Genomic DNA, 43,235 nt, shown 5'->3' with positions numbered 1-43,235 from the left:
CGGCCGACGCCTCGGATCCCGCGCCCGCGTGGCGGAATACGGTGCCGCGTCGGCGCACCTCCCTGACTCCCACCCCCCACCCACCCACCCAGCAGCCTGATCTCCGTGAGATCCAGGCTCTCATCGGCGGGCGGCGCGATGACGTCATGCGCCGTGGACGGGGAGCCGTCGGACTTCCGCTCGACCGAGGCTCTCTCCGGGAGTGACCGCCACCCCGACGCAGAACCCGTCAGCTCCGCCGCTGCGCCTCCCCCATAGCCGCAACCGCCTCTTCCAGAATCGGCCGCGGCGTAGCGAACACGACCCTCACATAGTCCTCATACCCGCGCCCGAGCAGCCGCCCCTCGGTGAGCACGACCCCCGCCTGCTCGCGGAAGAACTCCGCCGGCGGTCCATCGATCCGCAGCGCCTTCGTATCGATCCACCCGATGTACGTCGCCTCCGGCGCCCGATACACCGCACCGGGCAGATGCTCCGAGACCAGCGATCCGAGCAGCGACCGCGATCCATCCAGATACGCGAGCACCCCGTCGAGCCACGGCTTCCCCAGCCGGTACGCGGCGGTTGACGCCACCACACCCAGCGTCGACGCACCGTGCTGCACCGAGAATCCGAACCCGCGGTAGAGCTCCTGGTCGGCGTCGTTCGAGGTGATCAGCTGCGCGGTCTTGAGCCCCGGGATGTTCCACGCCTTCGACGCGCTCGTGCCGGTCACGGTGTGAGCGGCCGTCGCATCCGACACCGACGCGTACGGGACGAAGGGCCGCCCGTCGAACCGCAGCGGCGCGTGGATCTCGTCGGCGAACACCCGGCCGCCGTGCCGCTCGACGATCTCGGCGATGGCCTCCAGCTCGGCCCGAGAAGCGACGGTGCCGGTGGGGTTGTGCGGGTTGCACAGCACGAGGGTGCGCGCACCGGCCGCGAACGCCTCATCGATGCGCTGCAGATCGTGCTGCCAGCGTCCGTCGACCTCGACACCGGGAACCTCGATCACCGGATGCCCGATCGCAGGCAGGAACGTCAGGAACGGCATGTACGCGGGCGTCGGCACGATCACCGGCGACCCGGCCGGCGCATACTCCTCGACGGCCACGCGCAGCACCGCCATCACATCGGAGACCGGATGCACGCGCTCGGGATCGATCGCCCAGCCGTACTCGTCGCGCATCCAGTCAGACGTCGCGACACCGAGCTCCGCTGCCAGCGGAGGCGAGAGGTAGCCGAGGTTCTCCTCGTCGATCGCGCGGTGCATCGCCGCGGCGATCTCGGGAGCGACACCGAAGTCCATCTCCGCGACCCAGGCGCCGATGCGTCCCGGATGCAGGCTCCACTTGCGACTCTCCGGCCGGTCGAGGTGGAACCGAGTCCGGGAGTCGAACGGATGCTGCGCGGTGCGCGTGAGGTCGTCGGCCATGGTCTGCAGCTCTCAGCCCACTCGCCGACATCGTGCGACGGTGCTCACCCGAGAGGAGTCTGCGACCGCGCGATGGCCGAGACAGGACGAACGACGCAGCGGCAGATCGCCGGCGGTCGTGGTCTGGATCTCGGGCACGGGGCACTCCTTCGTCGCGGAACACCCAATCTAGGGACGCCCCCGCGCTGCCGCACGTCTCATTTCCGTCCGTGACGTCGAGCCGGGCGGGAGCGGGCGAAACGCAGGCCCGCTCCCACACCACTCCCCTGACTATGCCGCGGCGAGCTTAGGGTCGGCCGAACGAGCGGCGTCTTCCCACGCCTGCCAGGTCGCGATGCGCTGCGCATGCGCGGCCAAGACCAAGTCGTACCCGGCCGAGGCAAGCAGCAGCCGTGTCGGCGGCTCGGCCGCATCGACAGCCTGGAAGACCGCCTGGACACTGTCATCGGCGACAGGGCTGGGTGCGTCGCCCCAAGCGGCCATCTGGTCACGCATCGGCTGGTAGAGCGGGTTCGGCGAGGACTGAGCGGCGGATGCCCCCGCCCAGTCAGTGGCGAAGCCCGACGGCTCGATCAGGGTGGTCTTGATGCCGAACCCGGCGACCTCCTGGGCGAGAGCCTCGGTGAAGCCTTCCAGCGCCCATTTCGAGGCGTTATAGACGCCCAGCAGCGGGAACGCAGTCACCCCGCCGATGCTGGACACCTGCACGATGTGGCCACCGCCCTGCTCACGCAACAGCGGGATCGCGGCTTGGGTGATCCAAAGGGCGCCGAAGAAGTTGGTCTCCATCTGCTCGCGCGCCTCGGCTTCGGTCAGCTCCTCGATGGCACCGAAATGCCCGAACCCGGCGTTGTTGACGACGACATCGAGGCGGCCGAAGTGTCGGTGGGCGCCCTGCACCGCAGCGATGTCCGCGGCGCGGTCGTCGACGTTCAACGCGATCGGCAGAATGGCGTCGCCGAAGCGATCCACCAGATCGCTCAGCGAGTCGATATCGCGGGCGGTGGCGGCGACCCGGTCGCCGCGCTCGAGTGCGGCGACCGTCCATGCGCGTCCGAAGCCGCGTGAGGTGCCGGTGATGAACCACGTCTTGGACATGGCACGTCCTTTCGTTCGTCCGGCGAGCGGCCGGAGGCCCGGCGCCGTTGATCGCGACGCCACGCTTCTCACTATGACCCGAATGTCTCACTGTGTCAAATTAGGCGTGCAGTGCGGTTTTTGACTCAAAATGTCACATAGGTTACGGTGGTCGCATGGAAGAGCCGATGGTGGGGCTGCGCGAGCGCACGCGCAACGCGGTACGCACCCAGTTGGCCGAGGCGGCACGGGCGCTGTTCGTGGAACAGGGATTCGAGGCGACCACCGTCGAGCAGATCGCGGCCGCGACGGGACTGTCGCGTCGCAGCTTTCACCGCTACTTCTCCAGCAAGGAGGATGTGCTCAGCCAGTGGTTCGCCGAAATGGGCGGGCAGATCGCGGCCAGCCTGGCCGCACGCCCGCAGCGGGAATCGACATGGCTCGCCCTGCGTCGATCATTCGACGGCCTCGTGGAGGCGATGAACGCCCAGCCGGACGCGCGGGTCATGACCCGCATGATGCTGGACACGCCCGCGCTGCACGCCAGTCATCTGCACAAGTACGCGCACTGGCGGACGCTGCTCGCCGACGTGATCGAGCAGCGCCCTGCGGAAGGCGGGCGCACACATGCTCGGATCGCCGCCGTCTCGCTCGCGGGCGCAGCCCTGGCCTGTCTCGAGGCCGCCCAAGCGGAGTGGGTCGCCGAAGGCAACCGGCGCCCGCTCGACGAGCTGACAGACGAGGCCATGAACGCGGTCGAGCCCCTCGGACCCGGTACGAACGACGATTCTCGGCAGCGCAGCTGAGCAGGCGCGCCGACCTTGTCGTCGGCTGTCGCTCACCAGGTCCCTTTCGCCGCGCCCGACCCTTGGGGCGGAAATGTTCCGTTCCGTCAACGTTGGAGCGGCAGCCCCCGATCACTCCGCGCTCCCGGACCGGAAACGGTGCCGTCCGAGGAGCACGCCCCTAAGCTGGCCGCATGCGAATCGAGGATGTCTTCACAGCTGTGGCCATCGGTTTCGAGGCGCTGGGCGCGGGTGCCATCGTGGTCGGGTTCGCGATCGCCTTGGTGCTTGGCGTTCGCTCGCTTCGGCGCGGCGAGAGTGGCCGGAAGGCGTTCGCGGTTGTTCGCAACGCCCTGGGCTCCGCGATCCTGCTCGGACTGGAGATCCTCGTCGCCGCCGACCTCATCCGCACGATCACGTCAAAGCCATCGATCGAGAGTGCGCTGGTCCTCGGCCTGATCGTCCTGATCCGGACGGTCCTGTCGATCTCCATCCAGATCGAGATCGAAGGCGTCGTCCCGTGGCGACGGGCGCTGCTGCGCAGCGGCGGGAGCATGCTCGCCGACGCCATCGATCGCGACCGGCAGGCTGCTGGCCAAAGCACCAAGGACTCTTCTGCCCTTCAGTAGGTTGCCGGGAGGCTAGCGGCAATCCGGCGACTGCAGCAGCGGTAACTCAAACCTGCCCAACGCAGTATTCGATCCCGGCTCGAGGGAGAACCATCCCTCGATATGCCCGTCATCGACCCACGCGGCATAGTCTCCTGCGGTGAATGGCTGGTGGCCGTCGTCCGCGCTCGTGTGCAAGACAGTCGCACAGACGATCGACGCGGCTGACCTATCAACCTGAAACGCCTCCGTCGACGTCACAATCACCGCTCTAATGCAGCATGACAACCACGGGACCGGCACACTGACGATCACGGCATCGGCTCCTGACTCAAGCTACGAGCGTCCGCCGAAATCGATCGTTTCCGGCCGGCCGTTCGGATGATGGCTTCGCGCTAGTCAATAGCTCCGGCCGACGATCGCCATGATCTCGGAGTCAAGGGCTCCGTCACTCGGCACTGTTCCCTCCCTGGTTTGCAGGCAGCGGACACTTACAGCCTCGCGGTTGAGCGCGTCCTCACCTTCCTCGCCCAGTTGCTCCCATGGGATTCGCGCAAAACCCGTCTTGGCAGCGTCGAGAGCCTCAGCTACGGACGCGGCCTCGACGGTGCGGTCCGTCAGTCGCTGCCGAGCTGCCTCGATCATCTCGGTGTGCATGCTCTCCAGGAGAGCGACAACGGTGGTGCTGATCGCGTCGAGCTTGACCGCTTCCTTGGCGCCGCCGTCGCGTCGCACGATCGTCGCTTGGCCTGATTCGAGATCTCGGGGGCCGACCTCCAGGCGCACCGGGACACCCTTGAGCTCCCACTCTGTGGCACGCCGGCCGAAGCCCTGTGTGGTTCGGTTGTCGAGCCGGGCACGCACTCCTGCCGTGATCAGTTCGCGGACGAGCGAGGAAGCAGTTGTCATGGTCCGTTCATCGTCCTTCACCGCGAGAACAACTACCTGCACCGGCGCGATGCGGGGCGGGATGCGGATGCCTTGGTCGTCACCGTGCGCCATGATCAGCCCGCCGACCATGCGCGTGCTGGAACCCCAAGACGTCGTCCAGCACGTTTCGACCTGCCCTGAGCTATCGGTAAAGGTGATGTCGAATGCTTTTGCGAAGTTCTGCCCCAGCTCGTGACTGGTAGCCATCTGTAGCGCCTTGCCATCGCCCATCATGGCCTCGCAGGTCATGGTGTTGATCGCCCCCGCGAACCGCTCGCGTCGGGACTTGACGCCGACAAGCACAGGGATTGCGAGAACGTTCTGCAAGAAATCGCGATACACGTCCAGGTGGACGCGCAGCGCGTATGCGTTCGCGTCCTCACGGGTGGCATGCGCGGTGTGCCCCTCCTGCCAAAGGAACTCCGATGTCCGCAGGAACAGTCGCGGCCGCATCTCCCATCGCACGACATTTGCCCATTGATTCAACAACATGGGCAGATCCCGATGCGACTGGATCCATTTGGACATCAACTCGCCGAACAAGGTTTCGCTCGTCGGCCTGACGACGACCGGCTCGGACAGCTCCTTGCCGCCGGCGTGGGTGACTACGGCAAGCTCGGGGCTGAACCCTTCGACATGCTCGGCCTCCCGTTCCAAGTAGGACTGTGGAATGAACAGGGGCAGATAGACGTTCTCGGCGCCGGTCTCTTTAATGCGTCGGTCGACCTCTGCCTGCATCCGCTCCCAGAGTCCGTAGGCATACGGTCGGATCACCATCGTGCCGCGCACTGGGCCGTTCTCAGCCAGTTCGGCCTTCTCCAAGACGTCCTGGTACCAGCGGGGAAAATCATCCTGCTGCGAAGTGAGCACACTCATCCGACCATTGCTTGCCATTGGGTAACGCTACCGCCAGCCCGAATTTCCGCGAAAGCTCACGCGCCCCGGTCGACTACTCGACGCCAACATTTCATCCTCAAACCTGCCCGGCGTAACGACCGAAGAGAACGAGTGGACGATCGCAGGGGTGATCTATGACTGGGGTACCTCGTAGGACGATCGTCTACAGCACGAGGTTTGGGGTCACCGTGTCCAGAAATCCTCTGGGCGCCGTCCGGGCTTGAACCCGAACGATTCCACCATCGCCATCGCCTCAGGGAAGTTCGCCGCAAGGGAACCCGCTTCGTGAGCGTCGCTGCCGAATGAGACCGCCTGCCCTCCTTCTTCTGCCCACCAGCGCGGTATCCACGGCCAGAGACGGCGCGTGTTCATCTCCAGCGCTCTGCCGGACTCAGCGAGCGAACGCATCGCGCCGCGAAATCCCTCTTCGAATCGCACCGGATCGAACGGGCCCGCTGTGAACGTCGGCCACGATCGGACGGCGTAGTCGATATGCGTGAAGACAGCGAACGAGTCGGACCCATCAACCATCCGTGGGATCTCCGCCAGGTACTCCCACATCACCGTGTCAGCTGACATGTATCGGTACAGCGTGGTCGGCTCGGAGCGGTCGTTGTCGCCGAAAGGCAGCATGTGGAGGGAGCCGTTCACTCGGTCGATCACACCGCTATCCAACAGCGAGGCGGCCTGGGCATCCCAGATGTGCGGCTGTCCGAACTCGACTCCGGTCAGAATCCGAAGCTCGGGGTACGCGCTCCGGCACCGATCGATCGCAGCCAGGTACCCATCGACGTCGAATCGAGGGAGCCTCACATACCCCGTGTCATCGACATATCGCTGAGCATGCTCACCGATGTCGCCGGCATCCACCTTCCACGAATCCTCGAAATCGAGATGCTCCGTGAAGACGACCGCCGGGAGTCCGATACGCACCGCCCGTTCGCAGAGGCGATTCATCGCGCCAGCGGATGCTGGATCCGAGCCCGCATCCCACGACCACTCGCTATGAACGTGAGCATCTGCCGTCAGAGTCATACCGCACAACATAGCGAGGCGGGAGAAAGCCCGTGCCGGATTCCGAGCGTTCAGTTTGTGCTGAGAACCAGATACCGCTCGTCATTGGTTGGGCCGCCCCAGTACACGTCATCGTCCAGCATCTGCAGATGAACGTCAGCACGAAGACTCCCGACCAGTCGAGCACAAGCCGAGGCCTTCAGACCCACACCATTGCTCCACATGCCTTCGATCAGGACGAGCATGCCGCCCGGGGCCAGCAACTCGATCCATCTCTCCAGCGCCTCGGAAGGGTCGGGCATCGCCCATAAGACGTGGCGGCAGAGAACCACGTCGAATGAAGCTACAGGCAACGGTGGCTCTGAGGCGTCCGCCACGGAGAAGACTGGACGCGGTGTGACCTCGGCCGCCTTCTCGCGCGCTCGTCGGATCATCTCCGTGGAGAAATCCACTCCGTGCACGAGGTGCTGCCCCTCGGCCGCGAGAAGAGTGGACAGTGTTCCCGTACCGCATCCCAAGTCCGCAACGCGGCGGCCCGGTTTCCCGATCAACGGGAGTAGCAGATCGGCCCACGCGCGGCGGACGACCGGATCCCGGAGGCCATGATCGGCGGCCTGATCGAAGGTCTCGGCCTCACGGTCCCACATGTCTCTCTTGTCCTCGACCATTCGCCCGATCCTTGCAGGAAGCGCTCTCGCATTCCACCCACGCCGAATCGATCGGTTCCGGCGTGCGTAGAAGCAAACCGCCATCCAGTACCTCCGCCGACTGCGATGCTCCGGTCGAGCACTCGACACAGAGATTTCATCCGCAAACCGATTGTCTTGCCTGAACCGAATTGACAGACTGGGCTCCTGCGCCGATTCCGTCGGGGTTCTCCCGGCAGGGTGGCCGGCGCCACACCTGAAACGGGGATCCATGGGCCTCTTCGATCGCATGAAGGACAAAGCCACGGGCGGGCAGGACTGGGCCGCGCAGGCTGCGGCGGCGCAGGAACTCGCCAATCAGCATCTCCGCGATGCCGGCTACACCGACGGTTCTCCCGTCACCATGGCGAACGCCGGAAGCGTCGGCGCCGACATGTACGCCGACCGCGAGGTGCTCACTGCGTACGGCAACGAGTTGAACCGGATCATCGCCATCGGCCACAGCGGCACCTCGGTCATCCGGTCCGCCGTCGACACCGGTGAACGCATCTCGGGCAACCCGTGGTTCCAGCTCGAGGTGGAAGTGACGCTCGCCGGCGGTGCGCCGTACCTCGTCTCGAAGCGCGAGATGGTGGCACCGATGTTCATCGCCAACTACGCGGTGGGAAGCACGCACGACGTCAAGGTCGATCCGGCCGACGCCCAGAACATCGCCTTCACGAGCTGACCATGGGCGTCTTCGGCGACATCGGTCGTTTGATGAAGGCCGGTGTGAAGCAGACGATGAACACCGACTATGCGGCGAACCTCAAGCACTCGGCCGACCTCGCCGAACAGTACTCGGCGTACGACCCGAACACTCCGATGGGCACGCACGGAGCGGCCACGGCCAATCCCTTCACGAACATGGCGGCGTTCGAGACCATGCGCCGAGGCTCCGGTACGGTGGTGAGCCTTGCACCCACCGGCGCTGTCGTCGAGAACACTCCCATCTACGCCGTGCAGCTCGATCTCAAGCTCGAGGGCCAGGACGCCTACCGCACGAGCTATCAGACCGTGATCGCGGACGGTGCTCTGTCGAACTGGCAGCCAGGGTCGGTTCTGCCGTTCCGGGTTTCGCCGACGGACCCGCACTCGCTGATGCTCGGCTGATCCTTTCCGTCGCAAGCGAGCCTGACCAGCTCAAGCGACTGCATCTGTTGTCCGGTGCACCACTTACCAACACTTATCACCTTAAGTGTTGGTAAGATGAATGCGTGCCCACACCTACGGCCACCATCCGCATTCCGGTCGATCAGATCTCGCATGAGACCTTCGACTGGAAGCCGAGCGCGCCTGCGATGTACTCGCGCGCGGAGGTGAACCGCCAGACGGGCCCATATGAGGCGGCGATCACGGCGCCCATCGCCGGCTGGACTCCCCGCATCAACGGTGAGGATTCCGCCGACATCGAAGACGCGACCCGTCAGCTGGTGGAGTTCGACACGCATGCACAGCGCGTTCTCGGCACCGACAATCCGGCCCTCGGCCCGATGACCGCGATCCTGCTGCGCACCGAGTCGGCCTCCAGCTCGCAGATCGAGCAGCTCACGACTTCGGCGAAGCAGCTCGCCCTCGCCGAGATCGACGAGGGCGACAAGGCGAACGCCCTCACTGTCATCGGCAACGTCCGCGCGATGGAAGCCGCCCTCCGCCTGGCCGACGACATCAGCGAGGGCTCGATCCTCGCCATGCACAAGGCGCTGATGCTCCATCAGGGTGACTTCGCCAAGGAAGACGCCGGCCGCTTCCGCGCCGAGCAGGTGTGGATCGGTCCCGGTGAGGCCGGCCCTCGGCTGGCAGACTTCGTCGCACCGCATCACGAACGCATCCCCGCTGCCATCGCCGACCTCGTGCGCTTCGTGAAGCGCCAGGACATTCCCGTCCTCGTCCAGGTCGCCGCCGCACACGCCCAGTTCGAGACCATCCACCCGTTCACCGATGGGAACGGCCGAACAGGCAGGGCGCTCGCGCAATCGATCCTGCGGAACAAGGGTCTCGTCGGCTCCACCGCGGTGCCCATCTCGGCGGGACTCCTCGTCGACACCGATCACTACTTCGCGGCACTCACGGCTTACCGCGCCGGCGACGCCGGCCCGATCATCCGAGAGTTCGCTTCGGCCAGCCGGATCGCGGCATCCACGGGCACGAAACTCGTCGACGACCTCGTCGCCCAGCTCGAAGATGCCCGCGCGAAGATGCAGGGCGTCCGTGCAGACGCCGCGGCGTGGAGGATCCTCCCCGCCCTCGTCGGGCAGCCCGCGGTGAACACGAAGTACCTGATGAGCGAGCTCGGCTTCGGGGAGATGACAGCGCTGCGTGCGCTGGACACTCTCACTGCGCGCGGCGTCCTCACCGAGACTACGGGGAGGGCACGCAGCCGGGTATGGCAGCACCCCGGGATCTTCGCGGTACTCGATTCGTATGCGGCTGAGATCCGCCGGATGTCGGCGCGCTGACAGGTACGGCGCCGAACATCGCGCGGCTCAGCCCTCCGGCATCCGCCCCAATGCCGCGCGCACCATCGCCGCGTTGTCCGACGCGGTGCGTCCGTCGGGCAGGGTCAGGGTGTCCTCCAGCCCGATCCGCGCATCCAGGCCGAGTTCGACGGCGAGGTCGAATGCGGGCCAGGTCGATCGCTCCTCGCCGTGCAGCAAAATCGGGATGCTCGGCTCCTCGGCGACGTGCGCGATCAGCCCTTCGGCGTGCTCCCGCACCATCTCGGCGGACTCCTCCGGCAGCTCGATCAGCACTCGCAGGCACGCGCCGCGCACGGGCGAGCGACGCCACACCTCCAAACCCGCACCACCCCAGATGCCCGCCTCGACGCCGACGCCGCGACGGAGGAGCAGCGCCGCCACCTCGTCGGCTCCGGTCTCGTGCCAGTTGACCGAGGCGTAGTCGGGAAGCTCCGTCCACCCGGCGATCGCTGCGAGGCGACGCTCGACGTCGGGCTCGGCCCACGCTCCCGTCGTCACACCGATCGGCACGCCGGGGCAGGCCGCGCGCATGGCGCGCACCCACCGCGCGACGTCGTCACCGGCGAGGGAGTCGCGGCCCGCGGGATCCTTCGCGTGCACATGGATCTCGTGCGCTCCCAGCCCGACCGCCCGTGCGGCATCGTCGGCGACCACCGTCGCGTCGGCACTCAGCCACGGATGCTGCGCCGCATCGCGAGCGCCGTTGACGCAGACCTGCAGCATCCCGTCCCGATCCGCGCCGGAACCCATCAACTGATGAGATCGCGCGGGTGCAGGGCGTAGACATGCGCATCCGTCGACGGCCCTTCCTCGGTGCGCACCGTGTGCTGCACCTGGCGGGTCGCTGCCGCGCTGCGGCCGACCTTGATGGCCTCGGCCTCGCTCGCGAAGCTGCTGCCTAACGTGCGTGATTCTCCTTCGATGCGGTTGAACCAGATGCCGTCGCGCTGGAACGTCTCGATATCACCTGCGGCCATGCCATACCCCTTCTCTTGGGTTCCTTCCTATGTCAGGCGGGATGCCGAGGGGAGCCCCTTGACACGAAAATCATCAGGCGGGATCGCGGCGGCGTGACACACCCCACTCGACCAGCATCCGCACCGCCGTCCCCACGAGCGCGATCACGAATGCCACGACAGCCGGGAACCAGGTCTCCTCGAGCACCATCGAGAGCACCTTCACAGGCTCCCTCGCCGTCGCGCCCGCCGGCAGCGCGCGCGTCTCGAAGGCGAACTCGATCACCATGAACAGGGTCGAAACGAGCCACAGCGCCAGCAGCGACATCACCCAGGCGACGACCCGCCGCCCTACCGGGCGCACCCCGCACCACACCAGCGCTGCCCCGACGAGCACGGCCGGCAGCCAGTGCACCAGGGGCGACACGTACTCCGGCGGGCTGCCTTCGCCGGCGAGTGCGACGACGCACCGGCCGACCCAGGTCGCGAACGGCACCGCGGCGAGCGCGACCCCGACCGACACCACCCCCGGCGATGGGGACGACGTCATGTGGAAACCGAGTTGCGCCGTCAGCACCGCGGTGAGGGTGCCGGCGAGCATCCCGGCGAAGTAGATCATGTCCTTCTCGTCGCTGCCGAGTCTCAGCAGGTCGGCCAGAGCGCTGAAGCTGAGCGCGACCGCGGCCAGATGCACCAGTGCGACTCCCAGCGCCGCCGGCCACCCGGCTGTCATTCGCCGTCGTCCGAGGAAATGCACAGCGAGACCCGCGAACACCCCGCCGAGCACCACGAGCGAGAACAGCAGGATCGACTGTTTCTGACTGATCGGAAGCACCACGAACGGCACCTCGTCGGGCAGGGTCCAAGCGCCTACCAGCCAGGGCAGCAGCCCCAGGATGCCGCCGGCCAGTCCGATCGCGAACGACATGATGCGCGGGCGAGGCTTCGTGGCCCCGGGGACGGATTCGTCGGTCATGGGGACACTGTCACAGAATGCCGGATGCCGGGCAAGAGCATTCGGCCGAGCAACTTCTCGCACCTGGCGATGTCGCCGCGGAAGGTCAGGCCTCGACGCCACCGAACCTCTCCGCCGAGGCGACCTGCTGCGCCACGCGCCGCAGCGCCAGCAGCAGCGGTTCGACGAGCACCGAGCCGAGCACGACATACCGCACGGCGGCCTCGGCCGACTCGGTCGGCACCCCGGCGACCTCCGCGTCGGCGATGCGGCGGATGCTCTCCAGATGCACCGGCATCACGTCGGCCGGCACCTCGAAGCCGGCGCGCTGGAGAGTCTGCAGCGCCCGGGCGACGGCATACAGCACCGCGTCGTCGCACATCCCCGGCTTCCACCCCACCCCCGCCACCAGACGCTGCGCGTCGCCGAGATCCAGGCTGTCATCGACGGGCGGAGTGATGGCGGCGTGGGCCGTGCCGAGCAGATCGTGGGCCTTCGCGGGCGGGTTGTCCAGAGCATCCAGCACCCGCCGCGTCTCGGCGATGCTCACGCCCGAGTCGAGCAGTGCGCGGATGACGCGCAGGCGTTGCACGTGCACCTCGCCGTAGGCGGCCTGGGTGGGCGCGCTCCGCTCGCCCTCCGGGAGCAGACCCTCGCGCAGATAGTACTTGATCGTCGGGACCGTGACACCGGTCTGCGCCGACAGTTCGGAAATTCTCATCGCCACCCCTTGACATCGATAGTAGCGCTATCCAATATGGATAGCGTCACTATCCAATAGCAGGAGGCCATCATGCCGCGAGTCATCCCTGGACGCATGACCCATCGCCACGAGGGCGAGCTGGTCGTGTTCCACATCGGAATGCAGATCAACCACTGGTGGCGCCCGGACCTCTGGTTGCCGGCTTTCCTCGCTATGCCGCGGATGCTGCGCGAACTGTCCACCGACAAGGATTCGGGCTTCCTCGGATACGAGCTGCTGATGGGCGGCGGCGGGCCGTACGTCGTGCAGTACTGGTCGTCGATCGACAAGCTGTACGCCTACGCCTCGAGCCCCTCGCAGGAGCACCGACCGGCCTGGACGCGCTTCAACAAGGCGGCGCGGAAGGCCCCCGGCGCCGTCGGCATCTGGCACGAGACGTTCCTCGTGGAGCGCGCCGAGAGCATCTACGTCTCGACGAAGCCGATGGGCCTGCCGAAAGCCACCGAGCTCATCGAGGTCGGCCGCAAGCAGGATCGGGCGCGGGCGCGATTCGAGGGTGGACGGACGGCGGGCTCGCAGCAGGAGAGGGTCGCGCCGCAGGACGCCGTCTCACAGGAGACGCCGTGAGCGCCGCTACCGCGCGGCGATCCCGCGCAGCAGCACGTCGACCGTCGCATCCACTCGCTCGGCGCTGAACGGCCGGCCCAGCAGTGACGCGTACGACGCCATGGCGACGAACTGGTCGGCGATGACGGCGGCATCCGCATCCGCCCGCACTTCACCAGCCGTCTTCGCGCGCTCGATCCGCTCCACGATCCACGCGATGATCGGGCCGGCGAGCCGCCGGTTCAGCGCCTCACCCAACTGCGGATCGGTCGCGGTGATCGCGATCAACGCCCGAGCGAGCGCCGTGTTCTCAGCGCTGCCCACGTGGGTCGTCATCTGCTCCACCCAGGCACGCAGGTCGCGGGCAAGGTCATCCGTCGTCGGCAGTGAGACGTCGGCGCCCGGGATCGAGCCGTCGAGCAGCGCCTCACCGAGGATCGCCGCCTTCGACGGCCACCACCGGTAGATCGTCTGCTTCGAGACATCCGCCTCGGCCGCGAGCCCCTCGATCGTCACCGCGTCGTACCCCTCGGCGGCGAGCGCGCGGCGCATCGCCGCCAGCACGGACTGGCGCGCTTTCTCACTGCGAGGACGAGGCACCCTCAGAGCGTATCGAGGCGTACACTCGAACATAAGTAGACGCACCGTTGCGAAATGCCAAAGGAATGCCTGAAGGAGACATCATGGCCCTCACTGCACAGTCCACCATCGGCGAATGGCTCGACGACGAGGTCGGCGGACCGATCGTCCGCGGCCTCTTCGCGCAGACCGGCGCCGACCCCGAACTCCTCACCCCGGTTCTCGGGCTGCCCCTGCAGCAGCTCGTCATCCTGAGCCAGGGCGCCATGCCGCAGTCGGTCGTCGACGACCTCGTCCGGGCAGCCAACGGCGGCGAGATCCCCGCCGACTCCGGCACGACGGGCTGGGTCGAGCAGAGCACGCCCGGCCGCTTCGCCGGTAAGACCGTGATCGTCACCGGCGCGGCATCCGGTATCGGCAGGGCGACCGCCTCCCGCATCGCCCGCGAAGGCGGCCGTGTCATCGCTGCAGACATCTCGGCCGAGAAGCTCGATGGCCTCAAGGCCGAGCTCCCCGACATCACCGTCGTCGCCGGAGACCTCACCCGGCAGGACGCGATCGACTCCGTCGTGGCCGCCGCCGGTGACCGCATCGATGCCCTCGCGAACGTCGCCGGCATCAACGACGACTTCTCCCCTGCAGGCGAGACGTCGGATGCCGTGTGGGACCGTGTCATCGCGATCAACCTCACCGCGCCGTTCAAGCTCATGCGCGCGGTGCTGCCGATCATGGAAGCTGCCGGTCGCGGTGCGATCCTCAACGTCTCCAGCGAGGCCGGCCTGCGCGGCAACGCCTCGGGCAACGCCTACACGGCCAGCAAGCACGGCATCGTCGGCGTTACGAAGTCCGCGGCGTTCATGTACGGGCCGAAGGGCATCCGCGTGAACTCCGTCGCCCCGGGTGGCGTCGCGACCGGCATCCCGATGCCTCCGAACATGTCGGAGTACGGCTCCAGTCGCCTCACCCCGTTCCAGCAGGCGATTCCGAGCGTCGCCACTGCCGAGCAGCTGGCTGCATCGATCACGTTCCTGCTCAGCGACGACGCCGTGAACATCAACGGCGCGATCCTTGCCTCAGACGGCGGCTGGTCGGTGCAGTAGGCCGAGAACCCGCGCGAGAGCGGCACCCGGGAGTTCATAGCATCCCGGGTGCCGCTCTTCATCAGCCGCAGGGGTTCTGCGTGGTGACCGTCCCGTTGCCCACGGCAGCCGTCACACCGGTGAGTGCGTAGTCGGCACCGCCGTTGTTGTCCCACACACCCGACCCGTTGGTGAACGCCGCCGTCACTGCCGATCCGTTCGAGTCGATCGTGCGCGAGACCCATCCCGTACAGGCCGCCTGCATCGCCTGACCCGGCACAGCCGTCCAGGCACCCGACCCGACGCGGTAATGGACGTTGTATGCCGACCAGCCCGTGGAGGTCGAGTAGTACACGGTCAGGTCGTCCGTCGGCGGCGGTGTGCACGGGTTCGCCGCCGTCACGACACCGTTGCTCACCGCAGCCGTCGTGCCTAACAGCGCATAGTCCTGCCCGCCCCTGCTATCCCAGGTACCGGATCCGTTGTTGAACGCCGCCGTCACCGCCGATCCGTTCGAGTCGATCGTCGTCGACACCCAGCCTGCGCATGCGGCCTGCATCGCCTGCCCCGGCACGGCAGTCCACGCGCCGGTGTCCACCTTGTAGTGCACGTTGTACGCCGACCAGTTCTTCGAGGTCGAGTAGTAGACGGTCAGGTCATCGCCGACCGGGGCGCCACCTCCTCCGCCAGGAACAGCCTTCGCGTCGGCGTGCAGAGCGATCGCGTCGTTCCCGCCGACAGTCGCGGTGAACTGCCCATCGGCGACCGCAATGGTCGGTCCCGTCCAGGTGGTGCCATCGCGCTCGGCGTCGATCACGTTGTAGTAGGTGCCATCGGGCAGGCTGGTGGTGAACGTGCGATTGATGGCGGAGCCGCCACGGTTGATGACGACGAAGCCCGAATCGCCGCGACCGAAGGCGATCGCGCTGCTGCCGTTGGTCCACTTGTCGGTGATCGGCTTGCCATAGGTCGCCGTGCGGAAACCGACCATGTTCATGATGTCGTTCTGGGCGTGCTTGAACGTCCAGTTGCCCTGGCCCCGCACCGGATCGATCACGTTGCCGCCAGCATCCGTGAGGGGTCCGGTCTCTTTGTCGCTGAACGAGTAGCCCGAGTGGATCGACGGCGATCCGTAGTTCCACGCCAGAGTGAAGATCTGCGCCAGGTCGTAGGCGGCCCCGTTGCTGTAGGAGAGCGTCTCGTTGTTGCGCTCGGTGTCGTGGTTGTCGACGAAGACGGCGGCGTTCGCGTTCGGGAGGAAGCCGCTCCAGCTCGGTCCGATGCCCGCGCCCTCGATGAGCCAGTTGATGGTGCCGTTCCCGAACGCCTCCTTGAGCTTGCGCCCGTAGGCGAACTCGTGGATGTCGCCGACCGAGGTGTACTCCTCGGGCTGCACGGGTTCGTTCGCGCGGATGACCTCCTGCACGACGTAGAGCGACTCGCGGTTGTTCACCTTGCTCCAGATAGCCTGCATGTCGCTCGCGGCGATGTGCTTCACGGCGTCGATACGGAACCCGGCGACGCCCATCCCGACGAGCTTGTTGAGGTAGGCCGCGATCGTGTTCTGCACGTAGGTCGAGCTGGTGTTCAGGTCGGAGAGGTTCACCAGGTTGCACTCCTGCACCTCCCACCGGTCCTGATAGTTGGCGATGTCCCGCCGGCAGGAGTGGAAGTCCTGGCTCTGGTAGTAGCCCGGGTAGTCGTAGTGCTGGAACTGCGTGCCCGCCCATCCGGTGCCGCCGCTGCTCTTGCCGGACATATGGTTGATGACGGCGTCGACGATCACCTTCACACCCGCGTCGTTGCAGGTGTCGATCATGTTCTGGAACTCGGCCTCGGAGCCGAGTCGCGAGTCGAGTTCGTACGAGACGGGCTGATAGTGCGTCCACCACTGCGCACCGAGCACGTGCTCCTGCGGAGGTGAGGTCTGCACGTAGCCGTAGCCGGCCGGTCCAAGGGTGTCGGTGCACTCGCGAGCGATCGCGTTCCACGTGTACGAGAACATCACGGCGGTGGTGTCGTTCGGGCCCGGTGCCGCAGCGGCGGCAGGCGCGGGAGGTTCGGTGATCGCGACGGCGGGAACGGCGAGCGCGACGGCAGCCGCGATGGCGAGCGCCGTTCTTCCTCTTCGCCTCTTCGGTGATCGAGTGTGCAGAACGTTCGGGAACATCGACAGTCTCCTTCCGGCGGGATCGCCCGCGCAGCATCCTCGCCACACGTTCGAGCGCACGTCAGCGTGCGTTCCGATGACCGTAGCGAGGTTGATGGACTGAGTGCAAGCGTTTACAGGAATTCTTCGATTAAAGCTGTGGGTCGTTCAGGGAGGCTTGAGTTTCGGGGGTTTCTGCGGAACCCCGAGAAGGAAGCGCTTACAGAACGCACATACGTGCGGCAAAGCGCTTACCGTGAACCCCGCCGCTCGGCGCCAGCATCCACTCACGTCGCTTCTGCTCGGGCACCCCCAAAAGCGGACCCGACATCCCCCGGTAGACTGGACACGCCCCGCTCGGCCCCTTCCTTTGGAGTGCGCGTGACCACCGCCCCCGCAGCATCTGCCCACAAGCACGTCCCCGACTCCGTGTCGAACGCCGTCGCGACGCCCGAGAAGGAGCAGCCGTACGGCGCCCTCGGACTCAAGGACGACGAGTACGCCCGCATCAAGGAGATCCTCGGCCGCCGCCCCACCTCTGGCGAGCTGGCGATGTACTCGGTGATGTGGTCGGAGCACTGCTCCTACAAGTCGTCGAAGAACTACCTGCGCCGCTTCGGCGAGAAGGTCTCCGACGAGATGAAAGAACGCCTGATGGTGGGCATGGGCCAGAACGCGGGCGTCATCGACGTCGGCGAGGGCTGGGCCGTCACCTTCAAGGCCGAGTCGCACAACCACCCCTCCTTCATCGAGCCGTTCCAGGGCGCGGCCACCGGCGTCGGCGGCATCGTCCGCGACATCATCTCGATGGGCGCCCGCCCGGTCGCCGTCATGGACGCCCTCCGCTTCGGCGCCATCGACCACCCCGACACCGCCCGCGTCGTGCACGGCGTCACCAGCGGCATCAGCTTCTACGGCAACTGCCTGGGCCTTCCGAACATCGGCGGCGAGACGGTCTTCGACTCGGTCTACCAGGCCAACCCGCTGGTCAACGCGCTCGCGGTCGGCGTGCTCCGCCACGAAGACCTCAAGCTCGCCAACGCCACCGGCGTCGGCAACAAGGTCGTGCTGTTCGGCGCCCGCACCGGCGGCGACGGCATCGGCGGCGCCAGCATCCTGGCATCCGACTCCTTCGACGACGGCGGACCCACCAAGCGCCCCGCGGTGCAGGTCGGCGACCCCTTCGCCGAGAAGGTGCTCATCGAGTGCTGCCTCGAGCTCTACAAGGGCGAACTCGTCGAGGCCATCCAGGACCTCGGCGCGGCCGGCATCTCGTGCGCGACCAGCGAACTGGCCGCCAACGGCAACAGCGGCATGAAGGTGTCCCTCGACAACGTGCTGCTGCGCGACCCGTCGCTCACGGCCGAGGAGATCCTCATGTCGGAGTCGCAGGAGCGCATGATGGCCATCGTCGCCCCCGAGAAGCTCGACGCCTTCTTCGAGGTCGTGAACAAGTGGGAGGTCGAGACCTCCGTGCTGGGCGAGGTCACCGGCGACGGACGCCTCATCATCGACTGGCAGGGCGAGCGCATCGTCGACGTCGACCCGTCGACGGTCGCTGTCGACGGCCCCGTCTACGACCGCCCGGTCGCCTACCCGACGTGGATCGATGCCCTGCAGGCGGATGCCGCCGAGAACCTGCCCCGGTCGAACGACCCCGAAGAGCTGCGCAAGCAGTTCCTCGCGCTGGTCGCCTCCCCGAACCTCGCCGACACCAGCTGGATCACCAACCAGTACGACTACTTCGTGCTCGGCAACACGGCCCTCGCCTTCCCCGACGACGCCGGCATGATCCGCGTCGACGAGGAATCCGGCCTCGGCTTCGCGATCTCCACCGACGCGAACGGCCGCTACAGCCAGCTCGACCCGTACGCGGGCGCGCAGCTCGCTCTCGCCGAGGCGTACCGCAACGTCGCCGTCACCGGCGCCGTGCCGACCGCCATCACCGACTGCCTCAACTTCGGCTCGCCGGAGAACCCCGAGGTCATGTGGCAGTTCGGGCAGACGGTCGACGGGCTCGCCGACGGATGCTTCGAACTGGGCACCCCGGTCACCGGCGGCAACGTCTCGTTCTACAACCAGACCGGCGACGTGCCGATCCACCCGACCCCGCTCGTCGGCGTGCTCGGCATCATCGACGACGTCTCGCGCCGTATCCCCTCGGGATGGCAGGACGAGGGCCAGAACATCTACCTGCTCGGCACCACCGCGACCGAGCTCTCGGGTTCCGCCTGGGCCGACGTCGTGCACGACCACCTCGGCGGTCGCCCGCCGAAGGTCGACCTCGCCGCAGAGAAGCGCCTCGCCGGCCTCCTCGCCGCCGCCCGCGACGAATGGCTGATCTCCTCGGCGCACGACCTCTCCGAGGGCGGCCTCGCGCAGACCCTCGCCGAGGGCGTCATGCGCTTCGGCGTCGGCGCGCGCGTCTGGCTGAACGAGATCATCGAGCGTGAAGGGGTGGATGCGGCGACCGCCCTCTTCTCCGAGTCCACCGGCCGCGTCATCGTGACCGTTCCCCGCGAGGACGACGTGAAGTTCCAGGGCCTCTGCGCCGGTCGCGACTACCCGGTGCTGCGCATCGGCGTGACCGACAACCACCCGGACGGCGCCTCGCTCGAGGTGCAGGACGTCTTCACCGTCTCGGTCGCCGAGCTGCGCGAACGCTCGCGCGCGACGCTTCCCTCGTACTTCGGCCCGACCGTCACGGAGCCGGTCGACGCATGAGCGATCTCAGCAAGCAGGACCAGGGCGAGGACTACGGCGATCTCGGCGAGCGCCGCAATCGCCGCATCCGCATCGTCGCGTGGACGACGATCATCGCGCTGATCCTCGGCGGCGGCGGCGCGACCGTGCTGACGCTGCTCTTCGGCTGAGCCGGCGCCAGCCGACAGTCAGTCGTCAGACGCGACGACGCCTCAGGTCAGTGACGGCACTCGAGCCGTGAGCGGCATCAGGGAGAGGCGCGTCGGGTCGTCGATCACGGGCTGGAACACCATCTCGGCGGCGCCGACCAGAAGGATCTCGTCGCCGAGCGCGGCCGGCCGGAGCATCAGGTCCTCGAAGCCACCCGGCAGCGTTCCGCCCACCGCGCGCTTGATCTCGGCCTCGCCGACGACCTTGAGCAGCGTTCCGAGGAAGCCGCCGAGCACCACGCACCGCGGATTCAGGCTGTTGACGATGCCCCGCAGCGCGACACCGAGGTACCGGATCTGACGCTGCATCTCCTGGCGCCCGGCGGTCGAAGGATCGAGCCACGCCCTGCTCAGCGCCGGCATCAGCTCGTCGATGCGTGACGAGTCGAGTCGCACGGACTGCAGCAGCCGGTCCCGGCGCACCTCCGTCTCCAGGCATCCGACCGCTCCGCAGTGGCAGGGCTGCCCCGACGATTCGACCAGCGAATGCCCGAACTCCCCCGAATGGCCGGTGTGCCCGCCGAGCACTCCGCCGCCGACGGCGATGGCCCCGCCGATTCCGCTCGGCCCGCCGTTGAGATACACGATCGTGCCGAGGTCGCGCCCCGCCCCGAATGCCGCCTCGCCCATCACACCGCAGTTCGCGTCGTTGGCCGCGTAGACCGGCAGGCCGACCGCATCCGACATCTCGCCGGTGAACGAGACGTCGCTCCAGCCCAGATGGTGCGCGAGCAGCACCGTGCCGTCATCCGCCCGCACCAACCCGGGAACGGCCACGCCGACACCGAGAAGACGGTAGCGCGCATCGAGCTCAGGGCGCATGCCGTCGAGGATCGCCGTGACCGCGTTCAGGAACTCGCCCGGGGTCGGCACGCGCTCGTGCCGGTGGGTGACGTGTCGCACCACGCGGCCGCCGAGCGTCACGATGGCCAGGTGCGTGGCGTCGACCTCGGGGTTGATCGCGATCGCCGCCGTGGTCGGTGCTGCCGTCACCACGAGGCTGGGCCGCCCGACCCGCTTGGCGACGCCGTGGGTCTCGGTGACGAGACCGCGCTCATGAAGGTCGGCGACGAGGGCGGCGATGGTCGACCGGCTGATCCCGGTGGCCTTCGCCAGCTCCGAACGCGAGACCGGCCCTCGTTGATGCGCGATCTTCATCACCTGAGCGAGGTTGCTCCGTCGAACGTCGTCGATCGTCGCGCCCGTCGAATCCGCGCTCACGGCACCCACCGCCGCTCACCCATCGCCGACATCCAGATCGCGACGGTCGTCGATTCGGTGGGTGCAGTGCAGCTCAACGGCGCGACGACCGGTCGTACTCAGCGGCTCGAGAAGGCGGCGTCGAACGCCGCATCCGGTGCCGCGAACGCGTTGCGTCGCACGAAGTCCAGCGCCTCCGGCGCACCGATGAGTCGATCCATACCTGCATCCTCCCATTCCACCGAGATCGGCCCGTCGTACCCGATCTGATTCAGAGCGCGGAAGGACGCCTCCCACGGCACGTCGCCGCGACCGGTCGACACGAAATCCCAGCCACGCCGCATGTCCGCCCACGCGAGGTGCGAGCCCAGCCGGCCGTTGCGTCCGTTGCCGAGGTTCAGTTTCACGTCCTTGCAGTCGACATGGTAGATCCGGTCGGCGAACTCGAGGATGAAGTCGACCGGGTTCAACTGCTGCCAGATGAAGTGGCTCGGATCCCAGTTGAGGCCGAACGCCTCCCGATGGCCGATCGCCTCGAGCGTGCGCACCGTCGTCCAATAGTCGTACGCGATCTCCGACGGATGCACCTCGTGCGCGAAGCGCACGCCGACTTCGTCGAAGACATCGAGGATCGGGTTCCATCGATCGGCGAAGTCCTGGTATCCCGCATCGATCATCTCCTGGGATGCCGGCGGGAACATCGCGACGTACTTCCAGATCGACGACCCGGTGAACCCGATGACGGTCTTCACTCCGAGCTTCGCCGCCAGACGCGCGGTGTTCTTCATCTCCTCGGCCGCCCGCTGCCGGACGCCCTCGGGGTCACCGTCTCCCCACACGCGGTCGGAGAGGATGTCGCGGTGGCGCTGGTCGATGGGATCGTCGCAGACCGCCTGGCCCTTGAGGTGGTTCGAGATCGCGTAGACCTTCAGGTCGTACTTCGCCAGCAGGTCGAGTCGTCCCTGGACGTACTCGTCGTCATCCCACCGCCAGGGGTCGAGGTGATCCCCCCAGCAGGCGAGCTCGAGTCCGTCGTATCCCCACTCGGAGGCGAGGCGCGCGACCTCTTCGAGGGGCACGTCGGCCCACTGGCCGGTGAAGAGAGTGATCGGTCGTGCCATGTCTGGTCCTTTCGTTCGCGTATCGGTGCGGGCCGGTCAGTCGACCGGCCGCCATGCCGCGTCGGCGGCGGAGCTCTGCTGTACGGCCTCGAGCACCTTCTGAAGATGCAGACCCTCGGCGAACGACGGCGTCGCCGCCTCGCCGGTCACCACCGCGTTCACGAAATCGTGAACCTGGTTGGAGAACGCGTGCTCGTAGCCGAGCATGTGGCCGGGCGGCCACCAGGGAGCGAGGTAGGGGTGATCGTGCTCGGTGACCAGGATCGTGCGGAACCCCTGCTCGAGAGGCGGAACGGTCGCGTCGTGGAACTCGAGCTGGTTCATCCGCTCGAGGTCGAACGCGAGCGCTCCTGTGGAACCCGAGATCTCGATGCGCAGGGCGTTCTTCCGGCCCGTCGCGAACCGGGTCGCCTCGAACGATCCCAGCGCGCCGGCACCGCCGGCGGGGTCGGCGAAGCGGCCGGTGAAGATGGCCAGGTCGTCGACGGTCACCTCACCGCGTTCGGCGGATGCCGTTCCCGACAGCCCGATACTCTCCCCCATCAGCGGACGCTCGGTGACGATCGTCTCGAGCACTCCGGCGACGGCGGTGAGCTGCAGTCCGGTCAGGTGCTCGGCGAGGTCCACGGCGTGGACGCCGATGTCGCCCAGCGAGCCGGAGCCCGCCCGCTCCTTCTGCAGGCGCCAGGTGAGCGGCGCCTCCGCATCCATCAGCCAATCCTGGCGATACGACGCGCGGATCTGGCGCACCGTTCCGATGCGGCCGTCGGCGATCAGGCTGCGGGCGTAGGCCACGGCCGGAACGCGCCGATAGGTGAACCCGACCATAGACTGCGTGCCCGCGGCGCCGGCACGCGCGGCTGCGGCCACCATCGCCTCGGCCTCCGCGACCGTGTTCGCGAGCGGTTTCTCGCACAGCACGTGCTTGCCGGCTTCGAGGGCGGCGATCGCGATCTCGGCGTGGCTGTCACCGCTGGTCACGACGTCGACGACGTCGATGTCATCGCGCGCGATGACATCACGCCAGTCGGTCGCATGCTCCGCCCAGCCCCATTTGCGGGCCGCGGCACTGACGGCGTCTTCGTTGCGTCCGACGACGACCTGCATGACCGGCTCGGCCGGAAGGTCGAAGAAGCGGGGAGCCACTCGCCAGCCCTGCGAATGCGTCGCTCCCATGAATCCGTAGCCGATCATGGCTACGCGTAGTTGACGTGACACGTGTCGTTCTCCTCGTTGCGTGTCGTTCGGGGCGTCCGGCTGCGGCCGAACGCCCCGAAGAGCGTTCTCAGGACTCGAAGGCGAGGTCGATGAAGTCCCCGACATTCTCCTTGGTGATGACCGGAGCATCCAGCACGATCCGGTTCGGGACGCTGGGGGTGACCAGGTCGCCGACCGTCTTGCCCTGTGCGATGAGCCGGGCGAGAGCGATCCCGTCCGCAGCCTGGGTCGACGGGTAGACGATCGTCGCCTTCAGGACCGAGTCATCGGCCTCGATGGCCTCCATCGCGTTCTGCGAACCCGCGCCGCCGACCATGAAGAACTCGTCGCGACCCGCAGCGTCGATCGCGGCCAGCACGCCGATGCCCTGGTCGTCGTCGTGGTTCCAGATCGCGTCGATCTTCGGCGCCGCCGACAGCAGCTGAGAGGTCGCGGCCTCACCACCCTGCACGGTGAAGTCAGCCGCCACGCGGTTGCTGACCTCCAGGCCGCAGTCATCGAGCGCGTCCTTGAAGCCGTCGGAACGGTCCTGCGTGAGCGGGAGCGAGTCGATGCCGGCGATCTCGGCGACCACGGCGTCCGGGGTGTCGCCCAGCTGCTCGCAGATGTAGGTGCCGGCGCTGACGCCCATGCCGTAGTTGTCGCCGAGGACCGTCGCTCGTGCGGCGAAGGGGCTGGAGAACTCGCGGTCGACGTTGATGACCGGAATGCCGGCCTGCATCGCCTTGATCGCGACCTCGGTCAGCGCGGCGCCGTCGCTGGGGAGCAGCACGATCGCGTCGACCTCGTCGTTGATGAACGTCTCGATGGCCGCGATCTGCGCGGTGACGTCGTTCGTGCCTTCGGCGACGCGGAGGTCGACGTCGCCGAAGCTGTCGGCTGCGGCGATGGCGCCGGAGTTGATGGCGCCGAGCCATCCGTGGTCCGCCGCGGGTCCGGACCAGCCGATGACGACCGTGTCGCCTTCGGCTGCGTTCTCCTCGGTGGATGTGCCCTGGTCGACGACGTCGCCGTCGTCTGCGCCCTCCGAACAGGCGGTGAGCAGAGTGGCCGCCATGAAAACTGCGCCGAGCCCCAACGCGATGCGACCGGTGGTGCTGCGTGTCATTGCCATGTGATTCTCTCCTTCGAGATGGATGCAATAGGCCTGGTCACCGATTGACCAATTGGCTTGAGCCAAAACATAACAGCGGCCGATGGGGTTGTCTACCCTCATCGCCGCGCCCGAAAGCGAGGAATGGCGGCGGAATTTCGCCATTCCCGTAGCGGCGTCCGGAGCGGCTCTGTTATGTTGCGTGAATGATCAAAGTCGACCATGAGGCGCTCCTCACCGTTCGAGGATTGACCAAGGCGTTCGCCGGCGTTCGGGCTCTGAAGGGCGTGGATCTCGACGTCAGGGCCGGCGAGGTCCACTGCATCCTCGGCCAGAACGGCGCGGGGAAGTCCACGCTCATCAAGGTGCTCGCCGGTGTGCACGCGCCCGACGAGGGAGAGATCGTCTGGCGCGGCGAGCAGGTCGAGCTGCCGACGCCGGAGTCGGCCCTCGAGATCGGCATCGCCACGATGTACCAGGAGCTGGATGTCGTCGACGGCCTGACGGTCTCCGAGAACATCTTCCTGGGGCACGAACTGACACGGGGGGTCTTCACCCGGCGCGCTCAGACCAACCGGCAGGCCCGCGAACTGATGAAGCGCCTCGGTCATGGCTCGATCTCGCCGAACACCGAGGTCGGCCTGCTCAGCGCCGCCAACAAGCAGATCGTGAGCATGGCCAGAGCGCTCTCGCGCGACATCAAGCTGATCATCATGGACGAGCCCTCCGCGGTGCTCGACAACGAAGAGGTCAAGAGCCTCTTCACCGTGATCCGCGAGCTGACGGCGGCGGGGATCGCGGTCGTGTACATCACGCATCGTCTGGAAGAGATCCGGCAGATCGGCGACCGGATCACCGTCATCAAGGACGGACGCTCGACGGCCAACGGTCTCCCTGTCGCCGACACCCCCACCAGCGAGCTCATCCGGCTGATGACCGGTCGAGAGGTCGCGAACGTCTTCCCGCCCGCCGTCGCCATCCCGGATGACGCGCCGGTGATCCTCGAGGTCGATCATCTCGGTCTTCCCGGTGTGTTCTCCGACGTGAGCTTCTCGGTGCGAGCCGGCGAGGTCGTCGGCTTGGCCGGCCTGGTCGGGTCGGGCCGCACCGAGATCCTGGAGACGATCTACGGTGCACGCAAGGCCGGGTTCGGTTCGGTGCGCGTGGGCTCGAAGCCGCTGCGTCGCGGCTCGGTCGTCGCGGCGGTCAGAGCCGGCATCGGCCTCTCTCCCGAAGAGCGCAAGAGCCAGGGCCTGGTCCCCGAAGAGCCGATCTTCGTGAACGTGACGCTCTCGTCGATCCCCCGATTCGCCAAGGCCGGGTTCCTCGACGAGAAGTCGGAGCGCAAGGCCGCCCGCGAGCAGATCGATGCGCTCGAGCTTCGCCCCGCAGACCCCGACCGGCCGGCGATCACGCTGTCGGGCGGCAACCAGCAGAAGATCCTCCTGGCGCGATGGCTGGTGCACGGCACCCGGGTGCTGCTGCTCGACGAGCCGACTCGCGGCGTCGACGTCGGCGCGAGGACCGAGATCTACGCGCTGATCCGGCGCCTCGCCGCTGCCGGCAACGCCATCGTCATCGTCTCCAGCGAGATCGAAGAAGTACTGGGGCTGGCCGACACGGTGCTCGTCGTCTCCGACGGGAATGTCCTCAGCACCGTGCCGGCAGCAGAGATCGATGAGCACGGAGTGCTCGATCTCATCATGAAAGGAACCGCAGCGTGAGCGACCAGAACAACCAGGGCATCCCGGCCGCGGAACGGATGCCGGCGCCGGGCACCATGACGACCGATATCCAGACCGGGAGCACCGTTCCCGCCTGGAGGCGCGCGCTGAGCGGGCCCGTCGGCAGAAATCTCGGTCTCGTGCTCGCTCTCGCCCTGATCGTGATCATCGGCGCCGCGACTTCGGGAGACTCGTTCACCTCGGTGAACAACGTCCTCGTCATCCTGCGGCAGGCTTCGATCATCGGGGTGCTCAGCATCGGCATGACGTTCGTGATCATCGGCGGTGGCATCGACCTGTCGGTCGGATCGGTGATGGGTCTCGCCTCGGTCGTCGCGACCCTCAGCGTCATGCAGAACTTCGCCGACCGGACGCACTGGGTCATGATGGTCGTCATCGCGCTGGCGGTGGGCATCGGTGCCGGGCTCATCAACGGCGTCGTCATCGCCTACGGCAAGGTGGTCGCGTTCATGGCGACGCTCGCGATGCTCGTCGCCGCGCGCGGCCTGGCCGAGATCCTGGCCGGCCGCCGCACCCTCACCATCGACGACCGCGGGTTCGTCAAGTTCCTCAGCGGCGACTTCCTCGGCGTCGACATGCTCATCTGGATCTTCGCGTTCGTGGCGGGCGCGGGCTGGGTGCTGCTCAACCGCACGACCTTCGGCCGTCGCACGGTCGCGCTCGGCGGCAACCGCGAGGCCGCGCGCCTCGCCGGTATCAACGTCAAGCGCCACACCATGTGGCTGTACGCGATCGCCGGCCTCACTGCCGGCATCGCGGCGGTGATGATCCTCGGCCGCACGACTGCCGGAACGTCGACGCACGGCACCCTCGCGGAACTCGACGCGATCGCCGCCGTCGTCGTGGGTGGCACACTGCTCGCCGGCGGTCGCGGAACGATCACCGGCACGGTCTTCGGCGTGCTGATCTTCGCGACGCTGTCGAACGTGTTCGTCCAGAACAACCTCTCCTCGTCTGTGCAGAACATCGCGAAGGGCATCATCATCGTCGCCGCCGTGCTGCTGCAGCAGCGGTTCGCGCGTCGCGACGCCCGAAGTTAGCGGCCAGGGAATCTGAGCGCGCCGAGGCGGCTCATCCCGCGACGGCGCGAGGTGCGGCCGACGACGGATCGCGCAGGACAGCCGCGAACGCCAGCTCTGCCGCGCCGATGAGAAGGTTGTCGCGGCCCAGAGCGGATGCGACGATCGTCACGTCGTCCGAGGGGCCGGACAGCGCAGACGAACGCACCGTGTCCTCCAGGTACAGGCCGCCCACCCTGTGCAGAGTCGCGAGGAAGCCGCCGAGGATCACCAGTTCCGGATTGAACGTGTTGACGATGTTCCGGAGAGCCACACCCAGATAGCGCAGCTGCCGGTCGACGACCGTCCGGACGTCCCGGCTATCGGCATACGCCTCCCCGAGCCGCGCTTCGAGGGTGTCGACGTCGTCCTCACTCAGCTCGAGCACGTGCAGCAGTGCAGAACGGGTGACCTCGGTCTCGAGACAGCCCGTGGCACCGCAATGACACATCACGCCCGACGAGTTGACGACGGTGTGGCCGAGCTCACCGCCGTATCCGTGCGCTCCGATCAGGGAGCGACGGCCGGCGATGATGCCGGCGCCGATTCCGCTCGCCCCGCCGTTCAGATACACGACGTTGTCCTGATCGCGGCCCGCGCCGAACAGCGCCTCCGCGACGACACCGGCGTTCGCGTCGTTGCCGGCGAACACCGGGAGGCCGGTGCGGGCGGCAAGCGTCTCCACGATCGGCTCGTCCACCCATTCCAGGTGCGGAGCCAGCTTCACGAGTCCGTCATGCACCCGGACGAGTCCGGGGATGGCGAGGGAGATGCCCACGACGGAATGATCCGCGTCGAGCTGAGGACGCATGCCGGAGAGGACCGCCGTCACCGCGTTGACGACCTCGGTCGCGGAGGGCACACGGTCCGTTTGAAAACGGACGGACCGCAGCACCCGGCCCCCCAGGGCGACGACGCCGATCGTCGTCGCATCCAGTTCCGGGTTGACGACGATCGCCACCACCCGATCCGTGGGTGCGATGACGGAACTGGGCCGCCCGATCCGCTTGTGCTCGCGCGGCTGTGTGGCCGAGACGAGCCCCAGCTCTTCGAGCTCGACCACGATGGTCGCGACGGTCGAGCGGTTGAGGCCGGTCGCCTTCGTGATCTCCGAACGGGAGAGAGCACGGTTCGCGTGCACGAGGCTCAGCACCGTGGACAGGTTGCTGCGGCGCAGATCGTCGAGGTTGCCGACCCTGGGCGAGTGACCGGCATTCGAATCGATGGGATGCCTGGTCTCGGCCAGAGTGCTCACCCCTCTCATCGTGCAGCGGATACTGATCCGATTCTACGGCGCGCCGCCGGGAGAGCCGGGGGTCCACCGCCGGCTCCCGCGCGCGTAACCTCGGGCGCGGGCCGACCTCTCGTCGTGGGCAGCGAGTAGCATCCCCCCATGACGATCAAGCTTGAGAACATCGGCATCGCCGTCCGCGATCTCGAGGAGACGATCTCGTTCTTCTCCGACCTCGGCCTCACCGTGCTCGGACGCGACGAGGTCAGCGGCGAATGGGCCGACACCGCCGTCGGCCTCGACGGCAACCACGCCAAGATCGCCGTGCTCCAGACACCCGACGGGCAAGGTCAGATCGAGCTCTTCGAGTACATCCACCCCGAGGCGATCGAGACCGAGCCGACGCTGCCGAACGAGATCGGGATGCACCGCGTCGCCTTCTCCGTCGACGACATCGACGATTCCCTCGCCATCGCGGCACGGCACGGATACCACCCGCTCCGCGGGGTGGCGAACTATCAGGACGTCTACAAGCTCACCTACCTGCGCGGACCCAGCGGCATCCTCGTGATGCTCGCGCAGGACCTCACCAAGAGCTGACCACCCGGCATCGGACCGCGCCGTCCGGCATCCGTTCACCTCGCCGCCATCCACCGGTCACGCCGGCGTCACTGACGCGGCGGGCGGCGCCGATTGACTCGCGGCATGAGAAGAGTCTCCCGCGCCCTCGCCGCCGCGACCGTCGCCGCCACCGCAGCCACCCTGCTCTTCGCCGCGCCGGCGCAGGCATCGAATCAGACCACCCCGACGTCGAAGATGCACGCGTTCGAGCCGACGCTCGTCGCCTGGGCCGAGCTGTCGGCCGACTTCCTGGCCGACGGCCCGGCATCCGGAGCGCTGGCATCACCCGGCAACGGCCGTCAGGGCCCGTGGGACGGCCAGGTCATTCCCGGCTTCTCCGCGGTGATCGACAACGGCGACGGCACCTTCTGGGCGCAGCCCGACAACGGCTTCGGCGCGAAGGGCAACTCGGCCGACTTCCTGCTGCGCAACTACCTCGTGCGCCCCGATTGGCAGACCGCCGGGGGCGGCGCCGGCGAGATCGCCGTCGAGCGCTTCATCTCGTACAACGACCGCAACGGGCTGCTCGACTTCCCGATCGTCAACGACGGCACGGCCGAGCGCCTGCTCACCGGCGCGGACTTCGACATCGAGTCGGTCGTCCGCGCAAAGGACGGCAGCTTCTGGGTCGGCGAGGAGTTCGGGCCGTTCCTGCTGCACTTCGACGCCGAGGGCACGCTGCTCGACATGCCCTTCTCGCTCGACGGCGTGAAGTCGCCGCAGAACCCGTACCTGCAGCCCGGCGAGACCCCGACCCTGCGGGCGAGCCGTGGCTTCGAGGCGCTGGCGGGCTCGAAGAACGGCCGCTACCTCTACCCGATCGTCGAGGGCTCCTACGCAGCCGAGACCGACCTGCGTCGCCGCGAGATCCTCGAGTTCGACACGAAGAGCGGCGCCTACACCGGCCGCACCTGGAGCTACCAGACCGACCAGGAGGCGAACGTCATCGGCGACGCCTTCACGGTCAAGAACGACGTGCTGCTCGTCGTCGAGCGCGACGACTTCGAAGGCGATCAGGCGGTGACGAAGCGCATCTACGAGATCAACCTGAAGAAGACCGACGCCGACGGGTACCTGGAGAAGACGCTGGTGCTCGACGCTCTCCGCATCGCCAACCCCGATGACCTCAGCGCCGGAAACGGATACGGCAGCGGCGAGGTCTTCTCGATGCCGGTGCAGTCGCTCGAGACGATCGTGCAGCTGCGCGACGGCCGCCTGCTCATCGCCAACGACAACAACTACCCCGGCAACGACGCCCGCGTGCCCGGCACACCCGACGACACCGAGTTCGCCGTGATCGACCTCCAGCGCACGAAGATCGAGCCCGAGCTCGTCTCGGTCATCGGCCACCGCGGAGCGAGCGGCTACCGCCCGGAGCACACGCTCGCCGCCTACGAGCAGGCGATCGTGCAGTGCGCCGATTACATCGAGCCCGACGTGGTCTCGACGAAGGACGGCGTGCTCGTCGCCCGCCACGAGAACGAGATCAGCGGCACCACCGATGTCTCGTCCCGGCCCGAGTTCGCCGACCGCAAGACGACGAAGACCATCGACGGGGCGAGCATCACCGGCTGGTTCACCGAGGACTTCACCTTCGCAGAGCTGCGCACCCTGCGCGCCAAGGAGCGCCTGCCCCAGGTGCGCCCGGGAAACACCGCCTTCGACGGGCTGTACCTGATTCCGACCCTTGACGAGGTCATCGACCTGGCGCGCCACTCGGTCAGCTGCGATGGTCGCCAGATCGGCGTCTACCCCGAGACGAAGCATCCGTCCTACTTCGACTCGATCGGCCTCTCGCTCGAGGAGCCCCTCGTCGCCGCCCTGCAGGCGAACGGCGTCGATCACGTCGATGCACCCGTGATCGTGCAGAGCTTCGAGGTGTCGAACCTGCAGGAGCTGAGCGGCCTCACCGACGTGCACCTGGCCCAGCTGATCAGCTCGTCCGGACGCCCCTACGACTTCACGGTCGCGGGTGACCCGCGCACATACGCCGACCTGGTGACGCCGACCGGCCTCGCCGAGATCGCCGACTATGCCGACGGCGTCGGTGTCGAGAAGTCGGTGCTGATCCCGCGCACACCGGCGGGAACCCTCGCCGCGCCGTCACCCGTGATCGCGGATGCGCACGCGGCCGGGCTCTCCGTGCACGGCTGGACGTTCCGCCTGGAGAATCAGTTCCTGCCCGCCGAGTTCCGCTCATCGAGCGACCCGTTCGCCGCGGGTGACCTCGCCGGGGAGATCCAGGTCTTCCTCGATGCGGGCATGGACGGCATCTTCAGCGACCAGCCCGACATCGCGGCGACCGTCGGCTGACGCCGGACGCAGGAACGGATGCCTCGACGCAGCAGCGTCGAGGCATCCGTGCGTCACGCCTCCGGGTTGCGAGTGCGTTCGTGGATCCGATCAAGGTGGTCCCGCAGTTCTTGCGGCGCGTGGACGACGAAGTGGCAGTCGAGAAGAAGCAGCCGCATCGCCAGCCATTCGACCGTGTCGATTCCGCTTCGCCACCTCGTGCCCTCCCCTTCTGCGATGAGCTCACCGTCGCCGAGGTGATCGCGCAGCCGCGACCGCGCCTCGTCCATCGGGAGGTGCAGGGTGATGTCCGCGCGATAGGTAGGAGCCATCGCGAGCTCGGCATGCTCGAGATGCCGCAGCATGTCCTCCTCGCGCAGAATCTCGCGTGACCGCACACCGGTGCCCCGCGGCTGCGTGATCCGGTCGACGCGGAAGTGGCGCCAGTCGTCGCGCTCGATGTCGAAGGCGATGAAGTACCAGTGCTGGCCTGCGTTCACCAGTCGCTGGGGTTCGACGTGCCTGGCACTGAACCGGCCGCCGCGATCCTCGTACGACAAGCGCACTCTCTCGCGATTGGCCGTGGCGGCAGCGAGCACGGTGAGGACGTCCGGATCGACGGCGGTTCCCGACCGCGGCCCCCAGGACATCGCCGCCGCCGCGAGGGTGTGCACTCGGTACCGCAGCCGAGCGGGCAGCGACTGGCTGAGTTTGGTGAGCGCCCGGACGCCGGCGTCCTCGAGTTCGGGCAGCCCATGGACCGCGATCGTGCGCAGGCCCAGAGCGACTGCCACCGCTTCGTCGTCCTCGAGAAGCAGGGGCGGCATCGAGCTGCCCGCGACCAGACGATACCCGCCGTGCGCTCCGAGATCGGCCTCGATCGGATACCCCATCTCGCGCAACCGATCGATGTCTCGGCGGACGGTGCGGTGCGTGATCTCCAGGCGGTCGGCGAGTTCGCTGCCCGACCAGGTTCGAGAGGTCTGCAACAACGACAACAGCGACAGCAGTCGTGACGTGGGTCCGGCCATGCCTCCATTGTCCTTCAGATCTAGGACGGGAACGGTCCTACTCCTTGCGTAGCGTTGCCGACATCAGCACACCTTCCCGAAAGGAACCGGACATGTCCGAACTGCACAACTCCACCCCCACCGGCTACACGAGCATCGCCCCGTGGGTCGTCACCGACGACACCGGCGCGTTCCTCGACTTCGTCGTGGCCGTGTTCGACGGAGAGGAACTCGCACGTGTGGCCACCGAAGACGGCTCGATCGGCCACGGGGAGATCCGCGTCGGCGACACCGTCGTGCTCGCCTTCGATCGTCGGCCGGAGTGGCCGGCGCTGCCGAGCCTGCTGCGGGTGTGGGTCGCGGATGCGGACGCCGCATTCGCCAAGGCCCTTACAGCCGGGGGACGGGTCGTGACCGACCTCTCGGACAGCGCGTTCGGCCAGCGTGGCGGTCGCATCAAGGACCCGTTCGGCAACATCTGGTGGGTGGTCAGCCAGGTCGAGGACGTTCCGGAGGACGTGATGTGGTCGCGCCTGCAGGAGCCTGCCTACGCAGAGGGCATGCGTATCGCGCAGGAGACGCTGGATGCCGAGCTCAGCGGACGACCCACAGGTCGAAGCAGCGCCCCGGTGCGCTGAGTCGTAGTCAGCTGGCCGGGTCGTACCCGAACGCGCGGAGCTCCTGCGGGCAGCGGCAGGCGGCGGCGATCTTCCGTGCCCACTCGATCGCATCCTCGCGGGTCGGCAGTTCGAGCACGGTGAACCCGCCGTTGAGTTCGGAGCCCCGGTAGATCATCGTGCTCACCGATCCGTCGGCGGAGACGAGCACGGGATCGACCTGCTCGTCGATCCCGCCACCGAACACGTAGACACCTGCGGCCTTCGCCTCCTCGATGACGGCGTGCGACTCGGCGACGACGATCGGGAACTCCTCGGCGGTGAGCACCATCGCTTCGCTCGGAAAGGAGATGAGGTACTTGGTCATGGCACGATGCTACGACGGCACCTAGGGTGAGGGAATGCCCCAGGATGCGCGTGCGCGGTTGCAGGAGCTGCGAGCGGATGCCGCGGCCAGGGTGACCACGATCGATGACGCACTGGAAGCGCTCCAGCACGACCGCAGCAGCCTGAGCGACGACGACGAGCACGACCCCGAAGGCGTGCCGCTGTCGGCGGAGTGGTCGCGTCTGCAGGGTCTCGCCGAGGCAGCGCGGTCCGAACTCGCGCAGGTCGAGGGCGCACTGGTGCGCCTGGACGACGGCCGCTACGGCGTCTGCACCCGATGCGGTCAGCCGATCCCGGCGGCACGCCTGGAGGTGCGGCCGTTCGCCGAACTGTGCGTCCCGTGCGCCGAGAAGCAGCGCTGACGCCGACGCTTCAGCGCCCCGACGGTAGACCGGCGCTCAGGCGCGCAACTCCCCGCCGGCGGGCCAGCGCCCGTTGCGCCGGTGGAACTCGATGTACGCGAGCAGCGGCGACACGTCGTGGGCCGCGAGGTTGACGCTGAGCTTCGTCCCCGACGACGACGACAGGAACAGCATCCGCCGGCCGCCGCGGTCGACCGTCCGATAGGTGGCGATGTCGCTGTAGCGGATCACCTTGGCGCCGCCGAAGACGGTGCCGAACGCGATCTCGTCGCGGCCCGGAGCGAGGTACCAGTTGTTGTACACCAGCAGGACGAGCAGCCCGCCGGCCACCATCACCACCGAGGCGATGCGGAACGGAACCGGGTCGCGCATGTTGCCGCTGCCGAACGCCAGCAGCGACATGAGGAGGCCGAGGCCCAGCAGACTCCAGGCGATGATCAGCACGAGCTTCGGCATCCGGATGCGGTCGGGCTGGGCCTTCGCACGGTTCGGCTTCTTGAACGCGCGCCGCACCAGGAGCACCACCAGGATCAGCGCCGCCGCGAAGAGGACGAACTTCAGCACGACACCGGTGATCATCTACCGACGGTACCAAGGGTTCGGAGGCACACGGCCCCGCCGTCGGTCACCGCCGGGCGGTGCGACCCGTGCGCGGTGTCCTGGTGCGAGGTGCATCGGCGCCGTCGAACAGCTCCGGATGCTGCATCCGCACGGCGTCGAGGTCGGCGAAGACGAAGCGCAGGTGCTCGCGCAGAGCCTCGGCCGCGGCATCCGCGTCGCCTGCGGCGAGCGCATCGAGCACCCGCTCATGGTCGTCGACGTAGTCCTGCACGGCACGGGTGGCGCTCATGCCCACGTAGCGCGCGCGATCGAGGTGGCCTTTGGCGGCGCTGACCGCGGCCCAGGCGTTGGCGTGCCCGGCCAGCCCCAGCAGGGCGCGATGGAACTCCTCGTCCAGCGGGTAGAGCGCATCGCGGTCGGATGCGGAGCGTTGGCGCGCGATGATGTCGCGCAGCATCCGCTCCTCTTCCTCGGTCGGCGCTGCGCACGCCGCGAGCGAGGCGAGCTCGATGGCCTCGCGGATGAACTGCGCCTCACGCACCCGGTCGGGATCGATGCGGGTGACGTAGGTGCCGCTCTGCGGCCGCACCTCGACGAGTCCCTCCTGCGCGATGAGCAGCAGTGCCTCGCGCACCGGCTGCCGACTGAGGCCGAGGGATGCCGCGAGCTCGTTCTCGGACAGAAGCGTCCCGGGGGCGAACACTCCGCGGACGATGTCGTCACGGATCCGGCCGTAGGCGAGCGAGCGCGCGGTGGGGCGGGACACGGGCTCGGGCATACGGTCACGATAGCTTGACGCAACTGGTATGGCAGTGGCAATATGGCACTTGCCATACCAGTCAGCGACCCTCGGGCCGCGTCACGCGCAGGAGCAAAGATGCCCATCGACAAGGCCGAAGTGGTCGTCACGAGCCCGGACCGCAACTTCGTCACCCTCAAGATCACGACCGCGGACGGCGTCACCGGTCTCGGCGATGCGACGCTGAACGGCCGCGAGCTCGCCGTCGTCGCCTACCTGACCGAGCACGTCGTGCCGCTGCTGATCGGCGCCGATGAGGATCGCATCGAAGACATGTGGCAATTCCTCTACCGCGGCTGCTACTGGCGCCGCGGCCCGGTGACGATGGCCGCCATCGCCGCCGTCGACATGGCACTGTGGGACATCAAGGGCAAGAAGGCCGGCATGCCCGTCTACCAGCTGCTCGGCGGAGCCTCGCGCACTGGGCTCTTGGCCTACGGGCACGCGTCGGGCAAAGAGCTTCCCGAGCTGTTCGACTCGATCCGCGCGCACCAGGAGCAGGGGTACCGCGCGATCCGGGTGCAGACCGGTGTGCCCACTCTCAAGGCCATCTACGGCATCGCCGCTCAAGGAGCCGATCTCGGTGACGCGACAGTGCGCTACGACCACGAGCCGGCCCGACGCGGCGCGAAGCCGGTGGAAGAGGACTGGGACACCCGCGCGTATCTCACTCACCTCCCCGGCGTCTTCGAGGCCGTACGCAACGAGTTCGGCCCAGACATCCCGCTGCTGCACGACGGGCATCACCGGATGACGCCGATCCAGGCCGCGAAGCTCGGCAAGGCTCTCGAGCCCTACGACCTGTTCTGGCTCGAGGACTGCACACCCGCCGAGAACCAGGAGGCGCTGCGGCTCGTCCGCCAGCACACCACGACTCCGCTCGCGATCGGCGAGATCTTCAACACGGTCTGGGACTTCAAGGACATCATCCGCGACCAGCTCATCGACTACGTGCGCGGTGCCGTCACCCACATGGGCGGCATCACCGCCCTGAAGAAGACCCTCGACTACGCCGCGATGTACCAGATCAAGTCGGGCATGCACGGCCCGACCGACATCTCACCCGTCGGCATGGCCGCGGCGATGCACCTCGGCCTCGCGATCCACAACTTCGGCATCCAGGAGTACATGCAGCACGGCAGCCGCACGAACGCGGTGTTCCAGCAGTCGTTCACCTGGCAGAACGGCCTGCTGCATCCCGGCGACAAGCCCGGCCTCGGCGTCGAGCTCGACGTCGACGAGGCAGGCAGATACCCGTACGAGCAGGCGTACCTCCCGTACAACCGCCTGATCGACGGCACGGTCCATGACTGGTGACGAGACCGCACGGCGGCGGCCCATCGTCGTGATGGGCGTCTCCGGCGCGGGCAAGACCACGGTGGGAAGAGAGCTCGCCCGTCGTCGCGGAGTCGAGTTCATCGATGCCGACGACCTGCACGGCGCGGGGAACATCGCGAAGATGAGCGCCGGCATTCCGCTCGACGACAGCGACCGCTGGCCCTGGCTCGACCGCGTCGGTCGAGCTCTGTCCTCCGGTGACGGCCCGGTCGTGGCCTGTTCCGCGCTGAAGCGCATCTACCGGCAGCGCCTGCGGCGGCTCGCCCCGCAGACCCTGTTCGTGCACCTCGACGCCCTCCCCGAACGTCTGGCCGAGCAGACCGCGGCGCGCGAGGGGCACTTCATGCCTCCCGCGCTGCTGCAGTCGCAGCTCGCCACTCTCGAGCCGCTCACGGCGCAGGAGGCCGGCATCACGATCTCCGTGGATGCCGCCCCCGAGCACCTCGTCGACCGGATCGAAGCACTGCTGGCCACGGCTGTGTAGGGCGTGCCGGCTCCCCGGTCGAGTCCGTCCTGCTGCGTATGCTGACGGCATGAGCGAGACGATGAGGTCCGACCGCATCCGCCAGGTGATCGTCGCGGTCACAGTACTGGCGGCCGTGGTGCTGGCGTTCGTGGGTTCCGGTGTGCTCGGAGGCACCCCGATCAAGGATGCCGCGGGCGGCGCGTTCGCGTCGGATGCGACGGTACTCGCGCCCGCGGGTGCCGCGTTCGGCATCTGGTCGGTCATCTACATCGGCCTGTTCGGATACGCGGTCTGGCAGTCGTTCCCCTCGCAGGCGGCCAAGGCGACCCATCGATCGGTCGGCTACGGTGTCGCGGCATCCTCCCTGCTCAACGCGGTGTGGATCGGGTGCGTGCAGGCGTCGCGCATCGCGGAGTCGATGGTGATCATCGTCGTGCTGCTCGTGGTGCTGCTCGCGACCTTCGCGCGCCTGCGCCGGCGGGACCGCCGCGGGACGATCGCCGAGATCGTGCTCGTCGACGGCGTGATCGGCCTGTACCTCGGCTGGGTCACTGTCGCCACGGTGGCGAACCTCGCCGCCTGGCTCACGTCGATCGGCGTCGACGGGTGGGCGGAGGCCCCGGCGTGGCCGGCCATCGTCGCTCTCTGCGGTGTCGGCCTGCTGGCGCTCGCCACCGCGTGGAGCGGCGGGCGCTGGGCACCCGCCGTCGCGACCTACTGGGGGCTCGCCTGGATCGCCGTCGAGCGCTGGACAGGAACCCCCGTGGAACCCGCCGTCGCCTGGACGGCGATCATCCTCGCGGTCGCGGTTCTCGGCGTCAGCGTCTGGTCATTCTTCCGCCGAATCCGCAGGGCTGACGACCGGCGCGCGAAGTAGGCTGAGGCCATCATGGAACCGTTCTTCACCTTTCTCGGGCACTACTGGTGGCTGGCGTTCCCACTGCTGGGCATGGCCGGTGGCGCCGCGAAGGCGTGGGAGCAGAGCGCGAAGCGCCGACACGAGCGCCGGCTCGAGACGCTGCGCATGAAGGCTGAGCTGAAGACGGCCGAGATCGAGGCCCGCTCCCTCACCCGCGGCGGCAGGCACGGCGGCCCGCAGATCGTCGACACCACGGCATCCGTCGTCCCGAGCGAACTGCTCGGCCGGCTCTTCACCGAGCATGACGAGATCACGGCGCGCTGGCTCGACTACGAACTCGACGTGGCGAAGCTCATCGCCTTCCCCGCGATGAGCGACGGCCGCCAGCCGCTGACGGCCGCGTTCCTGAGGGCGAAGAAGACGGCGGATGCTCTGCGCCCGGCGTCTGCGGATGCCCAGGTGTCGGATCGGCAGGTCTCCGAGTACCTGGATGCCGTCGGCAACTACGCCGTGGCGTTCGAGATCGCCGAGAAGGATGCCCGGCGCCTGCGCGACTCGACTTTCACGGAGCCGGAGCGCAAGCGCCTCGATCGCGCGCAGCAGCTGCTCAAGGTCGCCATCGACGAGTCGGCGACCCAGGCCGAGCGCAACGTCGCGTACAAGCGCGTCCGCGAGGAGCTCGACGGCCTGATCCTGCTCTCCGACGCGGCGGTGACCGTCCTCGAGAAGCAGGTCGCGCGCGAGATCTCCGCGCCCGTCAGGAAGCCCGCGCCCGAAGACTCCTAGCTTCCCCTCAGGTCGCGCTCGCCGCGGTCCGGCGCGGCGTCACCCACATGGTGATGTCGGCGTGCACGACGACGAGCCCGGCGGGGTCGGTGACATCGACCGAGACGATGACATCGCGCGCCTCGTCGGCGGCCAAGGTGTCCAAGCCCTCGATCGTCCCGACCGCGGTGAGTGTGCCCTTCGCCTTCTTGAGGTAGCCGACGTTCATGCCCTTGGGGATCCAGCGATGCGACTCCGGCAATGAGAAGTCGATGGTGGTGCCGGCAACCAGCTCGGCCAGGTTGCAGCAGGCGATGGCGTGCACCGTGCCGATGTGGTTGTGCACTCCCCACCGGTCGCGCATGCGCGCCTCGCCCCGGCCCGGCTCGAGCGAGACGATCGTCGGTCGGATGGTGCGGAAGTACGGAGCCTTCAGGCTCACGATCGCGCTGAAGATCCACTGCCCGAGCGGACGATCATGCAGAGCCCGGTAGGCCTTCTTGATGGGCGAGGTGGTCATGGTTCTCCTTGTCGCGGGCTCCCGGCATCCTGACACCTCGCCGCCGGTTCACCGGAGTAAGCTGTCGAGTCGGGCCAAAGGCCCCCGAGAGTCCGAAAGGCGGTGATGGCGATGTCCGACGATAGTTACGGCGCCGCCCTCGCTGCGTCGCGACTCCCTGCGCTTGCGCGTTGAGCATCAGCTCCGCATTCGCACGTCCTTCTCCGCAGCCGTCGGCGGCGTCATCCCCGCACCCCTGACGAATCTGCGCACCCAGTCGGAAGCTGCGTGCGCCTGCGAGAACGGAAGCGCATCATGGCGCTCATCGACAACGGCGTATACGTCCACGGACGTCGCGTGGAGACCCTCATCAACCTCGACGACACGTCGCGCACGCTCGGCGCGCTCGGCGGCATCGCGTGGATCGGCCTCTACCGGCCGAGCCCGCAGGAGGTCGCCTCGGTGGCGCGCGAATTCGATCTGCATCCGCTCGCCGTGGAGGACGCGCTCTCCGGCCACCAGCGCTCGAAGGTGGAGCGCTACGGCGACACCCTCTTCGCGGTGCTGCGCCCGGCCCGCTATCGCGACGAGCAGGAGTCGATCGAGTTCGGCGAGCTGCACCTGTTCATCGGCCCCGACTTCGTGGTGACGATCCGGCACGCCGAGTCGCCGAACCTCGCCGCGGTGCGCCGGCGCATGGAGGCGAACCCCGAGCTGCTCGCGATGGGACCCGAGGCCGTGCTCTACGCGATCCTCGACGAGGTCGTCGACGAGTACGAGCCGATCGTCGCCGGACTCGAGAACGACATCGACGAGATCGAGGACCAGCTGTTCGGCGACAGCGACGACGACGCGCTCTCCCGCCGCATCTATGAGCTCTCCCGCGAGGTCATCAACTTCCAGCGTGCGGTGCACCCGCTCGCCGGGATGCTGGAATGGCTGCGCCGAGGATCGGACAAGTACCGCATCGACGAGGAGCTGCAGCGGTCGCTGCGTGACGTGCTCGATCACGTCATCCGGGTCAACGAGCGGGTGGACTCGTACCGGGCGATCCTCGAGAACGCGCTCACCGTGCAGTCCGCCCTCGTCGCCCGCCGTCACTCGGAAGCGGGTCTCGCCCAGAACGACGAGATCAAGAAGATCTCCTCGTGGGCGGCGATCATCTTCGCGCCGACGCTCGTCGGCACCGTGTACGGCATGAACTTCGACGTGATGCCCGAGACCCACTGGACGTACGGCTACCCCCTCGCGATCGGCGGGATGGCGGCGTTCGCGGTCGCGCTGTACGGGGTGTTCAAGTACAAGCGGTGGCTCTGACCCCGGGACGTCGGTGGTGCCGCGGTAGGGTGATCATCGACGGAGGGATGCCGCAGTGATCACTCGGTTCGAGGAACTTGACTGGCAGCAGACCCCAATCGGGGACCTCATGCTGCGGCGGCGCACGGAGCCGGCGGTGGGCCAGGAGATCTACGAGGTCAAGCTCGGCGACGAGTACCTGATGTCGAGCCTGTTCACGGTCGCCGAAGAGGAACTCGCGAACCTGGGCCTCGCCGCGGTCACAGGCACGGATCTGTCGGTGCTGGTCGGCGGCCTCGGTCTCGGATACACGGCGGTCGCCGCGCTGCGCGATGACCGGGTGCGCTCGCTCACGGTGATCGACAGACTCGGTGCTGTCATCGGCTGGCACGAGCGGACGCTGCTGCCGGCGTCGACCGAGCTCGTCAGCGACCCGCGCACGACCCTGGTCGAGGACGACTTCTTCGCCGTGATACGCGCGGAACCCGCGGAAGGACACGGCGGGTACTCGGCCATCCTGCTCGACGTCGATCACTCGCCACGCCACCAGCTCGACCCCACGCATGCCGACCTGTACGACGCGGCCGGGCTGCGCCGTCTCGACCGGCACCTCGCCGCGGGCGGCGTGTTCGCCCTGTGGTCGGATGACCCGCCCGACGACGCTTTCATGGTCGAGCTGAACGCCGTCTTCGACGACGCCGTCGCTCACGTCGTCGACTTCGACAATCCGGTCACCGGCGGGATGTCGTCCAATTCGGTGTACGTGGCGCGCAGCCGACGCTGACGCGGGAAGCAGCTGAGCTCAGCGCTCGTCGGCGTCGCTGATGTGATCGAGAAGGTCGTCGAGCGAGTCGAAGTCGACCGTCTCGGCGCCGTCCCGATCGGTGACCTCGATGTTCGCGATCTCCAGTTCGTCGTCGAGCTGCACGACGATGCGCGAATCCGGGAACTGCTTCGGCGCGTCGAACCCGAGCAGCACGGCGTCGGCGAACACGACGATCGAGGTGACTTCGAGTTCGGCACGGAGGTCGGTCTGCTCGATGATCTCCTCGTCGGCCACTGCCTCCTCGAGGTCCTCGGCGACCGCATCGATCACGGCCCTCCAGCTGCTCTCGTTGACGGAGAGGATGCGCGTCACGCCGTCGATCAGCGCGTCGAGATCGGGGTCGGCGTCGTCTTCCGATTCGGGATCGACGTTGACTGTGACGGCCGCGCCCGCAGCATCCAGAATCGCTCGTCCCTGGACGACGCCGTTCTCCACGACCGGGTCATCGAGCAGACCACTGTCGGAGATGCGGGCGAGGAGGGCGTCCAGCGCAGAGCGTTCCATACCGACATTCTCTCGCACCCGCCTTTTCCTCACCTGAATCTTCAGGACTGCGGCCGCACACGCTGCGAAGGAGATCACACGCCGAGAAGGACCGAAGACAGCATCCGCTCCTTCGGTGCGTGCGATCTCCTTCCGAGCGCGCGGAGAGCACACCGGGCACGCGGTGCTCAGCGAAGTCCGACCGGCCCCATGACGACCCGCCGTCCGGTGCGCACCCAGCGGACGCCCTCGGCGCGCCGCTCCGCGCGGGTGGCGAAGCGGTAGCGGTACGACACCGCCCGCACCCAGCGCGGCGGCGTGCCGTCGAACGGATCATGCCGGAGCAGCGCGAGCGTCGGAGCATCCGCCTCGAGCAGCCGGATGAGGAACACCGTGAACCAGTCGTCGAGCGAGTGGCCGAGCGGCAGGAACCACATCAGCCAGTCCAGACGCAGATGGTACGGGGCGAACTGCCGCGGGATGCGGCGCACATCACCGGGCTTGCCCTTGAACTCGTACTCGCGCCAGTCCGCGGCATCCGGATCGTCATGGTCGGTGCCTTCCACGACGATCTCGATCCGCTGCTTCGTCACCGTGCCGAAGGCCCCGTACGCGTTCGCGAGCTGCCACCGGTTGAAACTCGCGTTCATCAGCTGCCGCCGCGCGGCGAGGTTGCGCAGCGAGGGCCAGCTCACGGCGAGGTACAGGATGCCGACGGCGCACGTGATCGCGAACCAGTAGAGCGGGAGGCCCGGCCACGGGCTCGCCGCGGCAGGCGCCGCCCCGATGCCGGGGATCCCGACCGCCGAGAACCCGATCACGATCGTCGCCCAGTTCAGCCAGGCGAAGTTGCCGGTGAGCACGAGCCAGGCCTGCGTCACGATCACCACCGCGGCGGCACAGGCCCCGATGATCTGCGGGACCGGACCCTCCACCCAGAGCGACAGGATCGGCGCGAACAGGAAGAAGGGCACGATCAGCTGTGCGAAGTGGTTGCCCACGACCTCGATCCGGTGCAGCCACCGCGGCAGCAGGTGCGCCTGCCGGCTGAGCGGACCGGGCATCGGCTGCGTCTCGTGGTGAAACATCAGCGCGGTGAGGTCGCGCCATTCCCGACCGCCGCGGATCTTGATCATCCCGGCGCCGAACTCGAGCCGGAACAGCAGCCACCAGAACAGCACGATCACGACCGTCGGCGGCGGCTGATCGTTCGAGCCGAGGAACGCGGCGAGGAATCCGGCCTCGAGCAGCAGCATCTCCCAGCCGAACGAGTAGAACGTCTGCCCGATGCTCACGACCGACATGTATCCGAGGTACAGGGCCAGGAAGGCGAGCATCGGCGCCCAGGGCGGGCCGAGCTGAGGGAGACCGATGACGAGGGATGCCGAGATGACGATTCCCGCCCAGCACAGAATCGCGAGCCGGCGGTCTGTGTAGCCGATGCGGCGGAACAGCGTCGGGTGCAGCATCCGTTTCCGCGTCTCGCGCGACGCGACCCACTCCAGCAGCGCCGGAGCCGGCAGCAAGCCGCGTTCACCCAGGAGCGGGCGGAACTGGT

General features: G+C 67.7%; 45 protein-coding genes (1 of these 45 running past the window's edge). 22 read left to right on the top strand and 23 right to left on the bottom strand.

Annotated elements, in window-relative coordinates; translation table 11 throughout:
• The coding region (locus CUR96_RS18715) for a hypothetical protein (protein ID WP_219721990.1) at positions 1–206 on the top strand (206 nt) is incomplete at its 5' end.
• A 23-nt stretch (positions 207–229) separates the two neighbouring features.
• Here the strand turns inward: CUR96_RS18715 and CUR96_RS13390 are convergent.
• Both CUR96_RS13390 and CUR96_RS13385 read right to left on the bottom strand, forming a co-directional pair.
• Entirely contained in the window at positions 230–1,414 is a 1,185-nt protein-coding gene (locus CUR96_RS13390; protein ID WP_102193779.1) for a MalY/PatB family protein, read from the bottom strand.
• Positions 1,415–1,684: 270 nt separating this feature from the next.
• Positions 1,685–2,512 carry an SDR family NAD(P)-dependent oxidoreductase gene (locus CUR96_RS13385; protein ID WP_102193778.1) on the bottom strand — a complete coding sequence of 276 codons (828 nt, stop codon included), beginning with the start codon at positions 2,510–2,512 and terminating at the stop codon, positions 1,685–1,687.
• 155 nt (positions 2,513–2,667) lie between these two features.
• Here CUR96_RS13385 and CUR96_RS13380 point away from each other — a divergent pair, with 155 nt between their 5' ends.
• Together CUR96_RS13380 and CUR96_RS13375 are read left to right on the top strand one after the other, a co-directional pair.
• Positions 2,668–3,297, top strand: a complete 630-nt coding sequence (locus CUR96_RS13380; protein ID WP_102193777.1) for a TetR/AcrR family transcriptional regulator — start codon at positions 2,668–2,670, stop codon at positions 3,295–3,297.
• Between the two features lie 200 nt (positions 3,298–3,497).
• On the top strand, positions 3,498–3,905 hold the full coding sequence (locus CUR96_RS13375) for a DUF1622 domain-containing protein (protein ID WP_245861261.1): 408 nt from the start codon (positions 3,498–3,500) through the stop codon (positions 3,903–3,905).
• A 378-nt stretch (positions 3,906–4,283) separates the two neighbouring features.
• On the opposite strand, the gene proS is transcribed toward CUR96_RS13375, so the two are convergent.
• The 3 genes from proS to CUR96_RS13355 all read right to left on the bottom strand — a co-directional run bounded on the left by proS (position 4,284) and on the right by CUR96_RS13355 (position 7,393).
• Positions 4,284–5,708: a proline--tRNA ligase gene (proS, locus tag CUR96_RS13365; protein WP_245861259.1), complete on the bottom strand. Its 1,425-nt coding sequence runs from the start codon at positions 5,706–5,708 to the stop codon at positions 4,284–4,286.
• A gap of 186 nt (positions 5,709–5,894) precedes the next feature.
• On the bottom strand, positions 5,895–6,746 hold the full coding sequence (locus tag CUR96_RS13360; protein ID WP_102193774.1) for a PHP domain-containing protein: 852 nt from the start codon (positions 6,744–6,746) through the stop codon (positions 5,895–5,897).
• Positions 6,747–6,796: 50 nt separating this feature from the next.
• Positions 6,797–7,393 (bottom strand): class I SAM-dependent methyltransferase, encoded by a 597-nt coding sequence (locus tag CUR96_RS13355; RefSeq protein WP_102193773.1) that lies wholly within the window; start codon positions 7,391–7,393, stop codon positions 6,797–6,799.
• Between the two features lie 250 nt (positions 7,394–7,643).
• On the opposite strand from CUR96_RS13355, the gene CUR96_RS13350 reads away from it, so the two are divergent.
• The 3 genes from CUR96_RS13350 (at position 7,644) to CUR96_RS13340 (ending at position 9,870) form a co-directional block, all read left to right on the top strand.
• Positions 7,644–8,099 (top strand): hypothetical protein, encoded by a 456-nt coding sequence (locus CUR96_RS13350; RefSeq protein WP_102193772.1) that lies wholly within the window; start codon positions 7,644–7,646, stop codon positions 8,097–8,099.
• Positions 8,100–8,101: 2 nt separating this feature from the next.
• A complete protein-coding gene (locus tag CUR96_RS13345; RefSeq protein WP_102193771.1) occupies positions 8,102–8,524 on the top strand; it encodes a hypothetical protein in 423 nt (140 codons plus the stop codon).
• A gap of 104 nt (positions 8,525–8,628) precedes the next feature.
• On the top strand, positions 8,629–9,870 hold the full coding sequence (locus tag CUR96_RS13340; RefSeq protein ID WP_245861257.1) for a Fic family protein: 1,242 nt from the start codon (positions 8,629–8,631) through the stop codon (positions 9,868–9,870).
• Positions 9,871–9,897: 27 nt separating this feature from the next.
• Here CUR96_RS13340 and CUR96_RS13335 read toward each other — a convergent pair whose 3' ends face one another.
• The 4 genes from CUR96_RS13335 to CUR96_RS13320 all read right to left on the bottom strand — a co-directional run bounded on the left by CUR96_RS13335 (position 9,898) and on the right by CUR96_RS13320 (position 12,523).
• Entirely contained in the window at positions 9,898–10,641 is a 744-nt protein-coding gene (locus tag CUR96_RS13335; RefSeq protein WP_219721989.1) for a 3-keto-5-aminohexanoate cleavage protein, read from the bottom strand.
• Positions 10,641–10,868, bottom strand: coding sequence for a DUF2188 domain-containing protein (locus CUR96_RS13330; RefSeq protein WP_102193769.1), 228 nt, complete (start codon positions 10,866–10,868; stop codon positions 10,641–10,643). Before CUR96_RS13330 ends, CUR96_RS13335 begins: the two co-directional genes overlap by 1 nt.
• A gap of 73 nt (positions 10,869–10,941) precedes the next feature.
• Entirely contained in the window at positions 10,942–11,823 is an 882-nt protein-coding gene (locus CUR96_RS13325) for a hypothetical protein (protein ID WP_102193768.1), read from the bottom strand.
• Between the two features lie 85 nt (positions 11,824–11,908).
• Positions 11,909–12,523, bottom strand: a complete 615-nt coding sequence (locus CUR96_RS13320; RefSeq protein ID WP_102193767.1) for a MerR family transcriptional regulator — start codon at positions 12,521–12,523, stop codon at positions 11,909–11,911.
• 72 nt (positions 12,524–12,595) lie between these two features.
• On the opposite strand from CUR96_RS13320, the gene CUR96_RS13315 reads away from it, so the two are divergent.
• Positions 12,596–13,132, top strand: a complete 537-nt coding sequence (locus CUR96_RS13315) for a DUF4188 domain-containing protein (RefSeq protein WP_102193766.1) — start codon at positions 12,596–12,598, stop codon at positions 13,130–13,132.
• Between the two features lie 6 nt (positions 13,133–13,138).
• Here the strand turns inward: CUR96_RS13315 and CUR96_RS13310 are convergent, their stop codons facing one another.
• Positions 13,139–13,711, bottom strand: a complete 573-nt coding sequence (locus tag CUR96_RS13310; protein WP_245861255.1) for a TetR/AcrR family transcriptional regulator — start codon at positions 13,709–13,711, stop codon at positions 13,139–13,141.
• An 83-nt stretch (positions 13,712–13,794) separates the two neighbouring features.
• Between CUR96_RS13310 and CUR96_RS13305 the strand changes: the two genes are divergently transcribed.
• Positions 13,795–14,790: an SDR family NAD(P)-dependent oxidoreductase gene (locus CUR96_RS13305; RefSeq protein ID WP_102193765.1), complete on the top strand. Its 996-nt coding sequence runs from the start codon at positions 13,795–13,797 to the stop codon at positions 14,788–14,790.
• Between the two features lie 61 nt (positions 14,791–14,851).
• On the opposite strand, the gene CUR96_RS13300 is transcribed toward CUR96_RS13305, so the two are convergent.
• Positions 14,852–16,939: a carbohydrate binding domain-containing protein gene (locus CUR96_RS13300; protein ID WP_102193764.1), complete on the bottom strand. Its 2,088-nt coding sequence runs from the start codon at positions 16,937–16,939 to the stop codon at positions 14,852–14,854.
• A 360-nt stretch (positions 16,940–17,299) separates the two neighbouring features.
• Between CUR96_RS13300 and purL the strand changes: the two genes are divergently transcribed.
• The gene (purL, locus tag CUR96_RS13295; protein ID WP_102193763.1) at positions 17,300–19,642 is read left to right on the top strand and encodes a phosphoribosylformylglycinamidine synthase subunit PurL; all 2,343 of its coding nucleotides are present in this window, start codon (positions 17,300–17,302) and stop codon (positions 19,640–19,642) included.
• Positions 19,639–19,791: a hypothetical protein gene (locus tag CUR96_RS18630; RefSeq protein WP_180969032.1), complete on the top strand. Its 153-nt coding sequence runs from the start codon at positions 19,639–19,641 to the stop codon at positions 19,789–19,791. Before purL ends, CUR96_RS18630 begins: the two co-directional genes overlap by 4 nt.
• A 42-nt stretch (positions 19,792–19,833) precedes the next feature.
• Here the strand turns inward: CUR96_RS18630 and CUR96_RS13290 are convergent, their stop codons facing one another.
• From CUR96_RS13290 to CUR96_RS13275, 4 genes are all read right to left on the bottom strand, one after another.
• Complete coding sequence (locus CUR96_RS13290; protein ID WP_146008160.1) at positions 19,834–21,051, bottom strand: ROK family transcriptional regulator; 1,218 nt, start codon at positions 21,049–21,051, stop codon at positions 19,834–19,836.
• A 98-nt stretch (positions 21,052–21,149) separates the two neighbouring features.
• Positions 21,150–22,151: a sugar phosphate isomerase/epimerase family protein gene (locus CUR96_RS13285; protein WP_102193761.1), complete on the bottom strand. Its 1,002-nt coding sequence runs from the start codon at positions 22,149–22,151 to the stop codon at positions 21,150–21,152.
• Positions 22,152–22,187: 36 nt separating this feature from the next.
• On the bottom strand, positions 22,188–23,345 hold the full coding sequence (locus tag CUR96_RS13280) for a Gfo/Idh/MocA family protein (protein ID WP_102193760.1): 1,158 nt from the start codon (positions 23,343–23,345) through the stop codon (positions 22,188–22,190).
• 91 nt (positions 23,346–23,436) lie between these two features.
• Entirely contained in the window at positions 23,437–24,477 is a 1,041-nt protein-coding gene (locus tag CUR96_RS13275) for a substrate-binding domain-containing protein (protein WP_180969051.1), read from the bottom strand.
• 191 nt (positions 24,478–24,668) lie between these two features.
• Here CUR96_RS13275 and CUR96_RS13270 point away from each other — a divergent pair, with 191 nt between their 5' ends.
• On the top strand, positions 24,669–26,186 hold the full coding sequence (locus tag CUR96_RS13270) for a sugar ABC transporter ATP-binding protein (RefSeq protein WP_180969031.1): 1,518 nt from the start codon (positions 24,669–24,671) through the stop codon (positions 26,184–26,186).
• Between the two features lie 56 nt (positions 26,187–26,242).
• On the top strand, positions 26,243–27,247 hold the full coding sequence (locus CUR96_RS13265; protein ID WP_245861314.1) for an ABC transporter permease: 1,005 nt from the start codon (positions 26,243–26,245) through the stop codon (positions 27,245–27,247).
• A gap of 31 nt (positions 27,248–27,278) precedes the next feature.
• Here the strand turns inward: CUR96_RS13265 and CUR96_RS13260 are convergent, their stop codons facing one another.
• On the bottom strand, positions 27,279–28,520 hold the full coding sequence (locus CUR96_RS13260) for an ROK family transcriptional regulator (RefSeq protein ID WP_245861253.1): 1,242 nt from the start codon (positions 28,518–28,520) through the stop codon (positions 27,279–27,281).
• A 138-nt stretch (positions 28,521–28,658) separates the two neighbouring features.
• Here CUR96_RS13260 and CUR96_RS13255 point away from each other — a divergent pair, with 138 nt between their 5' ends.
• Entirely contained in the window at positions 28,659–29,096 is a 438-nt protein-coding gene (locus tag CUR96_RS13255; protein ID WP_102193757.1) for a VOC family protein, read from the top strand.
• Between the two features lie 105 nt (positions 29,097–29,201).
• Positions 29,202–31,430, top strand: coding sequence for an esterase-like activity of phytase family protein (locus tag CUR96_RS13250; RefSeq protein ID WP_102193756.1), 2,229 nt, complete (start codon positions 29,202–29,204; stop codon positions 31,428–31,430).
• Positions 31,431–31,483: 53 nt separating this feature from the next.
• Here the strand turns inward: CUR96_RS13250 and CUR96_RS13245 are convergent, their stop codons facing one another.
• On the bottom strand, positions 31,484–32,440 hold the full coding sequence (locus tag CUR96_RS13245; RefSeq protein WP_102193755.1) for a helix-turn-helix transcriptional regulator: 957 nt from the start codon (positions 32,438–32,440) through the stop codon (positions 31,484–31,486).
• A 92-nt stretch (positions 32,441–32,532) separates the two neighbouring features.
• Between CUR96_RS13245 and CUR96_RS13240 the strand changes: the two genes are divergently transcribed.
• Positions 32,533–33,057 carry a VOC family protein gene (locus tag CUR96_RS13240; RefSeq protein ID WP_102193754.1) on the top strand — a complete coding sequence of 175 codons (525 nt, stop codon included), beginning with the start codon at positions 32,533–32,535 and terminating at the stop codon, positions 33,055–33,057.
• Between the two features lie 7 nt (positions 33,058–33,064).
• Here CUR96_RS13240 and CUR96_RS13235 read toward each other — a convergent pair whose 3' ends face one another.
• Positions 33,065–33,403, bottom strand: coding sequence for a YciI family protein (locus CUR96_RS13235; protein ID WP_102193753.1), 339 nt, complete (start codon positions 33,401–33,403; stop codon positions 33,065–33,067).
• A 34-nt stretch (positions 33,404–33,437) separates the two neighbouring features.
• On the opposite strand from CUR96_RS13235, the gene CUR96_RS13230 reads away from it, so the two are divergent.
• The gene (locus CUR96_RS13230) at positions 33,438–33,785 is read left to right on the top strand and encodes a TraR/DksA family transcriptional regulator (protein WP_102193752.1); all 348 of its coding nucleotides are present in this window, start codon (positions 33,438–33,440) and stop codon (positions 33,783–33,785) included.
• Positions 33,786–33,821: 36 nt separating this feature from the next.
• Here CUR96_RS13230 and CUR96_RS13225 read toward each other — a convergent pair whose 3' ends face one another.
• Complete coding sequence (locus CUR96_RS13225; protein WP_102193751.1) at positions 33,822–34,364, bottom strand: hypothetical protein; 543 nt, start codon at positions 34,362–34,364, stop codon at positions 33,822–33,824.
• A gap of 46 nt (positions 34,365–34,410) precedes the next feature.
• Entirely contained in the window at positions 34,411–35,124 is a 714-nt protein-coding gene (locus CUR96_RS13220) for a GntR family transcriptional regulator (protein ID WP_102193750.1), read from the bottom strand.
• 99 nt (positions 35,125–35,223) lie between these two features.
• On the opposite strand from CUR96_RS13220, the gene manD reads away from it, so the two are divergent.
• The 4 genes from manD to CUR96_RS13200 are packed head-to-tail and all read left to right on the top strand — an operon-like array spanning position 35,224 to position 38,594.
• On the top strand, positions 35,224–36,462 hold the full coding sequence (gene manD, locus CUR96_RS13215; protein WP_102193749.1) for a D-mannonate dehydratase ManD: 1,239 nt from the start codon (positions 35,224–35,226) through the stop codon (positions 36,460–36,462).
• A complete protein-coding gene (locus tag CUR96_RS13210) occupies positions 36,452–36,967 on the top strand; it encodes a gluconokinase (RefSeq protein ID WP_219721988.1) in 516 nt (171 codons plus the stop codon). The genes manD and CUR96_RS13210 overlap by 11 nt, the downstream gene beginning before the upstream one ends.
• Positions 36,968–37,016: 49 nt before the next feature.
• Positions 37,017–37,826: a tryptophan-rich sensory protein gene (locus tag CUR96_RS13205; RefSeq protein ID WP_219721987.1), complete on the top strand. Its 810-nt coding sequence runs from the start codon at positions 37,017–37,019 to the stop codon at positions 37,824–37,826.
• Between the two features lie 12 nt (positions 37,827–37,838).
• The gene (locus CUR96_RS13200) at positions 37,839–38,594 is read left to right on the top strand and encodes a hypothetical protein (RefSeq protein WP_102193747.1); all 756 of its coding nucleotides are present in this window, start codon (positions 37,839–37,841) and stop codon (positions 38,592–38,594) included.
• Positions 38,595–38,601: 7 nt separating this feature from the next.
• Here CUR96_RS13200 and CUR96_RS13195 read toward each other — a convergent pair whose 3' ends face one another.
• Positions 38,602–39,093, bottom strand: coding sequence for a hotdog fold domain-containing protein (locus tag CUR96_RS13195; RefSeq protein ID WP_102193746.1), 492 nt, complete (start codon positions 39,091–39,093; stop codon positions 38,602–38,604).
• Positions 39,094–39,387: 294 nt separating this feature from the next.
• Here CUR96_RS13195 and CUR96_RS13190 point away from each other — a divergent pair, with 294 nt between their 5' ends.
• Together CUR96_RS13190 and CUR96_RS13185 are read left to right on the top strand one after the other, a co-directional pair.
• Positions 39,388–40,389: a magnesium and cobalt transport protein CorA gene (locus CUR96_RS13190; RefSeq protein WP_102194011.1), complete on the top strand. Its 1,002-nt coding sequence runs from the start codon at positions 39,388–39,390 to the stop codon at positions 40,387–40,389.
• A 55-nt stretch (positions 40,390–40,444) separates the two neighbouring features.
• Positions 40,445–41,152: a spermidine synthase gene (locus tag CUR96_RS13185; RefSeq protein ID WP_180969030.1), complete on the top strand. Its 708-nt coding sequence runs from the start codon at positions 40,445–40,447 to the stop codon at positions 41,150–41,152.
• Between the two features lie 18 nt (positions 41,153–41,170).
• Here CUR96_RS13185 and CUR96_RS13180 read toward each other — a convergent pair whose 3' ends face one another.
• Together CUR96_RS13180 and CUR96_RS13175 are read right to left on the bottom strand one after the other, a co-directional pair.
• Complete coding sequence (locus tag CUR96_RS13180; RefSeq protein ID WP_102193745.1) at positions 41,171–41,698, bottom strand: cytochrome C5; 528 nt, start codon at positions 41,696–41,698, stop codon at positions 41,171–41,173.
• Between the two features lie 167 nt (positions 41,699–41,865).
• Positions 41,866–43,235, bottom strand: partial view of a lipase maturation factor family protein gene (locus tag CUR96_RS13175; RefSeq protein ID WP_102193744.1) — the 3' portion only. 97 nt of this gene lie beyond the right edge of the window; the window shows 1,370 of its 1,467 coding nt (coding positions 98–1,467); its start codon lies off the right edge, out of view; the stop codon is at positions 41,866–41,868.

It is taken from the genome of Microbacterium aurantiacum (assembly GCF_002872075.1).
GTDB classification, from domain to species: domain Bacteria; phylum Actinomycetota; class Actinomycetes; order Actinomycetales; family Microbacteriaceae; genus Microbacterium; species Microbacterium aurantiacum_A.
This window is presented reverse-complemented; position numbering and strand designations above follow the sequence as displayed.

What these genes read in the sequence shown, in the direction of transcription:
- CUR96_RS13330 (WP_102193769.1), bottom strand. Translation starts at nt 10,868, where the DNA reads ATGGCCGCAGGTGATATCGAGACGTTCCAGCGCGACGGCATCTGGTTC.
- CUR96_RS13190 (WP_102194011.1), top strand. Translation starts at nt 39,388, where the DNA reads ATGGCGCTCATCGACAACGGCGTATACGTCCACGGACGTCGCGTGGAG.
- CUR96_RS13270 (WP_180969031.1), top strand. Translation starts at nt 24,669, where the DNA reads ATGATCAAAGTCGACCATGAGGCGCTCCTCACCGTTCGAGGATTGACC.
- CUR96_RS13305 (WP_102193765.1), top strand. Translation starts at nt 13,795, where the DNA reads ATGGCCCTCACTGCACAGTCCACCATCGGCGAATGGCTCGACGACGAG.
- CUR96_RS13195 (WP_102193746.1), bottom strand. Translation starts at nt 39,093, where the DNA reads ATGACCACCTCGCCCATCAAGAAGGCCTACCGGGCTCTGCATGATCGT.
- CUR96_RS13360 (WP_102193774.1), bottom strand. Translation starts at nt 6,746, where the DNA reads ATGACTCTGACGGCAGATGCTCACGTTCATAGCGAGTGGTCGTGGGAT.
- CUR96_RS13210 (WP_219721988.1), top strand. Translation starts at nt 36,452, where the DNA reads ATGACTGGTGACGAGACCGCACGGCGGCGGCCCATCGTCGTGATGGGC.
- CUR96_RS13240 (WP_102193754.1), top strand. Translation starts at nt 32,533, where the DNA reads ATGTCCGAACTGCACAACTCCACCCCCACCGGCTACACGAGCATCGCC.
- CUR96_RS13315 (WP_102193766.1), top strand. Translation starts at nt 12,596, where the DNA reads ATGCCGCGAGTCATCCCTGGACGCATGACCCATCGCCACGAGGGCGAG.
- CUR96_RS13285 (WP_102193761.1), bottom strand. Translation starts at nt 22,151, where the DNA reads ATGGCACGACCGATCACTCTCTTCACCGGCCAGTGGGCCGACGTGCCC.
- CUR96_RS13250 (WP_102193756.1), top strand. Translation starts at nt 29,202, where the DNA reads ATGAGAAGAGTCTCCCGCGCCCTCGCCGCCGCGACCGTCGCCGCCACC.
- CUR96_RS13180 (WP_102193745.1), bottom strand. Translation starts at nt 41,698, where the DNA reads ATGGAACGCTCTGCGCTGGACGCCCTCCTCGCCCGCATCTCCGACAGT.
- CUR96_RS13380 (WP_102193777.1), top strand. Translation starts at nt 2,668, where the DNA reads ATGGAAGAGCCGATGGTGGGGCTGCGCGAGCGCACGCGCAACGCGGTA.
- CUR96_RS13230 (WP_102193752.1), top strand. Translation starts at nt 33,438, where the DNA reads ATGCCCCAGGATGCGCGTGCGCGGTTGCAGGAGCTGCGAGCGGATGCC.
- CUR96_RS13345 (WP_102193771.1), top strand. Translation starts at nt 8,102, where the DNA reads ATGGGCGTCTTCGGCGACATCGGTCGTTTGATGAAGGCCGGTGTGAAG.
- CUR96_RS13235 (WP_102193753.1), bottom strand. Translation starts at nt 33,403, where the DNA reads ATGACCAAGTACCTCATCTCCTTTCCGAGCGAAGCGATGGTGCTCACC.
- CUR96_RS13205 (WP_219721987.1), top strand. Translation starts at nt 37,017, where the DNA reads ATGAGCGAGACGATGAGGTCCGACCGCATCCGCCAGGTGATCGTCGCG.
- CUR96_RS13200 (WP_102193747.1), top strand. Translation starts at nt 37,839, where the DNA reads ATGGAACCGTTCTTCACCTTTCTCGGGCACTACTGGTGGCTGGCGTTC.
- CUR96_RS13300 (WP_102193764.1), bottom strand. Translation starts at nt 16,939, where the DNA reads ATGTTCCCGAACGTTCTGCACACTCGATCACCGAAGAGGCGAAGAGGA.
- CUR96_RS13325 (WP_102193768.1), bottom strand. Translation starts at nt 11,823, where the DNA reads ATGACCGACGAATCCGTCCCCGGGGCCACGAAGCCTCGCCCGCGCATC.
- CUR96_RS13335 (WP_219721989.1), bottom strand. Translation starts at nt 10,641, where the DNA reads ATGGGTTCCGGCGCGGATCGGGACGGGATGCTGCAGGTCTGCGTCAAC.
- CUR96_RS13320 (WP_102193767.1), bottom strand. Translation starts at nt 12,523, where the DNA reads ATGAGAATTTCCGAACTGTCGGCGCAGACCGGTGTCACGGTCCCGACG.
- CUR96_RS13280 (WP_102193760.1), bottom strand. Translation starts at nt 23,345, where the DNA reads ATGATCGGCTACGGATTCATGGGAGCGACGCATTCGCAGGGCTGGCGA.
- CUR96_RS13265 (WP_245861314.1), top strand. Translation starts at nt 26,243, where the DNA reads ATGACGACCGATATCCAGACCGGGAGCACCGTTCCCGCCTGGAGGCGC.
- manD (WP_102193749.1), top strand. Translation starts at nt 35,224, where the DNA reads ATGCCCATCGACAAGGCCGAAGTGGTCGTCACGAGCCCGGACCGCAAC.
- proS (WP_245861259.1), bottom strand. Translation starts at nt 5,708, where the DNA reads ATGGCAAGCAATGGTCGGATGAGTGTGCTCACTTCGCAGCAGGATGAT.
- CUR96_RS13225 (WP_102193751.1), bottom strand. Translation starts at nt 34,364, where the DNA reads ATGATCACCGGTGTCGTGCTGAAGTTCGTCCTCTTCGCGGCGGCGCTG.
- CUR96_RS13220 (WP_102193750.1), bottom strand. Translation starts at nt 35,124, where the DNA reads ATGCCCGAGCCCGTGTCCCGCCCCACCGCGCGCTCGCTCGCCTACGGC.
- CUR96_RS13245 (WP_102193755.1), bottom strand. Translation starts at nt 32,440, where the DNA reads ATGGCCGGACCCACGTCACGACTGCTGTCGCTGTTGTCGTTGTTGCAG.
- CUR96_RS13385 (WP_102193778.1), bottom strand. Translation starts at nt 2,512, where the DNA reads ATGTCCAAGACGTGGTTCATCACCGGCACCTCACGCGGCTTCGGACGC.
- CUR96_RS13275 (WP_180969051.1), bottom strand. Translation starts at nt 24,477, where the DNA reads ATGACACGCAGCACCACCGGTCGCATCGCGTTGGGGCTCGGCGCAGTT.
- CUR96_RS13350 (WP_102193772.1), top strand. Translation starts at nt 7,644, where the DNA reads ATGGGCCTCTTCGATCGCATGAAGGACAAAGCCACGGGCGGGCAGGAC.
- CUR96_RS13390 (WP_102193779.1), bottom strand. Translation starts at nt 1,414, where the DNA reads ATGGCCGACGACCTCACGCGCACCGCGCAGCATCCGTTCGACTCCCGG.
- CUR96_RS13255 (WP_102193757.1), top strand. Translation starts at nt 28,659, where the DNA reads ATGACGATCAAGCTTGAGAACATCGGCATCGCCGTCCGCGATCTCGAG.
- CUR96_RS18630 (WP_180969032.1), top strand. Translation starts at nt 19,639, where the DNA reads ATGAGCGATCTCAGCAAGCAGGACCAGGGCGAGGACTACGGCGATCTC.
- CUR96_RS13355 (WP_102193773.1), bottom strand. Translation starts at nt 7,393, where the DNA reads ATGGTCGAGGACAAGAGAGACATGTGGGACCGTGAGGCCGAGACCTTC.